The 57,671-nt window shown below is 46.9% G+C and carries 41 protein-coding genes and 4 pseudogenes (1 of these 45 running past the window's edge); 40 read left to right on the forward strand and 5 right to left on the reverse strand.

Annotated features, from left to right (window positions below; translation table 11 throughout):
* The first annotated feature begins 264 nt into the window (after positions 1 to 264).
* The 5 genes and pseudogenes from ACERC8_RS02450 to ACERC8_RS02470 all read left to right on the forward strand — a co-directional run bounded on the left by ACERC8_RS02450 (position 265) and on the right by ACERC8_RS02470 (position 5,378).
* Positions 265 to 1,017, forward strand: coding sequence for a type II CAAX prenyl endopeptidase Rce1 family protein (locus ACERC8_RS02450; protein WP_373658325.1), 753 nt, complete (start codon positions 265 to 267; stop codon positions 1,015 to 1,017).
* A gap of 172 nt (positions 1,018 to 1,189) precedes the next feature.
* Positions 1,190 to 2,095: a polysaccharide deacetylase family protein gene (locus tag ACERC8_RS02455; protein WP_373658327.1), complete on the forward strand. Its 906-nt coding sequence runs from the start codon at positions 1,190 to 1,192 to the stop codon at positions 2,093 to 2,095.
* A gap of 134 nt (positions 2,096 to 2,229) precedes the next feature.
* Entirely contained in the window at positions 2,230 to 4,203 is a 1,974-nt protein-coding gene (mutL, locus tag ACERC8_RS02460; RefSeq protein WP_373658328.1) for a DNA mismatch repair endonuclease MutL, read from the forward strand.
* A gap of 134 nt (positions 4,204 to 4,337) precedes the next feature.
* Positions 4,338 to 4,718: a helix-turn-helix domain-containing protein gene (locus tag ACERC8_RS02465; protein ID WP_373658329.1), complete on the forward strand. Its 381-nt coding sequence runs from the start codon at positions 4,338 to 4,340 to the stop codon at positions 4,716 to 4,718.
* A 3-nt stretch (positions 4,719 to 4,721) separates the two neighbouring features.
* A pseudogene (locus ACERC8_RS02470) lies at positions 4,722 to 5,378 on the forward strand (lysostaphin resistance A-like protein).
* A gap of 63 nt (positions 5,379 to 5,441) precedes the next feature.
* Here the strand turns inward: ACERC8_RS02470 and ACERC8_RS02475 are convergent.
* The 4 genes from ACERC8_RS02475 to mutS all read right to left on the reverse strand — a co-directional run bounded on the left by ACERC8_RS02475 (position 5,442) and on the right by mutS (position 10,008).
* Positions 5,442 to 6,614: an NAD(P)/FAD-dependent oxidoreductase gene (locus ACERC8_RS02475; protein ID WP_373658330.1), complete on the reverse strand. Its 1,173-nt coding sequence runs from the start codon at positions 6,612 to 6,614 to the stop codon at positions 5,442 to 5,444.
* Positions 6,615 to 6,829: 215 nt separating this feature from the next.
* A complete protein-coding gene (locus ACERC8_RS02480) occupies positions 6,830 to 7,036 on the reverse strand; it encodes a hypothetical protein (RefSeq protein ID WP_018368899.1) in 207 nt (68 codons plus the stop codon).
* A gap of 160 nt (positions 7,037 to 7,196) precedes the next feature.
* Positions 7,197 to 7,421 (reverse strand): hypothetical protein, encoded by a 225-nt coding sequence (locus ACERC8_RS02485; RefSeq protein WP_373658331.1) that lies wholly within the window; start codon positions 7,419 to 7,421, stop codon positions 7,197 to 7,199.
* Positions 7,422 to 7,452: 31 nt separating this feature from the next.
* Entirely contained in the window at positions 7,453 to 10,008 is a 2,556-nt protein-coding gene (gene mutS, locus ACERC8_RS02490) for a DNA mismatch repair protein MutS (RefSeq protein ID WP_373658332.1), read from the reverse strand.
* A gap of 126 nt (positions 10,009 to 10,134) precedes the next feature.
* Between mutS and argS the strand changes: the two genes are divergently transcribed.
* Both argS and tig read left to right on the forward strand, forming a co-directional pair.
* Entirely contained in the window at positions 10,135 to 11,826 is a 1,692-nt protein-coding gene (gene argS / locus ACERC8_RS02495; RefSeq protein WP_373658333.1) for an arginine--tRNA ligase, read from the forward strand.
* Between the two features lie 156 nt (positions 11,827 to 11,982).
* Positions 11,983 to 13,266 (forward strand): trigger factor, encoded by a 1,284-nt coding sequence (gene tig / locus ACERC8_RS02500; protein WP_373658334.1) that lies wholly within the window; start codon positions 11,983 to 11,985, stop codon positions 13,264 to 13,266.
* 37 nt (positions 13,267 to 13,303) lie between these two features.
* On the opposite strand, the gene ACERC8_RS02505 is transcribed toward tig, so the two are convergent.
* Positions 13,304 to 14,731 carry a UDP-N-acetylmuramoyl-L-alanyl-D-glutamate--L-lysine ligase gene (locus ACERC8_RS02505; protein WP_373658335.1) on the reverse strand — a complete coding sequence of 476 codons (1,428 nt, stop codon included), beginning with the start codon at positions 14,729 to 14,731 and terminating at the stop codon, positions 13,304 to 13,306.
* Between the two features lie 139 nt (positions 14,732 to 14,870).
* On the opposite strand from ACERC8_RS02505, the gene ACERC8_RS02510 reads away from it, so the two are divergent.
* The 33 genes and pseudogenes from ACERC8_RS02510 to truA all read left to right on the forward strand — a co-directional run.
* Positions 14,871 to 16,472: an oligosaccharide flippase family protein gene (locus tag ACERC8_RS02510; protein WP_373658370.1), complete on the forward strand. Its 1,602-nt coding sequence runs from the start codon at positions 14,871 to 14,873 to the stop codon at positions 16,470 to 16,472.
* Between the two features lie 372 nt (positions 16,473 to 16,844).
* Positions 16,845 to 17,942, forward strand: a complete 1,098-nt coding sequence (locus tag ACERC8_RS02515) for a cystathionine gamma-synthase (protein WP_373658336.1) — start codon at positions 16,845 to 16,847, stop codon at positions 17,940 to 17,942.
* Between the two features lie 10 nt (positions 17,943 to 17,952).
* Positions 17,953 to 18,413: pseudogene (locus tag ACERC8_RS02520) on the forward strand (8-oxo-dGTP diphosphatase).
* A 14-nt stretch (positions 18,414 to 18,427) separates the two neighbouring features.
* The gene (locus tag ACERC8_RS02525; RefSeq protein WP_373658337.1) at positions 18,428 to 19,603 is read left to right on the forward strand and encodes a MalY/PatB family protein; all 1,176 of its coding nucleotides are present in this window, start codon (positions 18,428 to 18,430) and stop codon (positions 19,601 to 19,603) included.
* Positions 19,603 to 20,664 carry a M24 family metallopeptidase gene (locus ACERC8_RS02530; protein ID WP_373658338.1) on the forward strand — a complete coding sequence of 354 codons (1,062 nt, stop codon included), beginning with the start codon at positions 19,603 to 19,605 and terminating at the stop codon, positions 20,662 to 20,664. Before ACERC8_RS02525 ends, ACERC8_RS02530 begins: the two co-directional genes overlap by 1 nt.
* 16 nt (positions 20,665 to 20,680) lie before the next feature.
* Positions 20,681 to 21,136: a cytidine/deoxycytidylate deaminase family protein gene (locus tag ACERC8_RS02535; protein WP_373658339.1), complete on the forward strand. Its 456-nt coding sequence runs from the start codon at positions 20,681 to 20,683 to the stop codon at positions 21,134 to 21,136.
* Complete coding sequence (locus ACERC8_RS02540; protein WP_373658340.1) at positions 21,137 to 21,661, forward strand: hypothetical protein; 525 nt, start codon at positions 21,137 to 21,139, stop codon at positions 21,659 to 21,661.
* Positions 21,662 to 21,720: 59 nt separating this feature from the next.
* On the forward strand, positions 21,721 to 22,281 hold the full coding sequence (efp, locus tag ACERC8_RS02545) for an elongation factor P (protein WP_018368912.1): 561 nt from the start codon (positions 21,721 to 21,723) through the stop codon (positions 22,279 to 22,281).
* Positions 22,282 to 22,335: 54 nt separating this feature from the next.
* Complete coding sequence (locus tag ACERC8_RS02550; protein WP_373658341.1) at positions 22,336 to 22,725, forward strand: Asp23/Gls24 family envelope stress response protein; 390 nt, start codon at positions 22,336 to 22,338, stop codon at positions 22,723 to 22,725.
* On the forward strand, positions 22,718 to 23,146 hold the full coding sequence (gene nusB / locus ACERC8_RS02555; protein WP_373658342.1) for a transcription antitermination factor NusB: 429 nt from the start codon (positions 22,718 to 22,720) through the stop codon (positions 23,144 to 23,146). Before ACERC8_RS02550 ends, nusB begins: the two co-directional genes overlap by 8 nt.
* A 177-nt stretch (positions 23,147 to 23,323) precedes the next feature.
* On the forward strand, positions 23,324 to 24,499 hold the full coding sequence (locus tag ACERC8_RS02560) for a pyridoxal phosphate-dependent aminotransferase (RefSeq protein WP_373658343.1): 1,176 nt from the start codon (positions 23,324 to 23,326) through the stop codon (positions 24,497 to 24,499).
* Positions 24,489 to 25,256, forward strand: a complete 768-nt coding sequence (gene recO, locus ACERC8_RS02565) for a DNA repair protein RecO (protein WP_373658344.1) — start codon at positions 24,489 to 24,491, stop codon at positions 25,254 to 25,256. The genes ACERC8_RS02560 and recO overlap by 11 nt, the downstream gene beginning before the upstream one ends.
* A gap of 52 nt (positions 25,257 to 25,308) precedes the next feature.
* Entirely contained in the window at positions 25,309 to 26,313 is a 1,005-nt protein-coding gene (gene plsX, locus ACERC8_RS02570) for a phosphate acyltransferase PlsX (protein ID WP_373658345.1), read from the forward strand.
* Positions 26,314 to 26,484: 171 nt separating this feature from the next.
* Positions 26,485 to 27,204 (forward strand): phosphoribosylaminoimidazolesuccinocarboxamide synthase, encoded by a 720-nt coding sequence (gene purC, locus ACERC8_RS02575; protein ID WP_373658346.1) that lies wholly within the window; start codon positions 26,485 to 26,487, stop codon positions 27,202 to 27,204.
* On the forward strand, positions 27,205 to 30,924 hold the full coding sequence (locus ACERC8_RS02580; RefSeq protein ID WP_373658347.1) for a phosphoribosylformylglycinamidine synthase: 3,720 nt from the start codon (positions 27,205 to 27,207) through the stop codon (positions 30,922 to 30,924).
* 40 nt (positions 30,925 to 30,964) lie between these two features.
* On the forward strand, positions 30,965 to 32,419 hold the full coding sequence (gene purF / locus ACERC8_RS02585; RefSeq protein ID WP_373658348.1) for an amidophosphoribosyltransferase: 1,455 nt from the start codon (positions 30,965 to 30,967) through the stop codon (positions 32,417 to 32,419).
* On the forward strand, positions 32,416 to 32,628 hold the full coding sequence (locus tag ACERC8_RS02590; protein WP_373658349.1) for a hypothetical protein: 213 nt from the start codon (positions 32,416 to 32,418) through the stop codon (positions 32,626 to 32,628). The genes purF and ACERC8_RS02590 overlap by 4 nt, the downstream gene beginning before the upstream one ends.
* Positions 32,629 to 32,655: 27 nt before the next feature.
* Positions 32,656 to 33,684, forward strand: a complete 1,029-nt coding sequence (purM, locus tag ACERC8_RS02595) for a phosphoribosylformylglycinamidine cyclo-ligase (protein ID WP_373658350.1) — start codon at positions 32,656 to 32,658, stop codon at positions 33,682 to 33,684.
* Positions 33,681 to 34,235 carry a phosphoribosylglycinamide formyltransferase gene (gene purN / locus ACERC8_RS02600; protein ID WP_373658351.1) on the forward strand — a complete coding sequence of 185 codons (555 nt, stop codon included), beginning with the start codon at positions 33,681 to 33,683 and terminating at the stop codon, positions 34,233 to 34,235. The genes purM and purN overlap by 4 nt, the downstream gene beginning before the upstream one ends.
* Positions 34,236 to 34,257: 22 nt before the next feature.
* Positions 34,258 to 35,007 (forward strand): annotated as a pseudogene (locus ACERC8_RS02605) (GNAT family N-acetyltransferase); the annotation flags it as partial.
* A 12-nt stretch (positions 35,008 to 35,019) separates the two neighbouring features.
* Positions 35,020 to 35,337 (forward strand): MazG nucleotide pyrophosphohydrolase domain-containing protein, encoded by a 318-nt coding sequence (locus ACERC8_RS02610; RefSeq protein WP_373658371.1) that lies wholly within the window; start codon positions 35,020 to 35,022, stop codon positions 35,335 to 35,337.
* Positions 35,334 to 35,918, forward strand: a complete 585-nt coding sequence (locus tag ACERC8_RS02615) for a TIGR00730 family Rossman fold protein (protein WP_373658352.1) — start codon at positions 35,334 to 35,336, stop codon at positions 35,916 to 35,918. Before ACERC8_RS02610 ends, ACERC8_RS02615 begins: the two co-directional genes overlap by 4 nt.
* On the forward strand, positions 35,915 to 37,459 hold the full coding sequence (gene purH / locus ACERC8_RS02620) for a bifunctional phosphoribosylaminoimidazolecarboxamide formyltransferase/IMP cyclohydrolase (RefSeq protein ID WP_373658353.1): 1,545 nt from the start codon (positions 35,915 to 35,917) through the stop codon (positions 37,457 to 37,459). The genes ACERC8_RS02615 and purH overlap by 4 nt, the downstream gene beginning before the upstream one ends.
* Before the next feature lie 70 nt (positions 37,460 to 37,529).
* On the forward strand, positions 37,530 to 38,798 hold the full coding sequence (purD, locus tag ACERC8_RS02625; RefSeq protein ID WP_373658354.1) for a phosphoribosylamine--glycine ligase: 1,269 nt from the start codon (positions 37,530 to 37,532) through the stop codon (positions 38,796 to 38,798).
* A 182-nt stretch (positions 38,799 to 38,980) separates the two neighbouring features.
* On the forward strand, positions 38,981 to 39,469 hold the full coding sequence (gene purE, locus ACERC8_RS02630) for a 5-(carboxyamino)imidazole ribonucleotide mutase (protein ID WP_373658355.1): 489 nt from the start codon (positions 38,981 to 38,983) through the stop codon (positions 39,467 to 39,469).
* Positions 39,456 to 40,541 (forward strand): 5-(carboxyamino)imidazole ribonucleotide synthase, encoded by a 1,086-nt coding sequence (gene purK, locus ACERC8_RS02635; protein WP_373658356.1) that lies wholly within the window; start codon positions 39,456 to 39,458, stop codon positions 40,539 to 40,541. The genes purE and purK overlap by 14 nt, the downstream gene beginning before the upstream one ends.
* Positions 40,526 to 41,140, forward strand: coding sequence for a hypothetical protein (locus ACERC8_RS02640; protein WP_373658357.1), 615 nt, complete (start codon positions 40,526 to 40,528; stop codon positions 41,138 to 41,140). Before purK ends, ACERC8_RS02640 begins: the two co-directional genes overlap by 16 nt.
* Before the next feature lie 14 nt (positions 41,141 to 41,154).
* The gene (gene purB / locus ACERC8_RS02645; RefSeq protein WP_373658358.1) at positions 41,155 to 42,447 is read left to right on the forward strand and encodes an adenylosuccinate lyase; all 1,293 of its coding nucleotides are present in this window, start codon (positions 41,155 to 41,157) and stop codon (positions 42,445 to 42,447) included.
* Positions 42,448 to 42,835: 388 nt separating this feature from the next.
* The gene (ccpA, locus tag ACERC8_RS02650) at positions 42,836 to 43,837 is read left to right on the forward strand and encodes a catabolite control protein A (RefSeq protein ID WP_373658359.1); all 1,002 of its coding nucleotides are present in this window, start codon (positions 42,836 to 42,838) and stop codon (positions 43,835 to 43,837) included.
* A gap of 283 nt (positions 43,838 to 44,120) precedes the next feature.
* The gene (locus ACERC8_RS02655; protein WP_373658360.1) at positions 44,121 to 50,558 is read left to right on the forward strand and encodes an endo-alpha-N-acetylgalactosaminidase family protein; all 6,438 of its coding nucleotides are present in this window, start codon (positions 44,121 to 44,123) and stop codon (positions 50,556 to 50,558) included.
* Positions 50,559 to 50,753: 195 nt separating this feature from the next.
* Positions 50,754 to 51,218, forward strand: a pseudogene (gene tnpA / locus ACERC8_RS02660) (IS200/IS605 family transposase).
* Positions 51,219 to 51,459: 241 nt separating this feature from the next.
* Positions 51,460 to 57,144 carry a glycoside hydrolase N-terminal domain-containing protein gene (locus ACERC8_RS02665; protein WP_373658361.1) on the forward strand — a complete coding sequence of 1,895 codons (5,685 nt, stop codon included), beginning with the start codon at positions 51,460 to 51,462 and terminating at the stop codon, positions 57,142 to 57,144.
* Positions 57,145 to 57,267: 123 nt separating this feature from the next.
* Positions 57,268 to 57,671: the 5' portion of a tRNA pseudouridine(38-40) synthase TruA gene (gene truA / locus ACERC8_RS02670; protein ID WP_373658362.1), read on the forward strand. 373 nt of this gene lie beyond the right edge of the window; 404 of the gene's 777 nt are visible here — the first part of the coding sequence; its start codon is at positions 57,268 to 57,270; its stop codon lies beyond the right edge, outside the window.

The raw sequence follows: 57,671 nt of genomic DNA on the forward strand, positions 1-57,671 counted from the left end.
GATGTCTTGGCCAAACTCCAAACCATCGACACGAGCCACTACTTCTCACGCATGACGACAGAAGAAGTTGCTAAAGCTATCGTTGCCTAAATTCTTTCACCAACCTCTGCTGTCAGTCGTGCAGCAGAGGTTTTGACTATTCTCCTTACACCTTATTTTAGGAAAATTTTAGGGAAAAAGATTAAACTGATGATGTTATACGGTGTTTTCAACTGATTTCTATTGTTGACACTAAATTAAATGCAACAGAAAGGAAGGTTTGACATGACCTTTACCACACTGAGACCAAAAGAGCCACTGAAGTATCTAAAGTGGTGGGATGTGGTTGTTTTGAGCCTTATCATGTTTGGCCGTTTTATTCAGGACTCCATGATGGCTTATATCAATTTAGACAACACAGCGACGGCGGAATTGCCAGAGTTTACCAGTGCAGTCAACTGGGCTGCTTTTTGGGGGCAGGTGCCTCTGCTATTGTTAGCATTTTTGTACCTCTGGTGGCGCAGATTTGATTTTTCAAGTTGGCCTATTAAAATCAACTTAAAATCCATTCTTTGGGGGATTTTACTCTTTATCGGCGTTGCTATCATTTTTGACCTTTATTTTATGGTGGCCTACAGTATTTTTCCACCTGAAGAGGCGCTGTCACAGTTCAGTGAGGCCGTTCAGTATACTACCTCAACCATGCACCCATTCATTGAAAAACTTCAGTCGATTGACTTATCTTTAGTGATTTATTCCTTGTTAAATGGTTTTTACGAAGAGATTTTCTTTTTGGGGATGTGTTTGAGCGTGGAATCCCAGCACCGTAAACTAATTTTCTTTTATTCCCTGATTGTTCGCTATGCCTTTCATACCTACCAAGGCAATATTTCCGCCTTGGCAATTGGTTTCATGCTTGGAACGATTTACTATTTGCTCTACACTCGGATGAAAGAGAAAAATCTTTTCCCATTTTTCTGGGCTCATGCCATCAGTGACATGTTAGGCGTAGGACTGTTGAGTTATTTCTTATTTTAGCTTTTGATGCTATTATTAGGTTGTTTAAGTTTTCTTTAAGGTTCTGTGGGTATAATTATTCCATTCCTAAAACTTTTTCATAAATCTCCGCAAACGACCTGCTAGTTCTCTAGTGGGTTGTTTGTTTTATCTAGGGAGTGTATGCTATAATAAATAGAAAAAGGAGTGTATCATGCAACGTCGTTCACGGAAGTCGTCCTCTCAATCTGGCTTGATTGCTAGTTTATGTCTAGCTATAGTTGCCTTACTACTTGTTTTAGGCTTTTTAGGCAAACAAGTCTTTTTTGAACAAGCTGAACCACAAACGATAGCTCAGCAGCCATCTGTTAGCCAAACAGGGGAAGCAACGTCAACCAGTCGTCAAGAGGTATCGTCAACCTGGATCAAGCAACAGGAGCCTGTCAAAATTCCTATCCTCATGTACCATGCCATTCACGATATGGCACCAGAGGAGGCGCACAACGCCAATCTGATTGTAGCACCTGACGTGTTTGAGAGCCACGTTAAGGCGCTGAAGGAAGCTGGTTATCACTTTTTGACACCTGCTGAGGCCTACCGTGCCCTAACCGAGAATGCTCTGCCGGCGAATAAAGTGGTTTGGCTGACCTTTGATGATAGCCTCTGGGACTTTCATGACGTAGCCTATCCCATTTTGCAAAAATATGGGGCCACGGCGACCAACAACGTCATCACAGGGCTAACGCAAGAACAGCAGGCTGGACACCTTACCGAAGCGCAGCTCTTGGAGATGCAAGCAGCAGGCATGACCTTTGAGGGGCACACGGTGACGCACCCAGATCTTAGTACTACAGGGGTTGATGGGCAAATAGCAGAGCTGACAGACAGTAAAACCTATCTCGATCAACTGCTCCATCAGGAAACCACGACCATTGTCTACCCAGCAGGGCGATACAACGAAGACACGCTAGCAGTAGCTAATCAGGCAGGCTATAAACTCGGTCTAACCACAAATGAAGGTCTAGCGAGTCTGTCTAACGGCTTATTAACCCTCAACCGAGTGCGGATATTGCCGACCACCACAGCTGATGCTCTCTTGTCCTACATCAGCACCGAGTAACAGTACAACATAAACCGTTTGACCTGTCAGTGCAGGCAGTGTCTCATCAGGACATCAGCTAGGGCTGGTGTCTTTTTGTGATGAGCGCCGTTTGTGATATAATGAAATTAAGATTAGCACAAAGAGAGAAATTTATGTCAAAAATTATTGAATTACCAGAAGTCCTAGCCAACCAAATTGCTGCAGGTGAGGTGGTTGAGCGCCCAGCTAGTGTGGTTAAAGAGCTGGTTGAAAATGCTATTGATGCAGGCAGCAGTCAAATTACTATCACCATTGAAGAGGGCGGGCTCAAACTGATCCAGATAATTGACAACGGAGAAGGAATGGTGCCAGAAGATGTACCTTTGAGTTTACGTCGACATGCCACCAGTAAAATCAAAAATCAAGGCGACCTCTTTCGTATCCGAACACTAGGGTTTCGGGGTGAAGCCATGCCTTCGATTGCCTCAGTCAGTCTGATGACCATCAAAACCCAGTCCGCAGAAGCAGAGCACGGTCTTAAACTGGTGGCCAATGGTGGTGTTATTGAGCAACAAGAGATTATTTCTCGTCCTGTTGGCACACAAATAAGGGTAGAAAATCTCTTTTTTAACACCCCTGCTAGGCTCAAATACCTGAAAGGTTTGCAGGCGGAGACCTCAAGTGTCATCGATGTGGTTAACCGCCTCAGTCTAGGACACCCAGAGGTGGCCTTTACCCTAATCAGTGATGGGCGTGAGCTGACCAAGACTGCTGGGACAGGCGACCTACGCCAAGCCATCGCTGGTATCTACGGTCTGGGAACAGCACGCAAGATGATTGAGATTTCAGCCAGTGACTTGGATTTTGAAGTGTCGGGCTATGTCAGTTTGCCTGAGTTAACGCGTGCCAATCGCAACTACATCACCTTGCTGATCAATGGGCGCTATATCAAGAACTTTTTGCTCAGTCGTGCAATTTTAGATGGCTACGGGAGCAAGCTGATGGTGGGACGGTTTCCAATTGCAGTGATTGACATTCAGATTGATCCTTATTTGGCGGATGTCAACGTCCATCCGACCAAGCAGGAGGTGCGGATTTCTAAGGAAAAAGAGCTGATGGCACTGATTAAGCAAGCTATCGTAGCTAGTCTGAAAGAGCAAACCTTGATTCCAGATGCCTTGGAAAATCTAGCTAAATCCAGTGTTAAACGAGCTGAAAAGCCGGTTCAGACCAGCCTCAGTCTCAAGCAGACCAACCTCTACTATGACACAGAAAAGCAGGACTTTTTCCTCAAAGATCAGCCCCAATCAGTGGTGGTTGAAGAGCAGGTTGACAATCTTGTCAAGATGGTTGACAGCCCTAGTCCGACGGCTAGTTCTGCTATTTGCCCAGAAACTGAGCAAAGACCAGCCAGTGTGCAGTTTGCCCAGAGGGAGGCAGTTAACCTAGAGGACGGGGAACATGGCTGGCAGGCGGATCGAAAGAAACTGTCGCGCTTGGTGGCTAACTTGGAGCAGGAGGAACGGTCGACCTTTCCAGAGTTGGAGTATTTCGGGCAGATGCACGGGACCTACCTCTTTGCACAAGGGCAAGGCGGGCTCTACATCATCGACCAGCACGCCGCTCAGGAGCGAGTGAAGTACGAGTATTATCGGGACAAGATTGCCGAAGTTGACAGCTCGCTCCAGCAGCTCTTAGTCCCTTATCTCTTTGAGTTTTCATCCAGTGATTTTTTGACCTTGCAGGCAAAGGCAGAGCTACTACAGGAAGTTGGCGTCAACCTCGAGCCTTACGGACAGAACACCTTTATCCTACGTGAGCACCCTATCTGGATGAAGGAAGAGGAAATCGAAAGCGGCGTCTATGAAATGTGTGACATGCTGCTGTTGACCAATCAGGTCTCCATCAAGCAGTACCGAGCAGAATTGGCCATCATGATGTCCTGCAAACGCAGCATCAAGGCCAATCACAAGCTAGACGACTACTCCGCACGGGACTTGCTGGTACAGCTCGCCCAATGTGACAATCCTTACAACTGCCCTCACGGTCGTCCTGTCCTTGTCAACTTTAGCAAGTCAGACATGGAAAAAATGTTCCGCCGCATTCAGGAAAACCACACCAGCTTACGTGAGTTAGGGAAATATTAGGTTGACAGACTTGTCAACTTGAAGGTGCTAGCAACAGCATGTTCAAGACCTTTAACACAGCAAACAGGCTCATGTCAACAGATCTTGACTAGGCATGGCGCGCTTAATCTGTTACCTTTAGGGAGGATAAATCAATGACCATCGGGGAGCGTTTGAAGTCTCTACGACAAGAAAAGGGCTATACCCAAGACCAATTAGCCCAACTGCTGTTGCTGTCTCGTCAGACCATCATCAATTGGGAAAAAGATCGGACAGTACCGGATAGCGATAATTTGGCTCGCTTGTCAGCATTTTATGGTATTTCGGTAGATGAACTGCTAGGTCTGGCTAAGGACGCGTTGCCGTTAGCTCAGCCAACTCGTCGGCATCTCTGGCGGTACCTGACGCTCTTATCAATTCTCTTGTTGGGGAGTTTGGTTGCTATCAAGGGCATGCCACTCTTTTCTCTAACGCTGTTCGGGCTTCTACTCTTTTACGTTTGGTCGGAGATTTATCACACTAAACAAAAGAGGTGACCTATGTCTCATAACCGCTCTCTCGTTCCTATTGGCTACCTGCTGCTCTATCTGTTTCTCATCAAGGGAAAACTTCTGAGTGCCATTTTTCCGCATGGTGTCCATATCTTCGCGTCTTATGGCGTCTTAGCGTTCCTTGCGGCCTATCTCTTTCGGCAAGAGTTAAGGCAGTCTTTCCAAAAAGTGACCTCACTGGGCTGGAAAATCCTGTGGTGGTTGCTAGGTGCTTATGTTGCTGTGGTTTTATTGGGCACGCTCGGTGTGTTGCTGAGTGACACCTTGCTGAGCCTATTTGGATTAAGTGGCTATCAGTTGCAAAATGATACGGCAATAACGCAGGTTCTGAATCGGTTTCCAAAAGTTTTGATTTTATTAGTGTTAGGGGTATTGGGTCCCTTTGTCGAAGAAGTGGTTTATCGCCATATTATTTTTGGGTGGTGTCAGAAAGTCATGCCCTATGCTCTATCGCTAAGTGTTCAGGCCTTGTTATTCGGAATGATTCACATGCATCAGCTGAGTTGAGCAGAGCTGTTCAGTGTTCTTCCTCATGCCATGAGTGGTCTCGTTTTGGGTTATCTCTATAACAAGGGACAAGGAGTCTGGCTGCCTTGGTACTTGCACAGTTTTGAAAATTTGTCTGCCTTTCTGGGAAGTTTTTAAGTCATAAGTCGTGCGGAAAAAGAATGGAAAGTAAAAAGCGTCAGTCGACGCTTTTTGTTCAGTCTAAAAGTGTAAACTGCCAGCCACCCAGCCACCGCAGAGGGCTGCAGTGATGTTAAAGCCGCCCGTGTGGGCGTTGATATCCAGCACCTCACCGACAAAATGAAGCCCAGGCACCTGTTTGCTCTCTAGGGTCTTGGGGTTAATTTCTCTCAGGTCAACGCCGCCCTTGGTCACAAAGGACTTGGCTAGGCTCATCTTGCCTGTAACAGGGATAGGCAGGTGTTTGAGACGATTGAGCAGTTCCTCGCGCTCTTTGTGCGTTAACTGTTTGACCTTTTCAGAAAATGGCTGAGCGATAAAGTCCGCCATCCGTTCTGGCAGGAGGGATTTCAGGGCATTTTTCAGGGATTTTTCACGCTCGCGCTCCAGATAGGTCTCAAGCTCAGATCGGCTATGGTCAGGTAAAACATCCAAATAAATGGTCTCACCTCCCTTAACAAAGGAGGATAGGCGCAGAGCAGCAGGTCCCGACAGGCCAAAATGAGTAAAGAGCAAATCGTGGGTGATGACGTGTTTACCGTAGGATAAGGTCACTTCGTCCAAGGAGATACCTTGTAAGGCCTTGTGGGGAAAGTCTGTGAGTAAGGGGCTTTCAGCCGCCTCGAGCGCTGTGACTGCTAGCTTGAAGTGCCTAGCGATGTCATGACCAAAGCCTGTTGAGCCTGTTGAAGGATAAGATTTGCCCCCTGTTGCGACGATAAGGCGATCACAGGTCAGTTGCTCATCTGCTGATTTGACCTGAAAGGTGCCATCACTTTTTTTCACCGAGACGACCTCAAACTGGGTTCGCACCTGTCCGCCCAGCTCTGCGATTTTTCCAACCAAGCAATCAATGATGGTCTTGGATTTGTCCGTGACTGGGAACATGCGACCATGGTCTTCCTCCTTGAGTTTGACCCCATTGTCCTCAAAAAAGCGAATCAAATCATGGTTGTCAAACTGGGAGAAGACACTGTACAAGAAGCGCCCGTTGCCAGGTATACCTGCGATGAGGTCTTCTAAGGTCCCGTTGTTGGTCACGTTGCACCGACCGCCGCCTGTGCCAGAGAGTTTCTTGCCAAGTTTTCTGTTTTTATCAACCAGTAATGTCTTCTGTCCGTAGTAGCTGGAGGAAATGGCGGCCATCATGCCAGCAGGCCCGCCGCCGATAACGATTGTGTCATAATGTGTCATAGGTTTATTGTACCATAGTGCAGACAGAAAGTTGCTTATTTTATCTTAACCATAAGGGTTACCACTTTGATTGACGACAGCAGTGATGGTTTGACTGCTGCACGGCTTGTTTCCATTAGCTTTCGGTAGTCAAAAAAGATGACGCAGATTATGTGTGATAGTCCATCTCCTAGTTTCAACGCAAAAAATCGAGGAGCAAGCAGCCTCGATTTTGTTTATTTTTTGCTGTAGTCGTCATAAAATTCATCATAAAATTTGTTGTACAGAGACCTTATCACGATAACGCCATGAAATAAAAAGAGAAAAAATCCGTAAAACAAGGTCGCCTGTAAGGAAAATTGTTCTTTGTAATAGAGAGCGCTGACGACAACTAAGTCAACGAAAAATAGTTGCAGTACTGCTTGATTTAGAATTTTTTTCATCCTATAACCTCCTTGAAAATGTGCCAGAAATGTTATCGCTTGCATATTATCTATCTTTATTTTATCACAAAAGTGGCAAAAAATCGATTGACAAGAAAGTCAGGATAGCTTAACGTCTAACTAATATCAAGGTTTTGTACAGGTAGCGAAGTGGATAGGCTTACTTCCCAAACCTTTCCTCTTCAGCAGGGACGAGTTTATCTTTGATTAAGGTCGAGATGCTTTCCCAAGAATAAATCATCGCGCTGACGGTCAGAAGAAGGAGGGCACTTTTTATCCAATTCTCCCCATGTCTGAGAGCAGAAATGAGACTGCCGATACAGATTCCTGCTGCCAGCCAGAGGGCATTGAGGGTGTAACGTAAGCGTCTATCTAATTTTTTCATCTTGTCTCCTTTTGTTGTCGTAGCTTGTGGCTTATAGTAAGTTTTTGAGTTCATAGAGAGCATTCATGGCTTCCATAGGGGTCATGGTCATGACATCCATGTTTTTGAGCTTGGCTTCGATTAGAGAATCATGTCCTTGCTCAAAGAGGTCTAATTGCCCAGTGGTCTCTTTCTGCTCTCTGGTACCGTGTTTGTCTGCTCGGCTATTGTCCGATAGCGCAGGCGAAGCCGTCTCCAAGTCATGAAGGACCCTCTCCGCCCGAGATAGGAGACTGGTCGGGAGTCCAGCGATTTTGGCAACGTGTATACCGTAGGACTTGTCGGCAGGACCGTCTGCGATTTTATGGAGAAAGGTCACCTCGCCGTCTTTTTCCAGAGTGGTCACGTGAACGTTGACGAGGTGAGGCAGGGTGTCGGCTAGACTGGTGAGCTCGTGATAGTGAGTGGCAAAGAGGGTCTTTGCACCGATATGGTCATGAAGATGTTCGATGATGGATTGCGCTAGCGCCATGCCATCATAGGTAGCCGTGCCTCGACCGAGTTCGTCAAAGAGAATGAGTGACCGGTCATTGGCACGCCTGATGGCTTGATTGGCTTCCATCATTTCCACCATAAAGGTCGATTGCCCTGAAATCAAGTCATCAGAAGCACCAATACGTGTGAAAATAGCGTCAAAGAGTGGCAGGTCACAGCTCTCAGCTGCGACATAAGCTCCCATTTGCGCCATAATGACAGTGAGCGCTAGCTGCCTCATATAGGTAGACTTACCTGCCATATTGGGTCCCGTGATGAGCTGAATAGCTGTGGTCTGGTCAAGGTGAATCGAATTTGGCACATAAACCTGCTTGCCCATGACTTTCTCAACGACGGCATGTCGACCGTCAATGATGGCAATGCGAGCCTCTTGGTTAAAGGTCGGTCTGATGTAGTGATTGGTTTCTGCCACAGTCGCAAGGCTTTGAAGCACATCAACCTCGGCTAAGGTTTTGGCCAGGCTCTGCAAACGCCCAATGTAGGTCTCGACTTGCTGCCTGATACGCATGAAAATATCGTACTCCAGGCTGGCAGACTGCTCTCTGGCTTCCAGCATCTCACCCTCGATTTTGGCAAGTTCTGCTGTACCGAAGCGTTCGGAATTTTTCAGGGTCGCCTTACGGTAAAAATGGTCTGGAACATGGCTGAGCTGTGAGTTGGTCACATGGAAGTAATAGCCATCTTTGCGATTATAATCGATTTTTAGGTTGCTAATACCTGAGTTGGCGCGTTCTTTGGCTTCAATGTCTGCAATCCATCCAGTCCCTTCGCGGATGACCTTGCGGTAGCGATCCAGTTGCTCGTCAAAGCCTGTTTTGATGATGTTGCCTTCGGTTATCGTATTGGGGGCGTCAGGGTCAATAGCAGAGCTGATGAGGCTTTCTAACTCTGGCAGGCTGTCTAGACGTGTCACCAAGTCTTCCAGACAAGAAGCCCCAAAGCTTGTCAGAATTGCACGGATATAGGGCACCTGAGCCAGGGTCTGTCCCAGCTGTAGCAGGTCACGAGGGTTGGCCTTGCCAAAAGAGACTCGACTAGCCAGTCGCTCAATATCATAAACCCCACGGAAACTGTCGGTTAGATCATGACGCGTGATAAAGTCATCTAAGAAGGTCTGGATAATCTCTTGCCGATTGGTGATAGCAGTCAAGTTAATCAGGGGACGGTCTATCCATGCACGCAAGAGCCTTGTTCCCATGGCAGTCTTGGTGGCATCTAAGAGCCAAAATAAGCTCCCTTGTTTCTTATGTGTCCGACTGTTTTCCAGCAGGTCAAGGCTGGTCTTGGTCGCGTAACTCATCTGGAGATAGTCTTTTGTTTCGTAATGCACAAGAGGTTGCAGGTGCGTGAGTTCCCGTTTTTGGGTATTTTGGAGGTATTGGAGCAACTTGCCCGCAGCAGAGCGTTCAACAGCTGATAATTGCTGGTCTAATAAATGATCGGCTGTGCCCTCTGTTTTTTCCTCTGACAGGAGGAGATTGAGTTGCTTGGTCAGCAGTTGCTCTTCTGTGTTTGACAAATCATAGCCGATAACGACTTCTCTAGCTCTCAAGGTTTGGATTTCGCTGCAGATTGCCGTAAAATCACTGAGCTGGGTTGCAAAAAATTCGCCAGTAGAAACGTCCATATAAGCCAGCCCGAATTTGCCTGCAAGCCGATCGATGGCAACAAGGAAGTTATTGGCGGCGTCTGGCTTGGTCATATCAACCGCCGTGCCTGGGGTGATGACCTGAACGACATCTCTTTTGACCACACCAACAGCAGACTTAGGGTCTTCTAACTGCTCGGCTATGGCTACCTTATACCCTAAATCAATCAAGACATCAATGTACTGCTGGGCAGAATGATGGGGCACGCCAGCCATGGGAATAGGATGTTCAGCATTTTTGTTGCGGCTGGTCAAGTTGAGTTCTAAGAGTTGAGCAGCCTTGACAGCATCCTCGTAGAAAAGTTCATAGAAATCCCCCATGCGAAAGAGTAAAAAGGCATCAGGGTATTGAGCCTTGATGTCTAAATACTGTTGCATACCAGGGGAAATTTTTTCTTTAGACATGGTCACCTCCGTCAGTTCATTTTTTCCAGTATAGCAAAAATCACGATTTTTTTCAGCCTTTTTCATCTTTGCCTTAGCTTTATTTTGTGGTAAAATAAAAGGAAAAATAATTTTTGGAGACAGATTATGACTGCAAAACAACTCATCGCTCAAGAGCTGGCCAAGCATATTGACCAGTTGGACGAGCAGGCCATCGCTAACCTCTTAGAAAAACCAAAGCATGCGAGTATGGGAGACTTGGCCTTTCCGACCTTCAGTTTGGCTAAGGCTCTTCGTCAGGCACCGCAGGCTATTGCCAGCGACATCGCCGAGCAGATTGACAAGACACAGTTTGATAAGGTTGAAGCAGTTGGTCCATACCTTAACTTTTTCTTGGATAAACGACAGATTTCAGCAGAAGTGTTGTCAGAGGTCATCGCAGCGGGTGAACGTTATGGTGACCAGGCTATTGGGGCAGGACAGACCGTCGCGATTGACTTATCTAGTCCCAACATCGCTAAGCCATTTTCTATCGGACATCTACGCTCGACCGTTATCGGGGATAGTTTGGCTAAGATTTTCCAAAAAATTGGTTACAAAACTGTCCGTATCAACCACCTCGGTGACTGGGGCAAGCAGTTTGGTCTGCTCATTGTGGCTTATAAAAAATGGGGCAATGAAGAAGCAGTGAAAGCGAACCCGATTGCCGAGTTGCTAAAACTTTACGTTCGGATCAACGATGAGGCCAAGGCTGACCCTAGTCTTGACCAAGAAGGTCGGGACTGGTTCCTCAAACTGGAAAACGGCGACCAAGAAGCGCTCGAACTCTGGCAATGGTTCCGCGATGAGAGTTTGGTGGAGTTCAACCGTATCTATGCGGAACTGGGGGTTCAATTTGATAGCCTCAATGGTGAAGCCTTTTACAATGACAAGATGGACGAAGTGGTTGACCTGCTGGAAAGCAAGGGCTTATTGCAGCTCTCAAATGGTGCTCAGGTAGTCGATTTGACCAAGTACAGCATCGAACACCCTGCCTTGATTAAAAAATCAGATGGTGCTACGCTTTACATCACCCGTGACTTGGCAGCGGCGTTTTACCGCAAGCGCACCTACGATTTTGCTAAGAGCATCTATGTGGTCGGTCAGGAGCAGTCTGCCCACTTCAAGCAGCTCAAAGCTGTGCTTAATGAAATGGGTTATGCTTGGCACCAAGATGTTGAGCATGTGTCCTTTGGTTTGGTGACCAAGGGTGGTCAGAAACTCTCGACCCGTAAGGGCAATGTGATTTTGCTTGAGCCAACCATCGCAGAAGCTGTTAGCCGAGCTAAGGCGCAGATTGAGGCGAAAAATCCTCATCTGGCCGACAAAGATGCGGTGGCTCATGCTGTTGGTGTCGGTGCAATCAAGTTCTACGATCTCAAAACTGACCGTAACAATGGTTATGATTTTGATTTAGAAGCTATGGTATCTTTTGAAGGAGAAACGGGTCCCTATGTTCAGTACGCCCATGCTCGGATTCAATCAATCCTGAGAAAGGCTGATTTTCAACCAGATGCAGGAGCTTCTTACAGCTTAGATGATGCGGATGCTTGGGAGATTATCAAACTTTTGCAGGAATTTCCAGCCACCATCACACGGGCAGCTGATAAGCTAACGCCTGATGTCATTGCTAAGTTTGCAATCAATCTCGCTCAGAGCTTTAACAAATACTATGCCCACACTCTGATTTTGGACGATAGCCCAGAACGAGATAGCCGCCTAGCTCTCAGCTATGCGACCGCTATCGTGCTTAAGCAAGCCCTCGCCTTGCTCGGTGTTGAAGCACCAGATGAAATGTAAGAAATTTTGCATGGTTATAGGTTTATTGTTCGGATAGTCCTGTTAACAGCTCATAAGAACTGACGAAAAAATTCCTCTAACCAGTAAAAATAGTTCCACATTTGCCTAAAATATGGTAAAATAGGCTGTATATTATTTTTTAAGGAGTGTGACAGCATGTCTGCAACATTTGAAAACAAAACAACCAACCGTGGTGTGATCACTTTCACCATCGGTCAGGAGCAAAGCAAGCCAGCTCTTGATAAGGCATTCAATAAAATCAAGAAAAATCTTAACGCCCCAGGTTTCCGTAAAGGCAACATTCCACGTGCCGTCTTCAACCAACGTTTTGGTGAAGAAGCTCTCTACGAGGAAGCTCTTAACAGCATCTTGCCTAGCGCTTATGAGGCTGCTGTTGCGGAGCTTGGTTTGGACGTGGTTGCCCAACCAAAAATCGATATCGCTTCTATGGAAAAAGGTCAAGACTGGACCATCACAGCTGAAGTGGTGACGAAGCCAGAAGTAAAACTTGGTGACTACAAAAACTTGGCTGTCGACGTCACTGAAACCAAAGAAGTAACTGACGAAGAAGTAGATGCTAAAATCGAGCGTGCGCGTCAAAACTTGGCTGAATTGGTCGTTAAAGACGGTGCGGCTGAGGACGGTGACACTGTTGTTATCGACTTCGTTGGTTCTGTTGATGGTGTTGAGTTTGACGGCGGTAAAGGTGAGAACTTCTCACTAGCGCTTGGTAGCGGTCAATTTATCCCAGGCTTCGAAGACCAGTTGGTTGGTAGCAAGGCTGGTGAGACGGTCAATGTTAACGTGACTTTCCCAGAAAACTATCAGGCAGAAGATTTGGCTGGCAAAGACGCCCTCTTTGTCACAACTGTCCATGAAGTCAAAGCTAAAGAAGTTCCTGCCCTTGATGACGAATTGGCAAAAGACATCGACGAAGACGTTGAAACTCTTGACGACTTAAAAGCGAAGTATCGCAAAGATTTGGAAGCTGAAAAAGCTGTTGCTTATGACGATGTGGTCGAAGGGGCTGCGCTCGAACTCGCTGTCGCTAATGCAGAAATCGTTGACCTCCCAGAAGAAATGGTTCACGACGAAGTTCACCGTGCCATGAACGAGTTTATGGGCAACATGCAACGCCAAGGTATTTCACCAGACATGTACTTCCAGTTGACAGGAACAACACAAGATGACCTTCACAAGCAATTTGAAGGCGATGCTGAAAAACGTACTCGTACAAATCTTGTTATCGAAGCGATTGCTAAAGCAGAAGGCTTTGAGGCAACTGATGAAGAAATCGAAAAAGAAATCAACGATTTGGCAACAGAATACAACATGCCAGTTGAGCAAGTGCGTAGCCTCCTTTCACCAGAGATGCTCAAGCACGATGTTGCGATGAAAAAAGCAGTTGAAGTGATCACCAGCACAGCAACTGTCAAATAAATTTAAAAAATCCGTCCCCTTGGGCGGATTTTTTATCTTACAAGTTCTGATTGGCAATCTCCCAGTCCCCGTGGTAAGGGACTTTTTGATCATTGATGATTTGGTAGGTATCCCTGCCTTTGCCAGCGATGATAACAGCATCCTGACTGGTTTTGGTTTGTGAGAGGGCAAGTCGGATAGCTGTTTCACGGTCCACTTCGATGGTGACAGGACGGTTAATGTGGCTAGCGATTTCTTGGCAGATGGCAAAAGGATCTTCTCGGTTGGGGTCATCTGCCGTTAAAATAATCTGTAGTTCAGGGTAGTGATTGATGACGCGCCCAAAATCGGCACGGCGACTTTCAGCCTTATTGCCTGTCGAGCCGATAATGAGAAAGGCTTGTCCTGTTTGGGCAGTCGTCACAACCTTGATGAGTTTGTCGAGGCTGTCACCGTTGTGAGCATAGTCAACAAAAACCTTGGCACCGTTCGCTTGAGTTAGGATCTCCATCCGACCTGGCACGGTGGTTTGAGCGATGCCTAACCTGATGTCAGTTAAGCTAGCCCCCAATCGTAGACAGGCTAATCCAGCAGCGATAGCATTGTCTTGGTTGAAATCCCCCAGCAGTTGGATGCTGTACTGCCCAGCTAATTTTCCTGTCGCTGTAAAGTCAAAGGCAGATGAGGTCACGACACGGTTATTAGAACCCTTACCGTAAGTGTCAAGGTCTTTGTCTGCTACTTGCTCGAGCACCGCAGCGGCATGGTCCATGCCTGCGTTGATGATGACCGCTCGGCTATTGTCCAATAAGAGTCGCTTGTGAGCGAAATAGTCCTCAAAATTCGGGTGCTCAATGGGGCTGATATGGTCGGGCGTGATATTGAGAAAGACCCCGACATCAAAGGTTAGTCCGTAGACCCGCTTGGTCAGGTAGGCTTGGCTGGACACCTCCATGATGAGGTGGGAGCGACCGTTTTGGACCGCCTCAGCCATCATGGCAAAGAGATCCAAACTCTCTGGCGTGGTCAGCTGGGACTTGAAAAAGGTCTCGCCGTCTAGGGTTGTGCTCATGGTTGACAGCAGGGCAGGTTTGTGGCTTTGGCGCAAGATATGGTAGGCAAAGTAGGCAGCAGTAGTCTTGCCCTTAGTGCCCGTAAAGCCCAACAGTTTCAGCTTATCTTGAGGGTTGTCGTAAAAGCGCATGGCAACCAGGCTCATGGCACGTTTGACATCTTTGACGACAATAGCAGAGCAGGCAACATCGTAGGTTTTTTCTGCCACATAATAGGTCAGACCAGCCTGAACAGCCTGCTCCAGATAAATAGGGTCAAAGCCAGCCCCCTTGACGAAAAAGAGGGTATCTGCATCGACCTGACAGCTATCGTAGCTGAGTTTGGTAAAACTGGTGTCAGCCCAGCTAGGAGCGAGAGTGACAAGGTTGTCATCTGCTTTCAATATCTCGAAAATCTCTAATAGGTTTATCATACCTCTATTGTAAACCCAAAGTTGGCATTTTACAAGTGACAGGTAAAAGTTTATAATAAAAAGATAGACTATAGAAAGATTAGGATAACACGTGCTAGAAGAAAACAGTCAAACAAACCAGCTCAGCCGAGAAGAGAAGATGTTGCGAGGGACAGCTTGGTTGACTTTCGCTAACATCGCAGGACGTTTGCTAGGGGCAGTTTATATCATTCCGTGGTATGCTTGGATGGGTAAGGTTGCAGCACCACAAGCTAACGCTCTTTATGGCATGGGCTACACCCTCTATGCTACTTTTTTGGTGCTATCCACGACAGGGATTAACACAGCAATTTCAAAACAGATTGCTAAGTATAATGCGATTGACCAAGAAGCCAAAGGGATTGGACTGGCGAAACAATTTATCGGCATCATGTTCCTGTCGGGTCTTATTTTCGCCTCTATTTTGTACCTTGGGGCACCGGTCTTATCACGGTTGTCAGGCGCAGAACAGACTTTAGTTCCTGTGCTTAGAAGCTTGACTTTGGCTGTTCTGGTCTTTCCGATGATGAGTGTGTGTCGAGGTATTTTTCAGGGTTATCACCATGTTAAACCAAATGCTCTGAGTCAGTTAGCAGAACAGCTTATCCGTGTCATTTGGATGCTGTTGACCACCTTTTACATCATGAAAATGGGGTCAAAAGACTACGTGTCAGCTGTCACCCAATCGACATTTGCTGCCTTTGTTGGCATGTTAGCTAGCTTTGCTGTGTTGGGGTATTACTTTTGGCAGTCTGGGCTCTTGAGTAAATTCCTGAAAGCATCGCCAATTAAGGTGCAGTATCAGGAAAGTTTGCAACTCATCAAAGAAACGTTTCGGACAGCGATTCCGATGATTTTGACAGGAGTTGCCATTCAGCTGTACCAGTTAATCGATCAAGCAACCTTTGTTAACGTTTTGTCATTCCTCACGGAAGATAGTAAGGAGCGCCTGACCGTCATTTATGCCTACCTATCTGCCAATCCCAATAAGATAGTTATGCTGATTGTGGCGGTAGCGATTACGATTGGTGATGTCGGCATCCCATTATTGACGGAGAGCCACATCAAGGGAGATAAGCGCGGGGTTGCTCGTCTGATGCTCAATGGTTTTCAAATGCTGACAGTCTTTGCTCTGCCTGCATTGATGGGGGCTATTCTACTGGCAGAACCACTTTACGTTGTCTTCTATAACCCGTCAGAAAATCTCGCCATAGGCTTGTTTATCGCGACACTTGCCCAGACCTTCTTGCAGTGTGCCTATTTTGCCCTATCACCGGTCCTACATGCGGTCAATGAAAGCCGGGCGGCAGTCCGCTATTTCTACTATGGTGTGGTGGTGAAGTTGCTCACTCAACTGCCCTTATTATTCCTGTTTCAGGCTTATGGGCCAGTGTTATCAACAGCTTTAGCCCTGTTAGTCCCATCAATCCTCTTCTATCGTCACTTGCGTGCGGTTACTCAGTTTAATCCCAACATTTTAGTTAGAGATACTGCCCTCATCGCTCGCAATACCCTGCTCATGTGTGTGCCTGTTTTTGTCATTTATTGGGGCTTGAGTTTGGTTATCCAACCGTCTAGCCGTTTACTGGCGACTGTTCACCTTGTTGTTGGTGCAAGTGTAGGAATGATGGTCTATGGGTATCTATCTCTCAAAACACGCAGCCTCGATAAGTTGCTAGGTCAACGCGCCCAACGTTTAAGGGACATTTGCCGGATTCGTTAACGCTTAAAGCGGTTTAGACAGCTGTGTTAAACAATGAAGTAATCGCGCGGCATAAAAATCGAATAAATAATAAGACTGTGAGAAAAAGGCATAAGGTCAAGGGTGAGGACTTGATCTTATGCGCTTTTTGTTATGATTGAAATTCTCTTGTATCGTTATCAGTGCTATTTAATCCTTATGGGTAGCTAACTTGGTTTTTTAGACGATCGTCTAGTGTTGTTGTCTTTGTTGCTGTTTCAAAAACTACTTCTAAAGAACGGCTAACGGTGATGTCTGTCCTGATAGGAGTGGCGTGAAAAAACTTTGTTTTTGCTCTGCTATTGTTCCGAAATCATGGTAAAATAGAAAGAAAAAGAACAAATGGAGATGGTTATGGATTATAAGGAATTGAAATTAGAGACGCAGCTGGCGCAGGCAGGTATTCGGGTGGACAAGCAGACTGGGGCTTTGGTGTCGCCTATCCACTTCTCAACGACCTACCAGCACCCAGAGTTTGGTCAGTCGACAGGTTTTGACTACACCCGCACTAAAAATCCTACCCGCACTAACTTGGAGCGAACCCTGGCGGCGATTGAGGGAGCAGATTATGCGGTGGCGACTAGCTCAGGCATGAGTGCGCTTATGCTGGCCATGGAGATTTTCCCTGTGGGGGCAAAAGTGCTAGCCTGCCGTGACCTTTATGGTGGGTCCTTCCGCTGGTTTGATAAGGTAGAGCAGCAAGGGCGGTTTCGTTTTGTCTATGCCAATACAGAAGATGATATGCTGACGTTACTGGATGAGACGGTGGATGTGGTTTTCATCGAAACACCGACCAATCCTCTGATGAACGAGTTTGATATTGCGACAATTGCTGCCAAGGCTAAGACTGTTGGAGCTAAAACCGTCGTTGATAATACCTTCTATACACCGATTTACCAGCGACCAATTGAATTGGGGGCAGATTTAGTCATTCACTCGGCGACCAAGTATTTGGGGGGGCACAACGATGTGCTGGCTGGAGCTGTGATCACTAATGATCAAGCCATTTACGATCAGCTCTTTTTCAATCTCAACACGACAGGGATTGTCTTGTCGCCTTTTGACAGTTACATGCTCATGCGAGGGCTCAAGACCCTCAAACTCCGTATGGAAAAAGCTACCGCTAATGCCCGTGATCTGGTGAGCCATCTGAAGAGCTCTCCTCACATCAAGGAAGTCCTTTATCCAGGGAAGGGTGGCATGCTGTCCATCAAGCTGCAAGATGAGCGCAAGATTCCAAGTTTGCTCAATAAGTTACAGATTTTCACCTTTGCGGAAAGTTTGGGTGGGGTTGAGAGTTTAATCACTTATCCGACGACCCAAACGCATGCGGATATTCCTGCTGAGACCCGTCATGCCTACGGTTTGACTGACGACTTGCTCCGTCTGTCCATCGGTATTGAGGATGTGACTGATTTGATTTGGGATTTAGAACAGGCGCTAGCTGACTAGGGATGATAAGATGCCAAAAACAGAAGCAGTTATCTTAACCAATATGTGTATGGTGACAGATGGCACCAAGGTCTTGGTGCAAAACCGTAAAGACCCTGATTGGCCTGGGTTAGTTTATCCAGGTGGGGGGGGGAAATCGAGCCTAATGAGCCTTTTGTTTCGTCCGCTATCCGTGAAGTCTTTGAAGAAACGGGATTGACGGTTTCGGATTTGCAACTTTGTGGGATCAAGCAGTTTACCCATAGCGAGGAGTTGTATCGCTATATTGTCTTTCTTTACAGGACCAGTACCTTTTCAGGCGACTTGTGCTCGTCTGATGAGGGAGAGGTTTTCTGGATGGAACGATCAAAGCTTGTGGCGGCTGATTTAGCGGCTGGTTTTGCAGAGATGCTGCCGATTTTTGAAGACGAGAAGCTGTCTGAACTTTACTTTTACCACGATCAGGATGATTGGCACTACCGCCACCTTTAAAGGAGGAAGATGCGATGACACGATATAATTTCACCAGTTTACCAGACCGTCTCGCCACCAATGCGATTAAGTGGCAAAAGACGCGTGAGGACAAGGACTTATTGCCGTTGTGGATTGCTGACATGGACTTTCAGGTTTTTCCTGAGATGACTGCAGCCCTGACCCAGTTTGCCAAGCGCTCGGTCTTTGGTTACGATGCGCCAGCTGATAGCCTCTTTGAAGCGATTATAGACTGGGAGCAAAACCAGCATGGGGTTGAGGTGGCACGCGAGGACATCGTTCTCATTGAGGGGGCTGTACCAGCCATTTCAACGGTGGTTCAAGCCTTTACGGAGGAAGGAGACGCTGTCCTGATCAACACTCCTGTTTACCCCCCTTTTGCTCGCTCGGTCAAGCTCAATAAACGCACACTTGTGACTAACTCGCTGGTCGTTGAGGACGGTCGTTTTGCCATTGATTTCGATCAGCTGGAGCGTGACATTGTCGACAATAGCGTGAAGCTCTATATTTTCTGTAATCCTCATAACCCTGGTGGGCGAGTTTGGGACATGGCAGAGCTGAAACGTTTGGGGGAGATTTGCCGTCAGCATGGGGTCATCATGGTGTCTGATGAAATTCATCAAGACCTGACCCTTTGGGGCAAGAGACATCAGTCTTTTTATACAGTGGACCGCAGTTTTGCTGAGTTTGCTATTATTTTGGCTTCAGCAACTAAGACCTTTAATATCGCAGGAACAAAGAACAGTTTTGTCCTGATTAAGAATCCTGACTTGAGGAAAGCATTTACTGACCGTCAGCTGGCCAACAACCAACATGAGATTTCAAACCTCGGTTTTGTGGCTACGGAGGTGGCGTTGAGGGAAGGGCTACCGTGGTTGACAGAGCTAAAAGTGGTGTTGGAAGACAATATCAGCGACCTGCTCGGCTATTTTGCCAAAGAACTCCCAGACCTTAGGGTTATGAGACCAGAGGCGACTTACCTGCTTTGGCTGGATTTTTCTGCTTATGGGCTCAAGCACAGTGAGGTTGCGAGACGTTTGGAGGAAGAGGCCAATGTGCAACTCAATGACGGGCTGACCTTTGGTCGCGAGGGCAAGTGCTGTTTCCGTCTCAATGCCGCTGCACCTAAAGCTCTTATTATGGAAGCTGCTGCGCGGATCGCAGGAGCATTTAACAATGAAAGGACATGATGAACATGACACGTTTAGAACGGTTTTTAGAGAAATTGAGGGCTGAAGAGCTTGATGGCTTTTTGGTGACGGGTGAGAAAAATATTTATTACCTGACAGGATTTTGGGGCTCAGCTGGGACGGTTTTTATCAGCCAGCAACGCCGTATTTTTGTCACTGATAGCCGCTATATCCTCATCGCTAAGCAGGTGATTGCTGACTTTGAAGTGGTGGATAGCCGCGATGCGCTGGGTGAGATTGCTCGGCTCATTGCCGATGAGCAACTGGCTACTATCGGTTTTGACAATCAGGTATCTTATGCTTATTATCAGGCACTGGCTAACCGCTTTGAGGGTTACGAGCTCAAGCCTGTTTATGGGTTTGTGGAAGAGCTGCGCCAGATTAAAGACGCTTCTGAGCTTGCCATCATTCGTCAGGCCTGCCAGATTTCTGACCAAGCTTTCTTGGATGCGCTGGACTTTATCAAACCTGGCAAGACCGAGCGTGAGGTAGCTAACTTCCTCGACTTTCGCATGCGTGAGCTAGGGGCAACTGGCGTGTCCTTTGAGACCATCGTTGCTTCAGGATACCGCTCTGCCATGCCTCATGGGGTAGCTAGCGACAAGGTTATCGCTCAGCATGAGAGCCTGACGCTGGATTTTGGTTGTGTTTTTGAACATTATGTGAGTGACATGACGCGGACCATTCACATCGGGCAGACGACTGACGAGGAGCGTGCCATTTATGAGGTTGCCCTGCAGGCTAATGCTGCGCTGATTGAGCGAGCACAGGCTGGGCTCAGTTTCGCAGACTATGACGGGGTGCCGAGAGGCATCATTGCTGACGCTGGCTATGGGGAGCGTTTTACCCACGGTATCGGTCATGGCATGGGACTGGATGTGCACGAGGAGCCGTTTTTTGGACGTGGTGCTGGTCACTTGCAGGCTGGTATGGTGGTAACTGACGAACCTGGGATTTACCTCGATGGGCGCTACGGTGTCCGTATCGAAGATGACCTCTATATCACCGAAACAGGCTGCGAAGTCCTAACCAAGGCGCCTAAGGAATTGATTGTGCTGTAAGCATAGGAGAAAAGAGATGAGCAATCGCCTATCCTGGGAGGATTATTTCATGGCAAATGCCGAACTGATTTCCAAGCGGTCAACCTGTGACCGTGCCTTTGTTGGTGCAGTTCTGGTCAAGGATAACCGCATCATTGCCACGGGCTACAACGGCGGGGTATCAGCAACTGACAATTGCGATGATACAGGGCATTATATGGAAGATGGGCACTGTATTCGCACTGTCCATGCGGAGATGAATGCGCTCATTCAGTGCGCCAAGGAGGGGATTTCGACCAATGGGACGGAGCTTTACGTGACCCATTTCCCTTGTATCAACTGCACCAAGGCTCTCTTGCAAGCAGGCATCAGTAAAATTACCTACAAAACAGCTTATCGGCCTCATCCCTTTGCCATTGCCCTCATGGACAAGAAAGGCGTTACCTGTGTCCAACACGATGTACCGACTTTGACCTTGGGGGAGGAGAGCTAAGTGAAAGCATTGATTTTGAGTTTTAGTCCAGCTGTTTTTCCTAGCCTTTTAACGGGTCAAAAACAGTTTGAGTATCGGAAACGCCTGCCAAAAGGGGACTTGCGTGCCTATCTTTATCTATCTAGCCCAGTAAAAGCCATTGTTGGCTACTTAGATTTGGAGGAACGGTTGGAAATTTCTGACTTGCTGGCTAGTGATCTTGCTGAGCCTATTAAAGCTCGGTTGTTTCGGTTTACAGAGACCTATGCTTCTCCCATTAAGAGTTTGGGCTTATTTGATGAACCTGTACCCTTGGAGACCATTCGGGAACTGGGTGGGCAACCACCCCAGAGTTTTGTTTATGCTCAGACCTATTCCTTGCTGACAGAGGCATTATGTGGACAATCAGCCAGTGTCTATCCTATCAACCCAAACCAAGCATTGGATGGCTTAGGCTGGTTCAGTCAGGAGATACTCAATCAGCATCCGAGGGTCATCCCTCTGCCTGCTTCCTTGCTCTGCCATTTCCCAAAAGAAAAGATTTGAGTAAATAGCCCATTTGTGGTAAAATGAAGTGATAGTATGAATTTTAGAGGTGAATACACATGATTGAAGCAAGTAAATTACGTGCGGGCATGACCTTTGTTGCCGCTGATGGCAAGTTGATTAGAGTGTTAGAAGCTAGCCACCATAAGCCAGGTAAAGGCAACACCATTATGCGGATGAAATTGCGCGATGTGCGTTCAGGGTCAACGTTTGATACGACTTACCGTCCAGATGAAAAGTTTGAGCAAGCCATCATCGAGTCTGTGCCAGCCCAGTACCTCTACCAGATGGATGGAACAGCTTTCTTCATGAACCTAGAGACTTATGACCAGTACGAAATCCCAGTGGCCAATGTCGAAGAAGAGCTTAAATACATCCTTGAAAATGCTGAAGTGAAAATCCAATTCTTTGGAACAGAAGTGATTGGTGTTACTGTTCCAACAACGGTTGAATTGACGGTTGTTGACACACAGCCATCTATCAAAGGCGCAACCGTGACAGGTTCAGGTAAACCAGCGACTCTTGAGACAGGTCTGGTGGTTAACGTCCCAGACTTTATCGAAATCGGTCAGAAATTGATCATTAACACAGCTGAGGGTACTTATATTTCTCGTGCCTAGGGCAATGAGTAGAGCATAGCTTGGCAGTATTGCCAAGACAGAAAGGACGAAAAGATGACACAAGTAGCAGTTGGTGATATTGTTATCGCTCCTCGTGTATTGGAGGTCATTACAGGTATTGCAACAACCAAAGTTGAGGGGGTTCACTCACTCCACAACAAAAAAGTGGCGGATACCTTTAGTAAAACTAGCCTTGGTCGCGGTGTCTATATCGATGGTTTAGAAGATGGTAGCTTGGCAGTTGATCTTTATGTTTATCTCGAGTATGGGGTCAATGTTCCAGCCGTTTCGATTGCTATCCAAAAAGCTGTAAAGGCTACGATTCATGACATGGCAGAGTTGGATGTTTCTGCCGTTAACGTACATGTCGTGGGGATTGTGGCGGATAAGACACCTAAACCAGATCTCAAATCCCTCTTTGACGAGGATTTTCTGGATGACTAAGGCAATAACAGACAGCAGACGTGACTTACGGGAGCGCGCCTTTCAGGCGCTTCTCAGTTTAGAATTTGGTGGAGATGTGGTGACGGCTAGCCAGTTCGCCTATACGCATGATAAGGATTTTGCAGAAGATGATGTGGTGAACGTGCCAGTCTTTTTGCTCAGTTTGGTTCAAGGTGTGACTACCCATAGGATCGAACTAGATGCACAAATTGAAACCAAGCTCAAGACAAAGTGGAGCTTGGAGCGTTTAACTTTAGTTGATAAAACGCTTCTTCGCTTGGGGTTATACGAGATGATTTATTTTGATGAAACCCCCGATCGCGTCGCTCTTAACGAGATTATCGAGATTGCCAAGACCTATTCTGATACGACTTCAAGCAAATTTGTCAATGGGCTGTTGAGACAGTTTATCACTGAATAAGGTAACAAGAGTTGGGCTTCCCAGCTCTTTTGGTATAATGGAACAACACATCACTGAAACCTTGCAAGGGAGTTCTAACAGCTTTGTAGCTGTTCCCCTCCTGTGACTGATAGGAGATGTTCTGTTGTTATCAATCGGAGAATAGTTGATCTGTTCTTCGGCTAACAAGGAGGTTTTATGTCACTGTCCAATCGTTTTAATAAAAATTTAGACCGGATTGAGGTTTCTCTCATTCGGCAATTTGACCAATCTATTTCGAGCATTCCTGGGATTGTTCGTCTAACCTTGGGGGAACCGGACTTTACCACGCCCGACCATATCAAGGAAGCAGCCAAGGCTGCCATCGATGCTAATAAGAGCCATTACACAGGTATGGCAGGCTTGTTAGAGCTACGTCAGGCAGCGGCTGACTTTGTGCGTGACAAGTACCAGCTCAGCTATGCCCCTGACAAGGAAGTTCTCGTGACCATCGGGGCAACAGAGGCTTTGTCAGCGACCTTGACAGCCATCTTAGAGGCGGGAGATACCGTGCTTTTGCCAGCACCTGCTTACCCTGGCTATGAACCAATTGTCAACCTCATGGGCGCGGATGTTGTTGAGATTGATACCAGGGCCAACGGCTTTGTCCTGACGCCTGACATGCTGGAGGCGGCTATCCTTGAGCAGGGGGATAAGCTCAAGGCGGTTATCCTTAATTACCCAACGAATCCGACAGGGGTAACGTATTCGCGAGAAGAGATTAAGGCTCTGGCGGATGTGTTGCGCAAGTACGAGATTTTTGTCATCAGTGACGAGGTCTATTCAGAGCTGACCTATACTGATGAGCCCCATGTATCTATCGGAGAATACCTCCGCGACCAAACTGTGGTTATAAATGGCTTGTCTAAATCCCATGCCATGACTGGCTGGCGACTGGGCTTGATTTTTGCGCCTGAAGCGATTGCCAAGCAGCTGATTAAGAGCCACCAGTACTTGGTGACAGCTGCCAACACGGCAACCCAGTACGCAGCTATTGCGGCTCTGACGGTAGGCAAAGACGATGCTCTGCCGATGAAGGCGGAGTACATCAAGCGTCGTGATTACATTATCGAGCAGATGACCGCTATGAATTTTGAGATTATCCGTCCAAATGGCGCCTTTTATATCTTCGCTAAAATTCCCGTCAAAGAAGGACAAGATTCTTTCACGTTTTTGCAAGAGTTTGCCCAGCAAAAGGCTGTTGCCTTGATTCCGGGTGTGGCTTTTGGTCAGTACGGTGAAGGCTACCTGCGGATTTCCTATGCGGCTTCTATGGAGACTATTCAGGTAGCTATGGAGCGGCTCAAAGAATTTATGGTCCAGTATGGAGCTTAGGGAGAGCAGGGGGCTAATCCTCTACAATCGTAACTATCGTGAAGATGACAAATTGGTCAAGATATTTACCGAGCAGCTGGGCAAACGGATGTTCTTCGTCCGTCATGCGAGCCAGTCGAAACTTGCCTCGGTTATTCAGCCGTTGACTGTGGCAGATTTTATCCTAAAAATCAATGAAACAGGGCTCTCCTATATCGAGGACTATCGTTCGGTTCAGACCTTTAAGCGGATTAACGATGATATTTTTCTACTGGCTCACGCGACTTATATCGTGGCGCTGGCAGATGCGGCAATTGTGGACAATGTCTATGATAGTCAGCTTTTTGCCTTTACTTGCAAGACCTTAGAGCTGATGGAAGAGGGGATGGATCATGAGGTGCTGACCAATATCTTTGAAATCCAGCTTTTAGATCGACTGGGTGTTCAGCTCAACTTCAACGAGTGTATCTTCTGTCACCGAGTGGGTCAGGCCTTTGATTTTTCCTTCAAGTATTCAGGTCTTGTTTGCCCTGCTCATTACCATGAGGATGACCGGCGTAGCCATCTCGATCCCAATGTGCCTTATCTGCTCAATCGGTTTCAGGCCATTTCCTTTGACGACTTACAAAAAATCTCCCTAAGTCCTGAGATGAAAGCTAAACTGCGGCTGTTTATCGATCAACTCTATGAGGATTATGTCGGCATCAAGCTCAAGAGTAAAACATTTATCGATGATCTTCAGAAGTGGGGAGATGTGATGAAAAACCGAAACGGCTGATTTTTCAGCTGTTTTTTGCTATAATTGAGAAAAACGTGAAAGGAAATGACTGATGACAAAACACATCATTGCAATTGATGCCATGGGAGGGGACCATGCTCCTCAAGCTGTGGTAGAGGGAGTTAATCGTGCTCTGGCAGAGTTCTCCGACCTATCTGTCGTGCTATATGGTAAGGAGGATGCCATCAAGCAGTACCTTACAGCGACAGAGCGCGTGAGCATTGTCCACACGGATGAAAAAATCGACTCAAGCGATGAGCCGACGATAGCTCTTCGTCAGAAAAAGCAGGCTTCTGTGGTTTTAGCGGCTAAGAGTGTCAAGGCTGGGGAAGCTCATGCTGTCATCTCAGCAGGGAATACAGGCGCCTTGCTTGCTACTGGACAGCTGATTGTCAAGCGCATCAAGGGCATTGACCGTCCAGGTCTCATGTCCACCCTGCCAACCATGGATGGCAAAGGCTTTGACATGATGGACTTGGGAGCAAACGCAGAAAGTAAACCTGAGCACCTGCACCAGTATGCGGTTCTAGGAACGTTCTACGCCCAAAAGGTGCGTGGCATCGCACGACCTCGTGTCGGTCTGCTCAATAACGGAACGGAATCGACCAAGGGAGACCCCTTGCGCTTAGCGGCCTATGACCTGTTGAGCAAGGATCCTGCCATTCATTTTATCGGAAATATTGAAGCTAGAGACCTGCTCGAGGGTGTCTGTGATGTGGTCATTTCTGACGGCTTTACGGGCAATGCAGTGCTGAAAGCCATCGAAGGAACAGGCAAAGCCGTTGTTAGTCAGGTCAAATCGGCGGTAAAAACAGGTGGCTTGCTGGCTAAAATCGGCGGTCTTCTCCTCAAATCAAGCCTGACACAGGCTTTAGGTGCCATGGACTATAAAAAAGCTGGCGGCGCCGTCCTCTTGGGTCTGAAAGCCCCAGTTGTCAAGGCTCACGGCTCATCTGATGCCACCGCGATCTACTACACAATCAAACAGACCAGAGACATGCTGGAGAGTGGAGTTGTTGAAGCCTCTGTTCAAATGTTTTCAGAGGAGACTAATTGAAAGTTCTGATGGTATTCTCAGATCCTCACGGTAGTAGCCGTGGGGATGTTTTTTTGATAAAAGTTCGGTTTTTGGATTTAAAAAAATTATTCTCATAAAAAAATTATAAAATTCCTTGAAAAAACAAATATTTTTTGTTAACATGAATAAAAATGTTAGCGAGGTTTGGAGATGCCGACTCAACTTTTATACCAAGGGAAAGCCAAAGATATTTATGGTACAGATGATCCTGACCAAATTATCTCTGTCTACAAGGATCAAGCCACCATGCTTAATGGGGCGAGAAAAGAAGAGATAACAGGTAAAGGACGGCTTAATAATCTTATTTCTAGTCTGATTTTTGAACGTTTAAATCGAGCAGGTGTAGCGACTCATTTTATTAAACGCTTATCAGAAACCGAACAATTAAACAAGAAAGTGTCAATTATTCCTTTGGAAGTTGTGTTACGAAATCGTACCGCAGGGTCGCTTTCCAAACGATTTGGATTGAAAGAAGGGCTGGTTTTAGAGACACCGATTATCGAGTTTTACTACAAAAACGATGATTTGGATGATCCCTTTATCAATGATGAGCATGTGACCTTTTTGGGCTTAGCGACCAGTGATGAGGTGGCTTATCTCAAGTCGGAGACCCGTCGCATCAATGAATTGTTGAAGGACTGGTTTGCTGAGATTGGGCTGACCTTGGTGGATTTTAAGCTGGAATTTGGCAAGGATAAGGATGGCAAGATCCTCTTGGCAGATGAGTTTTCGCCAGATAACTGCAGGCTCTGGGATGCGAAAGGGAATCATCTGGACAAGGATGTCTTCCGGAGAAATTTGGGGTCTTTGACGGAAGTGTATGCCAGGGTATTGGAAAGATTGCAGGCAGTAGCTGAAAAGGAGGGATAGATGGACAAGCGGATTTTTGTGGAGAAAAAGAGTGCTTTCGGAGTTAAGGCGACCAGCTTACTAGGGACCTTGCAACGGCAATTGGGGCTTGAGACTCTAACGAGCTTGAGATTGTTACAGGTTTATGATGTCTTTGGTTTGGCTGATGAACTGATGACATTAGCAGAGCAACAGATTTTTTCAGAACCTGTGACAGATAAGCTCTTAACTAGTGATGACCTCCATTTATCAGCTTATCGCAGTGTGGCAATCGAAGCTTTACCAGGGCAATTTGACCAACGGGCGGCGTCTGCTCAGGAAGCCTTGCAGCTTCTGGGAGCGGATCAACAGGTGAGGGTCAAATCTGCTCAACTCTACCTCTTTAACCCGGATCTATCAGATGCTGATTTGGCATCGGTGACCAGCTATCTGCTCAATCCGATTGACTCACGAATCAAGAATTTGACGGTAGGTTTGATAACCGAAGAGGAGGCTGTTGTTCAGGATCGGATTCCCTATCTGACTTTTTTTGAGACAGCGAGCGAGGCAGATTTTGCAAATTATAAGGCAGAGGCTGGGCTTGCCATGGAAGTGGCGGATTTGCTCTTTATTCAAGACTATTTCAAGTCCATCGGTCGGGTACCGACAGAGACAGAGCTCAAGGTGCTGGATACCTACTGGTCTGATCACTGTCGTCATACCACCTTTGAAACGGAGTTAGTGGGTATTGATTTTTCCGCGTCAGCTTTTTCTAAAAATCTCCAAGAGACCTATGACAAGTATCTGGCGATGAGGGCGGAACTAGGGCGTGAGGATAAGCCTATCACCCTGATGGACATGGCGACGATTTTTGGGCGCTATGAAAGAGCCAATGGGCGCTTGGATGACCTTGAGGTTTCGGACGAAATCAATGCTTGCTCGGTAGAAATTGACGTTGAGATTAACGGTATCAAAGAACCGTGGCTTCTCATGTTTAAGAATGAGACCCATAACCACCCAACAGAAATCGAGCCTTTTGGTGGAGCTGCGACCTGTATCGGTGGTGCGATTCGAGACCCCTTATCAGGTCGTTCCTATGTCTATCAAGCGATGCGGCTTTCGGGCGCTGGAGACATTACAGCACCTCTTTCAGCCACTCGAGCAGGCAAGTTGCCCCAGCAGGTCATCTCAAAAACCGCTGCACAAGGCTATTCCTCTTATGGTAACCAAATTGGTCTTGCAACAACTTATGTCAAGGAATATTTCCACCCAGGCTTTGTTGCCAAACGGATGGAGCTGGGTGCGGTCGTCGGTGCTGCTCCTAAGGAAAATGTGGTGCGTGAGAAACCAGAAGCAGGTGATGTCGTGATTCTTCTTGGTGGCAAGACTGGTCGTGATGGCATCGGCGGAGCAACAGGGTCGTCTAAGGTACAGACCGTGGCATCTATTGAGGCGGCTGGTGCGGAAGTCCAAAAAGGGAATGCCATCGAAGAACGCAAAATCCAGCGCCTTTTCCGCAATGAGAATGTTACCCGTCTGATTAAGAAGTCCAATGATTTTGGTGCTGGTGGGGTCTGTGTCGCTATCGGTGAGTTGGCAGATGGGGTGAGCATTGACCTCGATAAGGTGCCGCTCAAGTATGCGGGCCTAAATGGCACTGAAATTGCCATCTCAGAAAGTCAGGAGCGGATGGCAGTAGTGGTTCGTCCGACTGATGCGGATACCTTTATTTCAGCCTGTGCGATGGAGAATATCCATGCGGTTGCTGTTGCGACCGTGACAGAAAAACCACATCTAGTCATGACTTGGAATGGTCAAACCATTGTGGATATTGAGCGACGTTTTTTGGATACTAACGGGGTGCGTGCTCAGGTCAGCACCAAAGTTGTTGATTGTCAGGTCGAGCAACCTTACCAGAGAACGACAGATTTAGCTAGTCTTGAGCAGGATTTGCAGGCAGTCTTGTCTGACCTCAACCATGCTAGTCAAAAAGGTTTGCAGACCTTGTTTGACAGTTCGGTCGGACGGTCAACGGTCTTGCATCCACTTGGTGGACATCACCAGCTGACTCCAGCTGAAAGCTCAGTGCAAAAACTCCCTGTTCAAAAGGGAGTGACGACGACAGCATCTGTCATGGCTGCTGGTTACAATCCTTATTTGGCGTCATGGTCTCCTTATCATGGTGCGGTTTACGCGATTATCGAAGCGACTGCTCGTTTGGCAGCGACTGGTGCTAATTGGAGTAAAGCTCGCTTCTCTTATCAGGAATATTTTGAGCGGATGGATCGGATCCCTGAACGATTTGGGCACCCTGTAGCAGCTCTGCTGGGGGCGATTGAGGCTCAGAGCCAGCTAGGTTTGCCAGCTATTGGAGGCAAAGATTCTATGTCTGGCACCTTTGAAGACCTGACAGTACCGCCAACTTTGGTAGCTTTTGGGGTGACAACAGCGGATAGTCGCCGTGTCTATTCGCCAGAGTTTAAGGAGGCAGGTCAGTACATTTACTATCTGCCAGGAGTGAGCTTGTCTGCCGAGGTCGACTTTGAGCAGGTTCGGCGTCATCTGACAACCTTGTCTGCTTTGCAAGAGCAATATCAACTCACTGCGATTTCCGCGGTTAAGTATGGTGGTTTGCTGGAGAGCTTAGCCCTCATGATGTTTGGTAATGGCATCGGTGCACAGGTCGACTTGACAGATTTGTCAACCAGCTTGACAGGTCAACTGGGTGGCTTCGTCTTCACTTCTGCGACAGAAATTGCTGGTTTGGAGCCAATCGGTCAGACGCTTGCTGATTTTACCCTCATGGTCAATGGCAGAGCAGTATCTGGTGACAAGCTCTTGGCAGCCTATGAAGGGACTTTAGAAGATGTCTATCCAACAAGATTTACCCAGTCCGATGTGCTGGAAGATGTCCCAACAGTTGCTCTGCCATTTGTCAAAAGAGCGGAAAAACAAGTGGAGAAACCACTGGTTTACATCCCAGTTTTCCCAGGAACCAACTCGGAATACGACTCGGCTAAGGCCTTTGAGCAGGCAGGAGCTGAGGTACGGCTAGTGCCTTTTGTGACCTTGGATGATCAGGCAGTTGCCCAGTCGGTTGACACCATGGTGGGTAATCTTGACAAGGCCCATATCCTATTTTTCGCAGGGGGGTTCTCGGCAGCGGATGAGCCAGACGGTTCTGCCAAGTTTATTGTGGCTATATTGCGACAAGAACGTGTACGAGCTGCCATTGACCGCTTTATTGAGCGAGGAGGGATCATCATCGGTATCTGCAACGGTTTCCAAGCCCTGGTCAAATCAGGTCTCTTGCCTTACGGCAATTTTGAAGACTTGAGCGAGACCAGTCCAACTCTCTTTTACAATGATGCTAACCAGCATGTGGCCAAGATGGTGCGGACACGGATTGCCAATACCAATTCGCCGTGGCTAGCAGGTCTATCTGTTGGAGATGTTCATACGATACCTGTTTCTCATGGGGAGGGCAAATTTGTCGTCACCGCTGAAGAATTTGAACGATTGAGAGACAAGGGACAGATTTTCAGTCAGTATGTCAATGATGAGGGCAATCCTAGCATGGATAGTCGCTATAATCCCAACGGCTCTCATTACGCTATCGAGGGTTTGACGAGCGAAAATGGGCAGATTATCGGTAAGATGGGCCACTCTGAGCGGATTGAAGATGGTCTTTTCCAGAACGTGCCGGGCAACAAAGATCAGAAACTGTTTGAAAGTGCTGTGAAGTATTTTACAGGGAAGTAGCAAGCAACAGTGAGTTTGCATGAAATAAAAAGGAAAAATCATGGTTTACGAAGTCAAATCTCTCAATGAAGAATGCGGTGTCTTTGGCATTTGGGGACATCCTCAAGCGGCTCAAGTGACTTATTACGGCCTCCATAGCCTCCAACACCGTGGTCAAGAAGGGGCAGGTATTCTGGCTAATGACAGAGGCAAATTCAAACGCCATCACGGTCTAGGGTTGTTGGCAGAGGTCTTTAAGAAGCAGGAGAATCTGGACAAACTGGTCGGTCAAGCCGCGATTGGTCACTTGCGCTATGCGACGTCTGGTGCTAGCTCTATCAATAATATCCAACCCTTTCATTTCCGATTTTCAGATATGAAGGCAGGTCTGGCTCATAATGGTAATCTGACCAATGCTGTTTCTCTGAGAAAAGAGTTGGAACATTATGGTGCGATTTTTGCCAGTACATCAGATACGGAGATTCTCATGCACCTGATTCGTCGTAGTCAGCAAGCCAATCTGATGGACAAGATTAAGGAAGCCCTTAATACGGTCAAGGGTGGCTTTGCCTACTTGCTCCTCTTGGAGCACAAGCTGGTTGCGGCTCTTGATCCCAATGGTTTTCGCCCCCTGTCTGTCGGCCAGATGACTAATGGGGCTTGGGTGGTATCTTCTGAAACCTGTGCTTTTGAGGTTATCGGTGCCAAGTGGGTACGAGACATGCAGCCTGGGGAAATCGTGGTGTTTGATGATGAGGGGATGCACATTGATACCTACACGACAGAGCGTCAGCTGGCGATTTGCTCTATGGAGTATGTCTACTTTGCTCGCCCTGATAGTGTGATTCACGGGGTCAATGTCCACACGGCTCGCAAAAACATGGGGCGTCAGCTGGCGAGGGAATTCTCCCATCAAGCGGATATTGTAGTTGGTGTGCCGAACTCATCTCTCAGCGCAGCCATGGGCTTTGCTGAAGAATCAGGTATGCCAAACGAAATGGGACTCATCAAAAACCAGTACGTCCAGCGAACTTTTATCCAGCCAACTCAGGAGCTACGAGAGCAGGGTGTGCGGATGAAGCTGTCTGCTGTGTCTAGCGTGGTCAAGGGCAAGAGAGTGGTCATGGTGGACGACTCTATTGTGCGAGGGACGACCAGTCGAAGGATTGTGAGCCTGCTCAAGGAAGCAGGAGCGGCCGAGGTGCATGTGGCAATCGCTAGTCCAGAGCTCAAGTATCCTTGTTTTTATGGCATTGACATTCAAAGTCGTAGGGAGCTCATTTCTGCTAATCACACAGTTGAGGAAGTCTGTGAAATTATCGGTGCGGATACCTTGACTTATCTGTCTCTGGACGGGCTGATAGCCTCTATTGGGATTGACACCCAAGCTCCCAATGGCGGGCTCTGTGTCGCTTACTTTGATGGGGACTATCCGACACCGCTCTACGATTACGATGAAGAGTACAAGCGTAGCTTAGCTGAAAAAACTAGTTTTTATATTGAGAATGTGAAGTGATAAAAAAGCAAATCAAAAAAATTTATAGCTTGGTCTTGGCTATTAGTGTCATCTTAATTCCGTTATTAACTTTTGTTGCGATTGTATCATTTATGGACAAGAATCTAGTAGCAGGCATAGCCTATGGTGTCAGTGTTCTGGTTTGGATTTATGCCAGTTATCAATGGTTAAAGATTGCTAGGGAATTAAAAGACATAGATAAACCATAGTTTTAAACTATACATAGGAGAAATGAAATGACCGAAAACAAAAATGCCTACGCCCAGTCAGGTGTGGATGTAGAAGCTGGCTACGAGGTTGTTGAGCGGATTAAGAAGCATGTGGCACGCACGGAGCGTCTGGGCGTTCTGGGGGTTCTCGGTGGCTTTGGTGGCATGTTTGATCTCAGCCAACTGGACGTCAAAGAACCTGTGATTGTGTCTGGTACGGACGGGGTTGGCACCAAACTTATGCTCGCTATCCAGTACGACAAGCACGATACTATCGGACAGGACTGTGTCGCCATGTGTGTCAATGACATTATTGCTGCGGGTGCTGAGCCCCTCTACTTCCTCGACTACATCGCGACTGGAAAGAATGTGCCTGAAAAGCTAGAGCAAGTTGTGGCTGGCGTTGCTGAGGGCTGTGTGCAGGCAGGTTGTGCCCTCATTGGTGGCGAGACCGCTGAAATGCCTGGCATGTATGGTGAGGACGATTACGACTTGGCTGGCTTTGCTGTGGGGATTGCTGAGAAGTCACAAATCCTTGACGGTTCAAAAGTTCAGGCAGGTGATGTCCTCTTGGGACTGGCTTCAAGCGGTGTCCATTCCAATGGCTATTCACTAGTGCGCAAGGTCTTTGCGGACTATACAGGTGAAGAAGTCCTGCCAGAATTGGAAGGCAAAACACTCAAGGATGTTCTCCTTGAGCCAACTCGTATCTATGTCAAGGAGGTGTTTCCTCTTATCAAAGCAGGACTAGTCAACGGCATTGCCCACATCACAGGAGGCGGCTTTATCGAAAATGTGCCTCGCATGTTTGCTGACAACTTGGCAGCAGAGATTGATGAGGTTGCTATCCCAGTTCTACCGATTTTCAAGGCGCTTGAAAAATATGGGGACATCAAACACGAGGAAATGTTTGAAATCTTTAATATGGGGATTGGCCTGGTTTTGGCAGTTTCCCCAGAAAAGGTTGCGACAGTCAGAGAACTGGTTGACGAAGAGGTCTATGACATCGGCAGGATTATCGAAAAAACGGATAAGAGCGTGGTGATTGCCTCATGACCAAGAAGATTGCCGTGTTTGCCTCTGGCAACGGCTCCAACTTTCAGGTCATTGCTGAGGAGTTTCCAGTTGCGTTCCTATTCTCAGATAAACGGGGAGCCTATGTGTTGGAACGTGCTCAAAATTTGGGTGTGACCAGCTATACCTTTGAACTCACAGAATTTGAAAACAAGGTTGCTTACGAAGAAGCTATTGTGGATCTGTTGGACCAGCACCAGATTGACTTGGTTGTTCTGGCTGGCTATATGAAAATTGTTGGCGAGACCTTGCTTTCTACCTATGAAGGTCGCATCATCAATATCCACCCTGCTTACCTGCCTGAATTTCCAGGAGCGCACGGGATTAGGGACGCTTGGGAGGCTAGCGTGGCTGAGAGTGGCGTGACGGTTCACTGGGTGGACGCTGGTGTGGATACTGGTCAAATCATCAAGCAAGTCCGCGTCCCACGCTTGCCAGAAGACACTTTAGAAACATTTGAAGCACGGATACACGAGGCGGAGTATGCTTTGTATCCGGAGGTGTTGAGAGAGTTGGGAGTTGTAAAGAAATAAGATAATCTGTTACAATCACCTTATGAAAAGATTAAAAGATTTATCAGTAGCCACTCCTCTATTTCAAGATTGGCAAGAAACTATCATCTGGTCTTGTTTGCAGGGAGTGATGGGAGAGATCTGGGTTGATAACTCTGACAATCCCCAATCGGCCTTGGCGAAACTAGGAAGACAAACTTCTTTTGGTTTTTTAGCGGGTAAACCTTGTCTTGGACTGATTGAATCTTGTTCTGGGAAGGACATTATTCTTGTACCACAACATCAAGGTTGGTCGGATCTGATAGAAGCAACGTATGGATCAAAAGCGCATGCTTTCACTCGCTATGCGACTAAGAAAGATAGCAGATTTGACCGTAACAAGTTAGAAAAAATTGTGGCTGGTTTGCCAGTGGAGTTTGACTTGCAGTTGATTGATGAACAGTTATATAAAACTTGTTTGGCTGAAGAATGGTCGCAAGATTTGGTTGCTAACTATGATGATGACCAACACTACGCTCAACTTGGACTAGGTGTTGTTGCCCTTTATCAAGGAAAGGTGGTAGCTGGTGCTTCGTCTTACTCAACTTATAAAAATGGGATTGAAATCGAGATAGACACTCACCCTGGTTTTAGGCGAAAGGGTCTGGCAAAAGCTGTCGCGGCTAAACTAATATTAATCTGTTTAGACAGAGGGCTTTATCCTAGTTGGGACGCCCATACCAAGGTTTCCTTGGAGTTAGCAGAGAAATTAGGGTATGAATTTTCACATGAATATAGAGCTTATGAGATAGAATGGGAAAATTGTATGGATTTAAAAATTTATCAAGAATGGGTTAGTGCTTTTTATAAAAAACGAGGATGGTACGAATATGACTCTTTTGTTCGCTGCAATTTTTTGACGGAGGAAGTCGGTGAGTTGGCTCAGGCTATTCGCAAACGTGAAATTGGACGAGATAGACCAGATGAAAGTATTCAAAGCGACCAGGAGAACCTTGCAGACATCAAGGAAGAATTGGGTGATGTATTGGATAATATTTTCATTCTAGCGGATAAGTACCAGATGTCTTTGGAAGATATCATGCAATCCCATAAAGAAAAACTAGAAGAGAGATTTAAAGAATGAATATCACAGTTTATTGCGGAGCCAGTAGTGGTGATAGTCCCATCTACCAGAAGAAGACCGTTGCCTTGGCTGACTGGTTGACTGACAAAGGTCACCGACTGGTTTATGGTGGTGGTAATGTTGGCTTGATGGGCTTTTTGGCCGACAGGATTTTGACAAATGGCGGACAGGTGATTGGTGTCATGCCATCCTTTCTCCAAAAACGTGAAATTGCCCATCCAAACCTTACAGAGCTCATTGTGGTTCCTGATATGCCTAGTCGCAAGGCTAAGATGATTGCTTTAGGTGATGCTTTTATAGCCCTGCCTGGTGGGCCAGGGACGTTAGAAGAAATTACAGAAGTTATCTCATGGTCACGGATTGGCCAAAATGATGGGCCTTGTATTTTGTACAATGTCACAGGCTATTTTAACCCTTTAAAGGCCATGTACGACCACATGGTAGCGGAAGGTTTCCTCAGTCAGACAGATCGAGACAAAATCCTTTTTTCGGATAATCTAGAAGAGATTGAGGCTTTTATCACTACTTATAAGGCGCCTGACATTAGAGAATATACAACAGAAAATAAGGAGACCCCATGACTAAACGTGCTTTAATTAGCGTATCAGACAAAGCAGGCATTATCGAGTTTGCCCAAGCATTGACAGCCCAAGGTTGGGAGATTATCTCAACTGGCGGGACGAAAACAGCCCTTGATAATGCAGGGGTAGCAACTATTGCCATCGACGATGTGACAGGCTTCCCTGAAATGATGGACGGTCGTGTCAAAACTCTCCATCCAAAAATCCACGGTGGGCTCCTCGCTCGTCGTGATTTGGACAGCCATTTGGAGGCAGCCAACCAGCATGAGATTGGTCTGATTGACCTTGTTGTAGTTAACCTCTATCCCTTCAAGGGGACCATTCTGCGCCCAGACGTGACCTATGATTTGGCGGTGGAAAATATTGATATCGGTGGCCCATCCATGCTTCGCTCTGCAGCCAAAAATCACGCCAGCGTGACGGTTGTTGTGGATCCAGCAGACTATACGGTAGTGTTGGATGAGCTCAAGGCTGATGGCAAGACAACCTATGCGACCCGTCAACGTTTGGCAGCCAAGGTTTACCGTCACACAGCAGCCTACGATGCCTTGATTGCGGACTATTTCACAGCACAAGTTGGCGAAACCAAACCTGAAAAGCTAACCATCACTTATGACCTCAAACAGCCAATGCGCTACGGGGAAAATCCTCAACAGGCTGCAGATTTTTACCAGTCAGCGATTCCGACAGAGTATTCTATCGCGTCAGCCAAGCAACTCAACGGTAAGGAGCTTTCCTTCAATAATATCCGCGATGCCGATGCGGCTATCCGCATTATCCGTGATTTCAAGGATCAGCCGACTGTGGTTGCTCTCAAGCACATGAACCCTTGCGGTATCGGTCAAGCAGATGATATTGAGACAGCTTGGGATTACTGTTATGAGGCAGACCCAGTTTCTATCTTTGGTGGGATTGTTGTTCTCAACCGCGAAGTTGATGCGAAGACAGCGGAGAAGATGCATCCGATTTTCTTAGAAATCATCATCGCTCCTAGCTATTCGGCAGAAGCGCTAGCCATTTTCCAGAAAAAAGCCAATCTGCGCGTGCTGGAACTGCCTTTTGATGCCCAAGATGCCAGCGAAGCCGAGCCTGAATACACAGGCGTGGTCGGCGGTATGCTGGTGCAAAACCAAGATGTCATCAAGGAAAATCCAGCTGACTGGCAGGTGGTGACCGAGCGTCAACCGAGCGAGCAGGAGCGTGTGGCTCTAGCCTTTGCTTGGAAGGCCATCAAGTATGTCAAGTCCAATGGGATTATCATCACCAACGACCACATGACTCTGGGTGTCGGACCTGGTCAGACCAATCGTGTGGCGTCAGTTCGCATTGCCATTGAGCAGTCTAAAGACCGTCTTGACAGTGCAGTCCTTGCTTCAGATGCCTTCTTCCCATTTGCGGACAATATCGAAGAAATTGCCGCCGCAGGCATCAAGGCCATCATCCAACCAGGTGGCTCCGTTCGTGACCAAGACTCGATTGACGCCGCCAATAAACATGGCATCGCAATGGTGTTTACGGGTATTAGACATTTTAGGCATTAAGAGAGGCACACAGCATTTGCTTGTGTGTTTTCGAACAACTTGACTATTTTTTAAAAAATGAGGAGAAATGATGAAGCTGTTGGTTATCGGTTCTGGCGGACGTGAGCATGCGATTGCTAAGAAACTTTTAGAATCGCCACAGGTGGACATGGTCTATGTTGCGCCAGGTAATGATGGCATGACCCTAGATGGGTTACAACTGATCAATCTCGGAATTTCCGAACATTATGCCCTGATTGATTTTGCCAAGAAAAATAACATCGCTTGGACCTTTGTCGGGCCTGATGATGCACTGGCGGCGGGTATTGTGGATGATTTTGAATCAGCAGGTCTCAAAGCTTTTGGGGCATCGCGTCTAGCAGCAGAGCTGGAGTGGTCCAAGGACTTTGCTAAGTCTATCATGACCAAGTACGGCATCCCAACAGCCGCCTATAGTACCGTTGCCGACTTTGAGGAGGCCAAGGCTTATATCGAAAAACAGGGCGCCCCTATCGTGGTTAAGGCAGATGGACTGGCACTGGGCAAGGGAGTGGTCGTGGCAGAGACGATTGAGCAGGCGGTCGAGGCGGCGCGTGAGATGCTTTTGGACAATAAATTTGGTGACTCCGGTGCACGTGTGGTCATTGAAGAATTCCTAGATGGCGAGGAGTTTTCCCTCTTTGCCTTTGTCAACGGCGAGGAGTTCTCCCTCATGCCAACTGCTCAAGATCATAAGCGGGCTCACGATGGAGATACAGGACCCAACACAGGTGGCATGGGGGCTTATGCACCGGTTACCCACCTGCCTCAGTCCGTCATTGAACAGTCGGTGGAGACCATCATCAAGCCCCTTCTAGCAGGTATGATGGCAGAAGGACGTCCCTATCTTGGCGTTCTTTACTGTGGTCTGATTTTGACTACCGATGGACCTAAGGTCATCGAATTCAACGCCCGCTTTGGGGATCCCGAGACCCAGATTATCCTGCCCCGGCTGACCTCGGATTTTGCCCAAAACATCAGCGACATCTTGGACAAGAAAGAGCCAACCATCACTTGGCGTGAGGGTGGCGTAACCCTTGGCGTTGTCGTCGCTTCTAATGGCTACCCGCTTGACTATGAAAAAGGTGTTCCACTACCAGAAAAGACGAATGGCGACATTATCACCTACTATGCAGGCGCTAAGTTTGATGACAATAGCAGGGCTCTACTATCCAACGGCGGACGCGTCTATATGCTAGTCAGCACAGCTGATACCGTCCCAGCAGCGCAGGAAAAAATCTATGCTGAGCTGGCAAACCAAAACACTGAGGGGCTCTTTTATCGAACAGACATCGGAAGTAAAGCATTAAATAAGCGATAGTACTTAGCGACCATAGGTCGCTCTAAGCGGTACTTTTCGCTGTGGTAATAAGATGAACAATCAGGTGATTGTTCATCTCGGAAGTTTTGAGACCTCAGGCTCAAAACTTAGGCATGGAACCAAAGGTTCGCTGCCGTCCGCACCACCTCAGAAAAGTACCAAAAGAAAAAAGGAACATTAATATGAAACCAATCATTTCCATTATCATGGGCTCCAGCTCCGACTGGGCGACTATGCAAAAAACTGCTGAAATCCTCGATCAATTCAATGTCCCCTACGAGAAAAAAGTCGTCTCTGCCCACCGTACCCCAGACCTTATGTTTAAGCACGCAGAGGAAGCACGCGGTCGTGGTATCAAAGTCATCATTGCAGGTGCTGGGGGGGCAGCTCACTTACCTGGCATGGTCGCCGCCAAGACAACTCTGCCTGTTATCGGTGTGCCTGTTAAGTCTCGTGCCCTCAGTGGTCTCGATTCCCTCTATTCCATGGTTCAGATGCCCGCAGGTGTGCCTGTGGCAACCATGGCAATAGGAGAAGCGGGAGGAACCAATGCGGCTTTGACTGCTCTCCGTATCCTCTCCATTGAAGACAGCGGTATCGCAGACCAACTAGCCAGCTTTGCTATTGAACAAAGGAATCTCGCAGAGGCCATGAGCGATGAACTCAACTAAAACTATCGGGATTATCGGAGGCGGTCAACTGGGTCAGATGATGGCTATTTCCGCTATCTATATGGGACACAAGGTCATTACGCTAGACCCAGCGGCGGATTGCCCAGCTTCGCGCGTGAGTGAGGTGATTGTGGCACCTTACAGCGATGTAGAGGCTCTTCGCCAACTGGCAGAGCGCTGTGATGTCTTGACCTATGAGTTTGAAAATGTTGATGCGGATGCGTTAGACGCCGTGATAACAGAAGGTCAACTTCCGCAGGGGACTGACCTTCTTCGTATTTCTCAAAATCGCATTTTTGAAAAAGATTTCTTGGCCAATAAGACCGGCGTGACCGTGGCACCTTACAAGGTTGTGACCTCTAGCCTTGATTTGGAAAATCTTGACTTCTCAAAAACCTATGTCCTCAAAACTGCCACGGGTGGCTATGATGGACACGGTCAGGTCGTCATTCGCTCTCGCGCCGACCTTGAAGCAGCCAACAAGCTGGCTAACTCTGCCGAGTGCGTCCTGGAGGAGTTCGTCAATTTTGACTTGGAAATCTCGGTCATCGTATCTGGCAATGGCAGAGATGTCACCGTCTTTCCTGTTCAGGAAAATATCCACCGCGACAATATCCTGTCAAAAACCATCGTCCCAGCCCGTATTTCAGACGACTTGAGCGCTGAAGCGCAGGCTATGGCAGTCAAAATCGCAGAGCAGCTCAACTTGTTCGGCACCCTCTGTGTGGAAATGTTTGTGGCAGGAGACGAGATTCTAGTCAATGAAATCGCCCCACGCCCCCACAACTCAGGGCATTATTCTATCGAAGCCTGTGATTTTTCACAGTTTGACACCCATATCTTGGGCGTACTCGGTCAACCTTTGCCAACTATCAGACTCCATGCCCCAGCCGTCATGCTCAATGTCCTCGGCCAACACATAGAACAAGCTAGAAGCTATGTTGCAGAAAACCCTAGCGCCCACCTCCACCTCTATGGTAAAATAGAAGCAAAGCACAACCGCAAAATGGGACATGTGGTGGTGCTAAGGGAAGATGTGGATAGTGTGGGAGAGTTTTGGAATATAAATTGAAAAATAATAAATTTTATGAACTGGTAAAATCATCATTTAGAAGTGTTAGTAATCGGATTCAAAATTTTATAGGAAAAAATCTAAGAGAAGAGATTCGTACTAAAAGTTTAGAGGATATCAAGATTGATATATGCCTGATTGAAGATATTGATGATATTTTGAATTATATAGTGGGGTACTATAATACGTACTATTCAATTTATAATTTAAACAGACTGATGAATGTTGCCATTCTGTGTAGAAAGCAAGATCCGCATTCTGAATATTCGTTCAAGATTATGATACAACTGTATCTGTACTTAATGATAAGGCATAAAGAGGGACTTAATAAAAATGTTATCATTTCGGATGAATTAGAAATTTTCTTTTTATTTCTAAATGTTATTCAAAATAACATATCTAATAATCAAGTAGGACAATCTGTAAAACGGGGGAGAAATGATGCTTTACAAAGTTACCTAAACTATAATTTCATTCCTCCTAATGGTTTGAATATTGAAATTAATCTTATGGGAAGATTTGAAGATTGGGTAATTCCTTTTGATAAAATGAAAAATGAATATGTTTTAAATCAAATTGGAATCTATAAAATGAAATAAAGGAGCCAAACAAAATGCTAACACGTTATTCCCGCCCTGAGATGGCGAACATTTGGAGTGAAGAGAACAAGTACCGTGCTTGGCTGGAGGTGGAAATCCTCGCTAGCGAAGCATGGGCTGAGTTGGGTGAGATTCCCAAGGAAGATGTGGCGAAGATTCGTGCCAATGCGAGCTTTGATATCGACCGTATTTTAGAAATCGAAGAGGAGACTCGTCACGATGTGGTGGCCTTCACCCGTGCGGTGTCAGAGAGCTTGGGCGAGGAGCGCAAGTGGGTGCACTATGGGCTGACCTCGACGGATGTAGTTGATACGGCTTACGGTTACCTCTACAAGCAGGCCAACGACATTATCCGTCGGAACCTTGAAACCTTTACCAATATCGTGGCTGAGAAGGCGCGTGAGCACAAGATGACCATCATGATGGGGCGTACCCACGGGGTGCATGCGGAGCCAACGACCTTCGGTCTCAAACTCGCAACTTGGTACAGCGAAATGAAGCGCAACCAAGAACGTTTCGAGCGCGCAGCAGCTGGTGTTGAAGCTGGAAAAATCTCTGGTGCTGTTGGAAACTTTGCTAACATTCCTCCTTTCGTCGAAGAATATGTTTGTGGCAAATTAGGCATCCGCCCGCAAGAAATTTCAACGCAGGTGTTACCTCGTGACCTCCATGCCGAATACTTTGCAGTGCTGGCTGGCATCGCGACATCGATTGAACGCATGGCAACGGAGATCCGTGGTCTGCAAAAATCGGAGCAACGTGAAGTCGAAGAGTTCTTTGCCAAGGGTCAAAAAGGTAGCTCTGCTATGCCTCACAAACGCAACCCCATCGGTTCAGAAAACATGACAGGGCTTGCGCGTGTCATTCGTGGGCACATGGTCACGGCTTATGAGAACGTGGCGCTCTGGCACGAGCGCGATATCTCGCACTCATCAGCGGAGCGGATTATCACGCCAGACACGACCATTCTTATCAACTACATGCTCAACCGTTTTGGCAATATCGTCAAGAATTTGACGGTCTTCCCAGAAAACATGATTCGCAACATGAACTCTACTTTTGGCTTGATTTATAGCCAACGTGTCATGTTGAAACTCATTGAAAAGGGCATGACGCGTGAGGAGGCTTACGACTTGGTACAGCCAAAAACAGCCTACTCATGGGATAACCAAGTGGACTTCAAACCGCTCTTGGAAGCTGACGAGAAAGTCACCGAAAAACTCACCCAAGACGAGATTGACGAACTCTTTAACCCAGCCTACTACACCAAGCGGGTCGATGACATTTTTGAGCGATTGGGATTGTAGGGGGAACTTTATTTATTCGTTACATCACTAGAAACAGGCACCTGATTATCAATCGGTGTCTGTTTCTTGGTGCAGTCGTAAAAGCAACGGTTTTATGAGAATAGTTCCCATTGTTTTACTGGTGTAGCAGTCGTTTGCTTCTCGCTTAGAGTTAAGTTGATGGCTATTGGTCAGTCTTTTTAGACAGTTATCGTTACCTAAGTAAGAAAGGCTGGGCTTGATGTTAAAGTTTTAGTGATATGAAAAGGGCAGATATTTCATTGCCACATCGCAGAAAAAGGATTAAGCAATAGCTTTTTTCAAAAAAATTATATTTATGCTTGAAAGTGTTTCCATAAAGTGGTAGAATAAGAGTGAAAACGACATTTTCAGAAAGAGAGGAAAATTTATGCCTACAGATGATACCATTACCATCTATGACGTGGCGCGAGAAGCGGGAGTATCCATGGCGACTGTTAGCCGTGTGGTTAACGGCAATAAAAATGTCAAAGAAAACACCCGTCAACGAGTGCTCAGTGTTATTGAGCGTCTGGACTATCGTCCAAATGCCGTTGCCCGTGGATTAGCCAGCAAAAAAACGACAACAGTCGGGGTTGTTGTCCCAAATATTGCCAATAGTTACTTTGCGACTTTGGCAAAAGGGATTGATGACATCGCTGCCATGTACAAATACAACATCGTGCTGACCTCAAGCGACGAAGACCAAGATAAGGAAATTGACGTGGTCAACACCTTGTTTGCTAAACAAGTTGATGGGATTATTTTTATGGGTCACCATTTAACGGATAAGATTCGTTCAGAGTTCTCACGTTCACGGACGCCTATTGTATTGGCAGGGACAGTTGATTTGGAGCATCAGTTACCAAGTGTCAATATCGACTATAGGGAAGCGGTGATGGATGTGTTGGATATGCTGGCGGCAAATCATGATAAGATTGCCTTTGTGTCAGGTCCTCTGATTGATGATATTAATGGCAAAGTGCGTTTGACTGGCTATAAGGAGGGTCTTAAAAAGAATAAGCTAACCTTTAACGAGGGTCTAGTATTTGAAGCCAAATACCGCTACGAAGATGGCTTTGCACTGGCACAGCGCTTGATTAACTCAGGGGCAACTGCAGCTTATGTTGCCGAGGATGAATTGGCTGCAGGTCTGTTGAATGGTCTTTTCGCAGCTGGTAAACATGTTCCTGAAGATTTTGAAATTATCACAAGTAATGATTCAACAGTTGTTAATTACACTCGTCCTAACTTGACGTCAATTAGCCAGCCGATTTATGATTTGGGTGCTGTTGCCATGCGTATGTTGACCAAAATCATGAACAAGGAAGAACTGGAAGAAAAAGAGATTGTGCTTAATCACGGCATCAAAAAACGTCAGTCGACCAAATAACATCAAAAAAATTAGTAAGTGCTGGAGCTTGGCTCTGGCATTTTTTGTTTAGAACAACGATTTTCATAACAGCTTATAGGGCTGACATAGTTGGTAGCAAGACCAGTCGTTCCTTCGTCTCTAGCGATGGGAGATGTAGGGTGGATTGCAAAGAGAGGAGAAACGTGTCCGTTGATGTTGCCTCCTTTTCTAAAAAACGCTTGCATTTTATACAGAAATAGTTTATTATATAGATGTATAGAAAACGATTACACCAAGGTGTAACTTTTGGGAGGAGGAAAAAATGGGAAAAGACCTATTTTCGAAAAAAAGTCATTTCAGTATCCGTAAACTGAGCGTGGGTGTTTGCTCGGTGATTATCGGACTGAGTTTTTTGTCTGGACAGACTGTTGAAGCTGCTGAAACAAGTGGAGCTGTCGATTCAACAGCGGACACTGGTTTGGCAGTAGCAGAACCGGACAAAGAAACTGATGAGGGGACGGTTCAGCCGACAGCAAACAATCTGTCTGACCTTTCTGAGGCAGAAAGTCTGAAGCCAGTCGGTGAGGAAACTAGTGCCGTGACGCCTACTGTCACCGAGACGGAAGGCAGTCAACCGGTTGCCAGCTCTGCTATTGCCCCAGAAATATCAAATAGTCCAGCAGTAGGAACAGCGCGTGCAGCTTCTCAAAAAACCATTGAATGGACACCTGCATCAACTGTGCCAGGTACTGTTACGGTCAAGGAAGCAGAGGGAGTTCGTTACAATACTTTGACCCCATCTGCTCAAAATGATAATGGTAATAATGCAGCTCTGTTTGTCAAAGAAGGTTTAGCAGTCAGCGAGGAAGGTAACGCCACTGTCAATTTGACGTTTGTTGAGCAGTCTGAACCTGGTGCAGGGCGCTTTGGCGTTTTCCTCAATCACCAAGATAATAGCAACCACATCTTTGTCGGTTATGACAATGCTGGCGGCTGGTTCTGGGAATACAAGGCGTCTGGTCAACGTGGTGCTTGGTTAACTACTCGTAGTATGGCATCACCAACTAAAGGTAGCACCAATGAATTGATAATCAGTTTGAAACATGATGGTCAGCTCAATGCGACAGTCAACGGCAATAAGGCTTTTGATACTTTGACCATTCCGACGGAGGTCATGACAGCACTGCGCAACAACAAGCGTATTGCCCTCAAGGCAGGTCGTTTCAACGATCAAGTGACTACAGTTGATGTCAAGACAGATAATCAAGAAGGTGTTCAAACCAATACCCAACCAAACCCTACTGTTACTGGCACTCAAGTAGATGACAGCCAGTACACTTATGACACGATTCATTCAGCAGAAATGGCTGTTAAAATTGATACAGCCTTCCCACGGGTGCGGGAATATACGCTTGGTACAGATACACTACCAGGTCAAGTCATCGCTAACAACAAAGTTAAAATCAATGGCATTGAACTTGACCCAACGGTTAATTTCCAAAAAATTGACGATACCACTGTCCTTTATACCCTCACGGCACGTTCAGACGCTAACAGTATCAATGCTACTATCAAACTTCAATTGAAGGTAGTTGGTAATGAACTCCACTACGATGTGACTGAGATTACCAATCACAACAACGTGGTAGCAGGTCAAGAAATTGATGATGTTAAAAAGCTGATTAGCACCATTGAACTTCCAGGTAGTCATCTAATTTCCGTGTCTAGTGCCGATAGCGATGCCAAGTTTAATGGCGCTCGCATGTCAACCAATACTCATCGTAACGGTGACGAAGAGGTGGCAGTAACGAGAAGCATGGGAGACATGGCTACTCGTGGCTATATGTATGGTTTTGTATCTAACAATAAACTGGCAGCAGGTGTCTGGAGCAACTCTCAGCATAATTATGGCGGAGGCGCCAACGATTTTACCCGATTAACAGTTAATAAATTCTCAGCCAATGGCGAAAACTTTATCGGTATTCAAAGTTCACCATTTATTTATCAACGGGCTTTCCAAAACAAGGTTTATGACCAACGGACTTTCGTTCTGCCGAGTGCTAAGGTCGTTATCACGAGAGATAAAAATGATGACGGACGCGTGGACTGGCAGGACGGTGCTATTGCTTACCGTGACATCATGAATAATCCGAAAGGGGCTGAAAGTGTGCCTGACTTGGTGGCATACCGTATCGCTATGAACTTCGGTTCACAGGCTCAAAACCCATTCTTGATGACCTTGGATGGTATCAAAAAAATCACCCTCCATACGGATGGCTTGGGGCAATCTATCCTGCTCAAAGGTTACGGTAGTGAAGGGCATGACTCAGGTCACCTGAATTATGCTGATGTGGGTCGTCGTATCGGTGGTGTCGAGGATTTCAAAACCTTGATTGAGAAAGCTCGTCCATACGGGGCTAAACTGGGTATCCATGTCAATGCTTCTGAGACCTACCCTGAGTCTAAATATTTCATTCCAGAGCGCCTGCGCAAAAACGCTGATGGCTCGTATAACTACGGCTGGAACTGGATTGACCAAGGGATTAACATCAACTCTGAGTACGACATGGCTCATGGCCGTTTCGATCGCTTCAAGGACTTGCGTGATGCCTTGGGTGACGGTCTGGACTTTATCTATGTCGATGTTTGGGGCAATGGCCAAGCAGGAAACGATTCTGCTTGGGCAACTCACATGCTGTCCAGAGAGATTAACGAGAATGGTTGGCGAGCAGCCTACGAGTGGGGCTACGCTGGTGAATATGACTCCACCTTTCAACACTGGGCATCTGATTTGACCTACGGTGGCTACAGCTTGAAAGGGATTAATAGTAACATCGTTCGCTTTATTCGAAACCATCAAAAAGATTCGTGGGTCGGAAACTATCCAAGCTATGGTGGTGCTGCCATCAACCCACTTCTGGGTGGCTATGACATGAAGGACTTTGAAGGCTGGCAAGGTCGTAGCGACTATCTGGGCTATATGACCAATCTCTTCAAGAATAATATTCCAACGAAATTTATCCAGCACTTCAAGGTGACCAACTGGACAAATGGCACGCCAGTAACGATGTCTGATAATGGTGAACAGTATCGTTGGATACCTGAGATGGAGATTAAGCTCAAAGATGACAACAACCGTCAGCTGGTGATTGCTCGTAAGTCCAATGATGTCAACGCCGCAGGCTACCGTGAGCGGACCATGACCTTAGATGGTCGTGTCATCTATGATGGCTCAGCTTACTTGATGCCGTGGGATTGGGATGCTAATGGTCGTGCTTTAGCTGACTCAGATAAGAAATTCTACTACTTCAACACTCAAGCAGGGGCAACGTCATGGGAGCTACCAGCTGATTGGCAATCTGGCGACCTCTACCTTTACAAACTGACTGATACAGGTAAGGTTGACGAGCAACGTTTGACTGTGCAAAATGGGCGTGTAACCATTGATGTGCCAGCCAACACAGCTTATGTCCTTTACCGCAGTCCGCAGACCAACAAGGACGTTAAGTGGAGCGAGGGCATGCACATTGTTGATCAAGGGTTCAACAGTGGCAGTCTGTCTCCGTGGACAGTGAGCGATAGCAGCAAAGCGCAAATCGAGCGGTCTCAAGGGGACAACCCAATGCTGGCTTTGTCATCAAGCACCAGCGATGTTACTGTTTCTCAACGCTTGACTAATCTTAAACCAAATACAGCCTATGCGGTCTATGTCGGCGTTGATAACCGTAGCACCTCAGATGCGATTCTGACGGTCAATACAGGCGACAAAGTGATCAGCAATCAGACCAATCAGTCCATTGCTCTGAACTATGTTAAAGCCTATGCTCACAACACTCTGGAGCGAAATGCGACCGTTGACAATAAGAGTTACTTCCAAAACCTTTATGTTTTCTTCACCACAGGTGATGATGTGTCAAACGTCACACTCACTTTGACTCGTAAGGGTGAAAATGAAGCCAGCGAAGGTAAGGTTTACTTTGATGAGGTGCGTGTCTTTGAAAACAATTCAAGCATGTACGGTAGTGAACATGATTTCAGCAAGACCAAGGTCTTCTTCCAAGACTTTGAGCATGTGCCACAAGGAATTTTCCCATTTGTTATCGGTGGTATTGAAGGTGTTGAGGACAACCGTACCCACCTCTCTGAAAAGAATGAACCTTATACTCAACGTGGCTGGAATGGCAAGAAAATTTCTGATGTGATTGATGGCAACTGGTCTCTGAAGACCAATGGTCTTGTTGGACGTGGTCGTCTGGTTTACCAAACTATTCCACAGAACTTTGCCTTTGAAGCAGGTAAGACCTATCGTGTCAGCTTTGACTACGAAGCAGGTTCTGATGATGCCTATGCCTTTGCTATCGGTGAGGGTGAGTACCGTAGTCCAGACCAGCTGACCCTTCACCCATTGAAAAATACTTGGGAAAACAGCGATCGTGCTGGTCGAGCCAGCTATGTGATTAACGGTAGCGATTCAGGTCAGAGTTGGATTGGTATCTTCTCAACAGCTCGAGGTGGCGATACCAAGGGTGAATCTGGTGGTAATGCCAACTTCCGTGGTTACAATGACTTCATTCTGGATAACCTACGTATTGAGGAAATCGAAGTGACCGCTGATTTAATCTTGGATGAGGCTATCAAACGTCATTTGCCAGTAACAGATGAGACTTATACCAAAGAAACCTTGGTGCCTTATAAGGATGCTGTTGTCAGCTTGATGGCTGCTTTGGGTCAAGGGCTGAGCGTTGAAGAAGCACAAAGCTTAATTGCCCAAGCAGCTCGCGCCCAAGCAGGTCTGGTCAGTCACAAAGTGGCGGTATCAACACAGGCTATTGAGTCTGCGGTGGCTAGCGAGCAACCAGGTCAAAATGAGAACCTCTGGAAGGCATTTGATGGCAACCCAGGTACCATCTGGCACTCAGCTTGGAACGGTAGTGGCTTTGGTCAGCCCGCAACGGTGACACTGAAAGAGCCGATTGCAGTGACTCATTTGGATTATGTGCCACGTCCTGGTGGGGCTAACGGTCGTGTCAAAGCAGGTAATCTCGTTATTGTGGATAGCTCTGGTGAACGTCACAACTTTGCTATTGCCGATTGGACAAATGATAGTCGAACCAAACGAGTAGACTTTGGTCGTGAAATTTTGACCAAGCAGATTATCTTTACAGCTACCGAAACCTACGGAAACCGTGAGAGCGAAAATAATAAGTTTGTCTCCGCTGCAGAATTTAAGCTTGGCTTGGTTGTCCCAAGGAATCAACCAGACGATTTGACCCCTTGGACAACTGCCTTGGCTGTAGCCAAGGAAAGACTTGGAGAAGATGATGAGCAGATTGCAGGTCTTGAGAAAACATTTGCTACTCTGACCGCTCAGAACTTGTTGACACAAAACCAAATCAACCACCTCGCAACTGTCCTCGACCAACTTCAAAAAGTTGAAAAACCTGATACAGACACGGATGAGGGAACATCTCCAGCCGACGGAGAAGAACAAGGAAATTCAGATGTTGATAATCAGTCAGGCGATGAGAGTCAAGATTCAGGCACACCGGGTGATTCAGCTGATACCAATACAACCCCAGATGGTACCCAAGATAATGGTGGTGACCAAGTTGGCTCAGATTCAGATGACCAGTCCGATGATGAGAGTTTCGACCAAAATGGCAACGTAGGTACCGACGAAGACGGCAACACCGGCGCTGACCAAGGTGGTAACACTGATACCAACGAAGGCGGAAACACCGGTGCCGATGCAGGTGTCAACACAGACAACAATGAAAGCGATGCAGATACCAACGCTGATACCAATGAAAGTGGCAACACTGATACTAACGCAGGCGGTAACACCGGTGCCGATGCAGGTGTCAACACAACCAAACCTGACACCACACAACCACCGCGTCAAATTACTGACGTCAACCCTCAAACTGACTCAGGTATCATCGCAGAGGTTCAAACAGCGGATGCCAAGGTGGCAGGCTTGAGCGTGGTCTTCCACAAAGAGACTGACAACCCGGAAACACCAGCCATCCTCAAAGGTACCGACTACGACCTCTTTGACATCGAGCTGGTCGACAAGGATGGTAATGTCACCAAACCAGCTGCTCCGGTTGACGTTTACCTGCCGATTGATGACGGTAAAGACGTCGCTCAGGTGGTTTACCTACCAAATAGTGACCAGAGCCATGCTCTGCCATTCACAACAATAACTCGTGATGGCAAGCGCTATGCTAAGTTCACCGCAGAGCACTTCAGTGAGTATGGTATTGTTTATGAGCCACAATCAACACCGGTTCCAGATCCAGACCATGTTCCGACTCCAGGAACCCCTGGTCAAGGTGGCAACACACCAGACACTGGTAATACACCAAATAAACCTGTGGACAAGGATAAATTGGCGACCGATTTGCTTAAAGCAATCGATGCATCTAACTTGACTGACGAGCAAAAAGGTGATTTGGCTGTCAAGGTAGCCTTCGCAGAAACTGAAGCTGAACTCGAAGCCATCAAGGCAGAAGTTGCTAAGCTTGTTAAGGTGGCAAGCCAATCAGTAGCTCCTGTAGCTTCAGCACCAGCAAGTAAGAAGGGACTCCCTGCAACAGGCGNGGTGGCAAGCCAATCAGTAGCTCCTGTAGCTTCAGCACCAGCAAGTAAGAAGGGACTCCCTGCAACAGGCGATGCCCACACAGCTCTAGCTGCTGTCGGCGCAACAGCCCTCCTATCAGCTCTAGGCTTAGCCGGACTGAGAAGACGAGCTAGATAAGCTAATAAAAACTAGATTGGCCATGAGCCAGTCTAGTTTTTTGATTATGTGACTTTAAGTCCGTTTCGCACCTACGGAGCGAAACAAACAACCACCCGCTATGCGGGTGCGCATCGCAGGTTATACCAAAAAAAAAACTTCAAACGCGATACAATAAAGGTGCTCAAGCCTATTGTAGAGCGAAAGGAGAAAAATATGGCTCAAAAAGCACATAGTTTATCACACACAAAGTGGAATTGTAAATATCACATTGTGTTCACCCCTAAGTATAGACGAAAAGTCATTTATAATCAATATCGAAGTAGTTTAGGAGAGATTTTTCGGCGTTTATGCAGTTATAAAGGTGTAGAGATTATTGAGTGACATCTGATGCCAGATCATGTTCATATGTTGGTCAGCATTCCCCCTAAAGTTAGTGTTTCCAGTTTCATGGGCTATTTGAAAGGGAAAAGTGCTCTCATGATGTTTGACAAGCACGCCAATCTCAAATATAAGTTTTGGAATCGTCATTTTTGGGCAGAGGGTTATTATGTGAGCACAGTCGGTCTTAATGAAGCCACTATAAAGAAATATATTCAAGAACAGGAAAAGCATGATATATCACTTGATAAACTGAGTGTGAAAGAATACGAAGATCCTTTTAGGGATAATGGCAAGTAATACCAACACCTCTTTGAGAGGTTTGTGACGAGTCAAGAGCAGTGAGGCTTGAACAACGTGAAAGAAAGCAGCATAGGCGCTGGCTGGTGATGTGGGCTTATAGCCCCTGTTCAAACCACCCGTTAGACGGGTGGTCATGATTTTTATTGTAAAAATTTAGTAAAAGAATTCAAAAAATGCTTGCAAAAAACCATAAAACAGGTTATTATATAAATAAAAAACGATTTCAAGGAGGCTTTTTGTGAGACAACATCTTTTTTCAAAAAAGAGTCATTTTAGTATCCGAAAACTGGGTATAGGTGTTTGTTCAGTTATCATTGGGACAAGTTTATTTGGTCAAATGACAGTGCAAGCCGATGAATCTGGTTCTGTGACTACTGACCCCGTTCCTGCTGGCAGAGCTGATGCATCACATTCTGCTGAAGCTGAAAGTAGGAGCGAAGCGCCAGCTATTGACCTTGACAATAAAGAAGAGCCGGCTACTGAGTCGGTACAGGTGCAACCTGAGGTCGTCGATTCAAATTCTTACACGCTCCATTATGAGCGGCCTGCAGCGACGACTTATCAAGGATGGGAGAGCGAGGCTTTGCCGATTGGTAATGGCGAAATGGGTGCTAAGATTTTCGGACTTGTTGGGGCGGAGAAAATCCAGTTTAATGAGAAAACCTTGTGGTCTGGAGGTCCGACTCCTGATGATGCGACCTATAACGGTGGAAATTTAGCCAATAAACATGAGTACCTGCCGCAAATTCGAGAGGCGTTAGAAAAAGGTGATTTGACGACGGCCAAGCGGTTGGCAGAAACCCATCTCAAAGGTCCCTACGATGAGCAGTACGGGCGCTATTTGGCGTTTGGTGATGTCTTTATCGATTTTACCAATCAAGAAAAAACATTGGATAGTGTGACCGACTACCACCGTGATTTGGACATCAAGACAGCGATTAGTCGTACCAGCTATAAGCAGGCAGACACAACCTTTAGTCGTGAACATTTTTCGAGTTTTCCTGATGACGTTACAGTGACTCATCTCACCAAAGAGGGAGAGAAATCTCTGGATTTTGAGGTGTCAATGCGTTTAACGACAGATTGGTTGAAAAATCAAACGACTTACGACGAAAACAAACGGTCTTCCTATAAGACTGGAGAGGTAACCTATAGCGATGAGGGGATTCTCTTGTCTGGAGAAGTGACCAACAACAAAATGAGGTTTGCATCGTTTCTGAGTGTTGATACGGACGGTGAATTAACGCGTCATGAAGATAAATTATCAGTTCGTGGGGCTAGCTACGCCACCTTGCTGCTGACGGCAAAAACAGATTTTGCACAAAATCCTAAGACCAATTATCGTAGACCAGATGCCAATGTTGTCAGTGAGGTCAAGGCAATTGTTGCCAAAGCCAAGCAAAAAACCTATGAGCAGCTGAAGGAAACGCATGTAGCTGATTACAAAACCCTGTTCGACCGTGTTAAACTGAATTTGACAGACAAAGAGATGACAGCGTCAACAGACCGTCTGTTGCGCGATTACAGACCAGAGACTGGGCAAGAGCTAGAGGAATTATTCTTCCAGTATGGTCGTTATCTGATGATTACGTCATCGCGCGATCGCCTCAATGCCTTGCCTGCCAACCTGCAAGGGGTCTGGAATGCGGTGGATAATCCGTCTTGGAACTCTGACTATCACCTCAATGTGAACCTCCAGATGAATTACTGGCCGGTTTATAGCACCAATATAGCAGAGACCGCTTTGCCATTGATCAACTATATTGATGATATGCGTTACTATGGTCGTATTGCTGCGAAGGAATATGGTGGTATCGAGTCCCGAGATGGGGAGGAAAATGGCTGGTTAGCCCATACTCAAGCAACGCCGTTTGGTTGGACAACACCGGGATGGAACTACTACTGGGGCTGGTCACCGGCATCAAATGCGTGGATTATGCAGAATGTTTATGATTACTATAAATTCACGCAGGATAAAGACTATCTGGAACGGAAAATCTATCCAATGCTCAAAGAGACTGCCAAGTTCTGGAATAGTTTTCTTCACTATGATCAGGCTAGCGATCGTTATGTGTCATCGCCATCTTATTCACCTGAGCACGGTAGCATTTCTATCGGCAATACCTTTGACCAATCACTGATTTGGCAACTCTTCCATGATTACATGGAGGCCGCTGAGATTTTAGGTAAGGATGCCGAATTTGTCAAGGAGATTAAAGTCAAATTTGATAAGCTGAAACCTCTTCATATCAATAATGCTGGCCGTATCAAAGAATGGTACGAGGAAGACACGCCTGCCTTTACAGGAGAGGGGGTTCAGGCCAATCACCGTCATGTGTCAGAGCTTGTTGGTTTGTTCCCAGGTACCCTGTTTAGCAAGGACCAACCAGACTATCTTGAGGCTGCAAAAGCAACTCTGAACGCGCGTGGTGACGGAGGAACGGGCTGGTCGAAAGCCAATAAGATTAACCTCTGGGCGCGTTTGTTAGATGGTAACCGTGCGCATCGCTTACTGGCAGAGCAATTGCGTGGCTCAACCCTTACTAACCTATGGGACACTCATACGCCATTCCAAATTGATGGCAATTTTGGTGCGACATCAGGTATTACGGAAATGCTGTTGCAATCTCACACAGGCTATATTGCCCCATTAGCAGCTCTTCCAGATGCTTGGAAAACAGGACAAGTTTCAGGTTTAGTGGCGCGTGGCAATGTTGAGGTAGCCATGGCCTGGCAGGAGAAAAACCTGACCCACTTGACCTTACAAGCAAAATCAGGGGGTAAACTTCAGATTGATTACCCACGTATCGAAACGGCCACAGTGACCATCAATGGTCTGCCAGCAAGTTTCCGACGTGTTCAGGCGGATCGCATTGAAATCGAGACAACAGCAGGTGATGTGGTGTTTATCCGTGATGTTTTGGGACGTATCACTGACTTGCGGGCGGAGAGAACTGGTGAAGGTCAGGCTAAGTTGATTTTTTCACCTATTGATAAGGCTACCTACTATCGTATTGAACGTGTGGCAAGAGATGAAGCGGGTCGGGTAGCTGATACAAAAACATTTACTACGGTTGATCCGATTTATCGTGATACAAGAGTTTTGCCAAGCCATCATTATGCTTATCGTGTACAAGCTGTCTTATCGGATACCTTGAGCACAGCTTGGTCTGATCCAGCCAATATCGCCGATGTCAAACTTATTTTGGATGACCGAGACAGCAGTATACGCTACGGGGCCATTTTTGGCAACTGGGCGGACAATAGCCTTTACGGCGGTACGGAAAAATTTGGTGATTTGACAGGTCGTCAGGTGTCAGAGGCTGACCGAACAGTCATCGTCCCATTTGTTGGCACTGGTATCCAAGTCTATGGGTTGAAACACAGTGGACTTGGTAAGGCTCTGGTCTACGTTGATAACGAAGCTCGTGGAGAGCTGGATTTCTATGGAACGAGCGGTGTTCAAAAGGGTGTTCTTATTGGGCAAATTGACGGTCTAACAGATGGTGCGCATGAGTTGAAACTGGTCATTGATAACAGACCTGCTACACGTACAAATGAGCGGAATAAGATTTCTCTAGACTATTTCCGTGTGTTGACGGAGAATTCCGGAAGTTCTGAAGTCTTAGACGATAGAGATCCGAGAGTTACTTACGGTTCTGTCTTTGGTAACTGGTCTGATAATGTTCTTTATGGTGGCACGGAGAAATACGCTGACATCACGGGTAGCCAACGTTCAGAAGCAGACCGTACTGCTACTCTGACCTTTACAGGCACAGGAATTCAGATTTTTGGGCTGAAATCAACGGCCCTTGGGAAAGCGACGGTGACCATAGATGGTCAAGCTGTTGCGCCTCTGCTATTTAATAAAGCGTCTGGCGACACCGAAAAAAGTGTGCTAATCGGCGAGTACAGAAACTTATCAGACGGCGAGCATACGATAGCACTAACAGTTGCACCAGAATCAATCAACAACAGTCGTCATAAGATTTCCTTAGATAAATTTGTCATCTTGAAGTCGCCGCTGGAGCAATCTTACCCAGCCACTTTAGAAGATATCGGTGCTCAAGCGACTTATTTTGATGTGACATTGCCTACTGGAGAGTGGACGACTGTTGAGGTTTTATTGCCAGAGCAAGCAGAACCAATACGGATTCAACAAACAGCTGATGGTATTGTAGTGAGCGGAACAAGTCGTCTTGAACATGAAGCAACGGGTATTGTTCGGCTAACGTTACCACCACAACAAGTAGCAGGTCCTGTTCGGGTGGTGACTTATCAGACTGATGAAGCAAGCGGGACAGCAGTGGCTCTCTTAGCCCGTTCGGTCATGGTAGAACATGCACCGATTGATGGCGGTAGCCAGGATGAGTCAAATTCTGGCAATCCGTCAGGTGATGCAGGTCAAAATCCAGGCACACCAGGCGATTCAACTGATTCAAACACCACCCCAGGTGGTGATCAGGCTAATGGTGATAGCCAAGACAGCTCAGATTCTGACGACCAGTCCGATGATTCAAGTTCCGGGCAAGGTGGGGATACTGGTGCAGACCAAGAAGGTAAGACCAACTCAGACCATGATGATTCAGACTCTGGCAATCCGTCAGGCGAAACAGGTCAAAATCCAGGCACCCCAGGTGATTCAGCTGATACCAATACAACCCCAGGTGGTGACCAAGATAATGATGGTAGCCAAGATGGCTCAAATACTGACGACCAGTCCGATGATGCAAGTTCTGACCAAGGTGGCGATACTGGCGCCGACCAAGGCAGTTCAGATTCTAATAGTCAGCCAGGTGATGTAGATACTGACGAAGGTGGTAACACCGATACCAATGAAGGTGACACTTCAGGTACTGACCAAGGCGAACACACCGGTGCAGACCAAGGCGGTTCAGCTGATTCAAACACAACCCCAGATGGTGACCAGGCTAATGATGACAGCCAAGGCGACAACGCCGGTACCAACGAAGACAGTAGCACCGATACCAACGCAGGTGATGCTGCGGACGCTGACCAAGGTCGTTCAGATTCAGGCAATCCATCAGATAATACAGGTCAAGATTCAGGCACACCAGGTGATTCAGCTGATACCAACCCAACTTCAGGTGATGACCAGGATAATGGTGGTAACCAAGGCAGCTCAGATTCAGATGACCAGTCCGATGATGAGAGTTTCGACCAAAATGGCAACGTAGGTACCGATGAAGGTGTTAATGCAGGTGCTGACGAAGGTGGCGGTACCGACGCAGGTGGTAGCGCTGATACTAATCAAGGTGACAACACAACCAAACCTGACACCACACAACCACCGCGTCAAATTACTGACGTCAACCCTCAAACTGACTCAGGTATCATCGCAGAGGTTCAATCAGCGGATGCCAAGGTGGCAGGCTTGAGAGTGGTCTTCCACAAAGAAACTGACAACCCTGAAACGCCAGCTATCCTCAAAGGTACCGACTACGATCTCTTTGATATCGAGCTGGTCGACAAGGATGGTAATGTCACCAAGTCAACTGCTCCGGTTGACGTTTACCTGCCGATTGATGACGGCAAAGATGTCGCTCAAGTGGTTTACCTACCAAATAGTGACCAGAGCCAAAGCCTGTCATTCACAACAGTGACTCGTGATGGCAAGCGCTATGCCAAATTCACCGCAGAGCACTTCAGTGAGTATGGTATTATTTATAAGACACCATCAGCTACTGCTCCGCAAGCTCCTCACCAAGGTGGAGACGCTCCTATCCATGGCAACATAAGCCGACCAGCTACAGCTCCTGTAGGTTCAGCACCAGCCTCAGCGATAGCAGGTAAGAATGTACTCCCTGCAACAGGAGATGCCCACACAGCTCTAGCCGCTATCGGCGCAACAGCCCTCCTATCAGCCTTAGGCTTAGCCGGACTGAGAAGACGAGCTAGATAAGTTAATAAAAACTAGATTGGTCATGAGCCAGTCTAGTTTTTTATTCAGATGTTTAAGCAGCTTTTCTTAAGAAATCTTATTCCGACGTTGAAAATCATGGTCAGCCATGCTATAATGTTACCCATGACACGATACAAGGTAACCATTGCTTATGATGGAACGCATTTTTCGGGGTTTCAACGCCAGCCACAAGCGAGAAGTGTTCAAGAGGAACTAGAGAAGACCTTGACCAAGCTCAACAGTGGTCAACCCGTGACTGTCCATGGGGCTGGTCGGACGGATGCGGGTGTCCACGCTTACGGTCAGGTCATCCATTTTGACCTGCCTGAGGCACGGGAGGTAGAAAAGCTTCGCTTTGCGCTGGACACCCAGTCTCCTGAGGATATCGCCGTGGTCAGGGTTGAGCAGGTGGCGGACGACTTTCACTGCCGCTATGCCAAGCATCATAAGACCTATGAGTTTTTGGTCGATGTTGGTCGCCCCAAGAATCCTATGTTGAGACATTTGACAACAGCCTATCCTTATCC

Source organism: Streptococcus sp. E29BA, from assembly GCF_041807805.1.
GTDB classification, from domain to species: Bacteria; Bacillota; Bacilli; order Lactobacillales; family Streptococcaceae; genus Streptococcus; species Streptococcus entericus.

Coding starts and splice junctions, on each gene's coding strand:
- nusB (WP_373658342.1), top strand. CDS start 22,718: ATGACTAAGGCAATAACAGACAGCAGACGTGACTTACGGGAGCGCGCC.
- ACERC8_RS02525 (WP_373658337.1), top strand. CDS start 18,428: ATGACACGATATAATTTCACCAGTTTACCAGACCGTCTCGCCACCAAT.
- ACERC8_RS02515 (WP_373658336.1), top strand. CDS start 16,845: ATGGATTATAAGGAATTGAAATTAGAGACGCAGCTGGCGCAGGCAGGT.
- mutL (WP_373658328.1), top strand. CDS start 2,230: ATGTCAAAAATTATTGAATTACCAGAAGTCCTAGCCAACCAAATTGCT.
- ACERC8_RS02455 (WP_373658327.1), top strand. CDS start 1,190: ATGCAACGTCGTTCACGGAAGTCGTCCTCTCAATCTGGCTTGATTGCT.
- efp (WP_018368912.1), top strand. CDS start 21,721: ATGATTGAAGCAAGTAAATTACGTGCGGGCATGACCTTTGTTGCCGCT.
- ACERC8_RS02535 (WP_373658339.1), top strand. CDS start 20,681: ATGAGCAATCGCCTATCCTGGGAGGATTATTTCATGGCAAATGCCGAA.
- ACERC8_RS02505 (WP_373658335.1), bottom strand. CDS start 14,731: ATGATAAACCTATTAGAGATTTTCGAGATATTGAAAGCAGATGACAAC.
- ACERC8_RS02530 (WP_373658338.1), top strand. CDS start 19,603: ATGAACATGACACGTTTAGAACGGTTTTTAGAGAAATTGAGGGCTGAA.
- ACERC8_RS02610 (WP_373658371.1), top strand. CDS start 35,020: ATGGATTTAAAAATTTATCAAGAATGGGTTAGTGCTTTTTATAAAAAA.
- purN (WP_373658351.1), top strand. CDS start 33,681: ATGACCAAGAAGATTGCCGTGTTTGCCTCTGGCAACGGCTCCAACTTT.
- purH (WP_373658353.1), top strand. CDS start 35,915: ATGACTAAACGTGCTTTAATTAGCGTATCAGACAAAGCAGGCATTATC.
- ACERC8_RS02475 (WP_373658330.1), bottom strand. CDS start 6,614: ATGACACATTATGACACAATCGTTATCGGCGGCGGGCCTGCTGGCATG.
- ACERC8_RS02465 (WP_373658329.1), top strand. CDS start 4,338: ATGACCATCGGGGAGCGTTTGAAGTCTCTACGACAAGAAAAGGGCTAT.
- recO (WP_373658344.1), top strand. CDS start 24,489: ATGGAGCTTAGGGAGAGCAGGGGGCTAATCCTCTACAATCGTAACTAT.
- ACERC8_RS02480 (WP_018368899.1), bottom strand. CDS start 7,036: ATGAAAAAAATTCTAAATCAAGCAGTACTGCAACTATTTTTCGTTGAC.
- tig (WP_373658334.1), top strand. CDS start 11,983: ATGTCTGCAACATTTGAAAACAAAACAACCAACCGTGGTGTGATCACT.
- argS (WP_373658333.1), top strand. CDS start 10,135: ATGACTGCAAAACAACTCATCGCTCAAGAGCTGGCCAAGCATATTGAC.
- purB (WP_373658358.1), top strand. CDS start 41,155: ATGCTAACACGTTATTCCCGCCCTGAGATGGCGAACATTTGGAGTGAA.
- purM (WP_373658350.1), top strand. CDS start 32,656: ATGACCGAAAACAAAAATGCCTACGCCCAGTCAGGTGTGGATGTAGAA.
- purD (WP_373658354.1), top strand. CDS start 37,530: ATGAAGCTGTTGGTTATCGGTTCTGGCGGACGTGAGCATGCGATTGCT.
- ACERC8_RS02615 (WP_373658352.1), top strand. CDS start 35,334: ATGAATATCACAGTTTATTGCGGAGCCAGTAGTGGTGATAGTCCCATC.
- purF (WP_373658348.1), top strand. CDS start 30,965: ATGGTTTACGAAGTCAAATCTCTCAATGAAGAATGCGGTGTCTTTGGC.
- purK (WP_373658356.1), top strand. CDS start 39,456: ATGAACTCAACTAAAACTATCGGGATTATCGGAGGCGGTCAACTGGGT.
- ACERC8_RS02485 (WP_373658331.1), bottom strand. CDS start 7,421: ATGAAAAAATTAGATAGACGCTTACGTTACACCCTCAATGCCCTCTGG.
- purC (WP_373658346.1), top strand. CDS start 26,485: ATGCCGACTCAACTTTTATACCAAGGGAAAGCCAAAGATATTTATGGT.
- purE (WP_373658355.1), top strand. CDS start 38,981: ATGAAACCAATCATTTCCATTATCATGGGCTCCAGCTCCGACTGGGCG.
- ACERC8_RS02450 (WP_373658325.1), top strand. CDS start 265: ATGACCTTTACCACACTGAGACCAAAAGAGCCACTGAAGTATCTAAAG.
- ccpA (WP_373658359.1), top strand. CDS start 42,836: ATGCCTACAGATGATACCATTACCATCTATGACGTGGCGCGAGAAGCG.
- mutS (WP_373658332.1), bottom strand. CDS start 10,008: ATGTCTAAAGAAAAAATTTCCCCTGGTATGCAACAGTATTTAGACATC.
- ACERC8_RS02510 (WP_373658370.1), top strand. CDS start 14,871: ATGTTGCGAGGGACAGCTTGGTTGACTTTCGCTAACATCGCAGGACGT.
- ACERC8_RS02560 (WP_373658343.1), top strand. CDS start 23,324: ATGTCACTGTCCAATCGTTTTAATAAAAATTTAGACCGGATTGAGGTT.
- plsX (WP_373658345.1), top strand. CDS start 25,309: ATGACAAAACACATCATTGCAATTGATGCCATGGGAGGGGACCATGCT.
- ACERC8_RS02580 (WP_373658347.1), top strand. CDS start 27,205: ATGGACAAGCGGATTTTTGTGGAGAAAAAGAGTGCTTTCGGAGTTAAG.
- ACERC8_RS02550 (WP_373658341.1), top strand. CDS start 22,336: ATGACACAAGTAGCAGTTGGTGATATTGTTATCGCTCCTCGTGTATTG.